This window comes from Pseudotabrizicola sediminis (assembly GCF_004745575.1).
In the GTDB taxonomy this organism is placed as follows: domain Bacteria; phylum Pseudomonadota; class Alphaproteobacteria; order Rhodobacterales; family Rhodobacteraceae; genus Pseudotabrizicola; species Pseudotabrizicola sediminis.
The window spans coordinates 1-57120 of record NZ_RPEM01000004.1 but is presented as its reverse complement, the minus strand read 5'-3'; the positions used below and the strand labels follow the sequence as shown (position 1 = coordinate 57120).

At 64.5% G+C, this 57120-nt stretch carries 49 protein-coding genes and 1 tRNA gene (1 of these 50 only partly in view); 26 read left to right on the top strand and 24 right to left on the bottom strand.

Going from position 1 to position 57120, the window contains the following annotated elements; genetic code table 11:
* On the bottom strand, positions 1 to 603 hold the 5' portion of the coding sequence (locus EEB11_RS07200) for a CpsD/CapB family tyrosine-protein kinase (RefSeq protein WP_135429760.1). The gene continues 333 nt to the left of window position 1, outside the view; only the first 603 of its 936 coding nucleotides appear in the window; its start codon is at positions 601 to 603; its stop codon lies off the left edge, out of view.
* A gap of 330 nt (positions 604 to 933) precedes the next feature.
* Between EEB11_RS07200 and EEB11_RS07195 the strand changes: the two genes are divergently transcribed.
* On the top strand, positions 934 to 1884 hold the full coding sequence (locus EEB11_RS07195) for a glycosyltransferase family 2 protein (RefSeq protein WP_135429758.1): 951 nt from the start codon (positions 934 to 936) through the stop codon (positions 1882 to 1884).
* On the opposite strand, the gene EEB11_RS07190 is transcribed toward EEB11_RS07195, so the two are convergent.
* Positions 1765 to 2640, bottom strand: coding sequence for a WecB/TagA/CpsF family glycosyltransferase (locus EEB11_RS07190; protein ID WP_135429756.1), 876 nt, complete (start codon positions 2638 to 2640; stop codon positions 1765 to 1767). The two genes, EEB11_RS07195 and EEB11_RS07190, sit on opposite strands and share 120 nt — an antisense overlap.
* A gap of 493 nt (positions 2641 to 3133) precedes the next feature.
* On the opposite strand from EEB11_RS07190, the gene EEB11_RS07185 reads away from it, so the two are divergent.
* Positions 3134 to 3592, top strand: a complete 459-nt coding sequence (locus EEB11_RS07185; RefSeq protein WP_167852687.1) for a BLUF domain-containing protein — start codon at positions 3134 to 3136, stop codon at positions 3590 to 3592.
* 34 nt (positions 3593 to 3626) lie between these two features.
* Here the strand turns inward: EEB11_RS07185 and EEB11_RS07180 are convergent, their stop codons facing one another.
* Positions 3627 to 4229, bottom strand: coding sequence for a hypothetical protein (locus EEB11_RS07180; protein WP_135429753.1), 603 nt, complete (start codon positions 4227 to 4229; stop codon positions 3627 to 3629).
* 205 nt (positions 4230 to 4434) lie between these two features.
* On the opposite strand from EEB11_RS07180, the gene EEB11_RS07175 reads away from it, so the two are divergent.
* The 11 genes from EEB11_RS07175 to uvrC all read left to right on the top strand — a co-directional run bounded on the left by EEB11_RS07175 (position 4435) and on the right by uvrC (position 24045).
* On the top strand, positions 4435 to 5844 hold the full coding sequence (locus EEB11_RS07175) for a hypothetical protein (protein ID WP_135429752.1): 1410 nt from the start codon (positions 4435 to 4437) through the stop codon (positions 5842 to 5844).
* Positions 5841 to 7133, top strand: coding sequence for a glycosyltransferase family 4 protein (locus EEB11_RS07170; RefSeq protein ID WP_135429751.1), 1293 nt, complete (start codon positions 5841 to 5843; stop codon positions 7131 to 7133). Before EEB11_RS07175 ends, EEB11_RS07170 begins: the two co-directional genes overlap by 4 nt.
* A gap of 77 nt (positions 7134 to 7210) precedes the next feature.
* Positions 7211 to 13603: a type I polyketide synthase gene (locus EEB11_RS07165; RefSeq protein ID WP_135429750.1), complete on the top strand. Its 6393-nt coding sequence runs from the start codon at positions 7211 to 7213 to the stop codon at positions 13601 to 13603.
* 1 nt (position 13604) lies between these two features.
* Complete coding sequence (locus EEB11_RS07160; protein ID WP_135429749.1) at positions 13605 to 14579, top strand: glycosyltransferase family 2 protein; 975 nt, start codon at positions 13605 to 13607, stop codon at positions 14577 to 14579.
* Between the two features lie 27 nt (positions 14580 to 14606).
* Positions 14607 to 19103 carry a MupA/Atu3671 family FMN-dependent luciferase-like monooxygenase gene (locus EEB11_RS07155; protein ID WP_135429748.1) on the top strand — a complete coding sequence of 1499 codons (4497 nt, stop codon included), beginning with the start codon at positions 14607 to 14609 and terminating at the stop codon, positions 19101 to 19103.
* Positions 19096 to 19725 carry a 4'-phosphopantetheinyl transferase family protein gene (locus tag EEB11_RS07150; protein WP_167852686.1) on the top strand — a complete coding sequence of 210 codons (630 nt, stop codon included), beginning with the start codon at positions 19096 to 19098 and terminating at the stop codon, positions 19723 to 19725. The genes EEB11_RS07155 and EEB11_RS07150 overlap by 8 nt, the downstream gene beginning before the upstream one ends.
* A gap of 100 nt (positions 19726 to 19825) precedes the next feature.
* Positions 19826 to 20035 carry a hypothetical protein gene (locus tag EEB11_RS07145; RefSeq protein WP_135429746.1) on the top strand — a complete coding sequence of 70 codons (210 nt, stop codon included), beginning with the start codon at positions 19826 to 19828 and terminating at the stop codon, positions 20033 to 20035.
* A 60-nt stretch (positions 20036 to 20095) separates the two neighbouring features.
* Complete coding sequence (locus EEB11_RS07140; RefSeq protein ID WP_135429745.1) at positions 20096 to 20890, top strand: S49 family peptidase; 795 nt, start codon at positions 20096 to 20098, stop codon at positions 20888 to 20890.
* A complete protein-coding gene (locus EEB11_RS07135; RefSeq protein WP_135429744.1) occupies positions 20891 to 21073 on the top strand; it encodes a hypothetical protein in 183 nt (60 codons plus the stop codon). It begins immediately after the preceding gene.
* A 3-nt stretch (positions 21074 to 21076) separates the two neighbouring features.
* A complete protein-coding gene (locus EEB11_RS07130) occupies positions 21077 to 21850 on the top strand; it encodes an SDR family oxidoreductase (protein WP_135429743.1) in 774 nt (257 codons plus the stop codon).
* A 320-nt stretch (positions 21851 to 22170) separates the two neighbouring features.
* Positions 22171 to 24045, top strand: coding sequence for an excinuclease ABC subunit UvrC (uvrC, locus tag EEB11_RS07125; RefSeq protein ID WP_135429742.1), 1875 nt, complete (start codon positions 22171 to 22173; stop codon positions 24043 to 24045).
* Here uvrC and EEB11_RS07120 read toward each other — a convergent pair.
* From EEB11_RS07120 to EEB11_RS07105, 4 genes are all read right to left on the bottom strand, one after another.
* Complete coding sequence (locus tag EEB11_RS07120; RefSeq protein ID WP_135429741.1) at positions 24029 to 25240, bottom strand: winged helix-turn-helix domain-containing protein; 1212 nt, start codon at positions 25238 to 25240, stop codon at positions 24029 to 24031. The two genes, uvrC and EEB11_RS07120, sit on opposite strands and share 17 nt — an antisense overlap.
* 51 nt (positions 25241 to 25291) lie before the next feature.
* Positions 25292 to 26329 (bottom strand): fatty acid desaturase, encoded by a 1038-nt coding sequence (locus EEB11_RS07115; protein ID WP_135430151.1) that lies wholly within the window; start codon positions 26327 to 26329, stop codon positions 25292 to 25294.
* 153 nt (positions 26330 to 26482) lie between these two features.
* The gene (rlmN, locus tag EEB11_RS07110) at positions 26483 to 27670 is read right to left on the bottom strand and encodes a dual-specificity RNA methyltransferase RlmN (protein WP_135429740.1); all 1188 of its coding nucleotides are present in this window, start codon (positions 27668 to 27670) and stop codon (positions 26483 to 26485) included.
* A gap of 162 nt (positions 27671 to 27832) precedes the next feature.
* Positions 27833 to 28357: an invasion associated locus B family protein gene (locus tag EEB11_RS07105; RefSeq protein ID WP_135429739.1), complete on the bottom strand. Its 525-nt coding sequence runs from the start codon at positions 28355 to 28357 to the stop codon at positions 27833 to 27835.
* 174 nt (positions 28358 to 28531) lie between these two features.
* Here EEB11_RS07105 and EEB11_RS07100 point away from each other — a divergent pair, with 174 nt between their 5' ends.
* A complete protein-coding gene (locus tag EEB11_RS07100) occupies positions 28532 to 29524 on the top strand; it encodes an asparaginase (protein ID WP_167852685.1) in 993 nt (330 codons plus the stop codon).
* Positions 29525 to 29786: 262 nt separating this feature from the next.
* On the top strand, positions 29787 to 30134 hold the full coding sequence (locus EEB11_RS07095; protein WP_103334291.1) for a DUF2794 domain-containing protein: 348 nt from the start codon (positions 29787 to 29789) through the stop codon (positions 30132 to 30134).
* Between the two features lie 32 nt (positions 30135 to 30166).
* On the opposite strand, the gene EEB11_RS07090 is transcribed toward EEB11_RS07095, so the two are convergent.
* Genes EEB11_RS07090 through EEB11_RS07080 form a run of 3 tightly spaced genes read right to left on the bottom strand, consistent with a single transcriptional unit; the run spans position 30167 to position 32844 of the window.
* A complete protein-coding gene (locus EEB11_RS07090) occupies positions 30167 to 30991 on the bottom strand; it encodes a C40 family peptidase (protein WP_135429738.1) in 825 nt (274 codons plus the stop codon).
* Entirely contained in the window at positions 30991 to 32394 is a 1404-nt protein-coding gene (locus tag EEB11_RS07085; protein ID WP_135429737.1) for a leucyl aminopeptidase family protein, read from the bottom strand. Before EEB11_RS07085 ends, EEB11_RS07090 begins: the two co-directional genes overlap by 1 nt.
* Positions 32395 to 32454: 60 nt before the next feature.
* Positions 32455 to 32844: a hypothetical protein gene (locus EEB11_RS07080; RefSeq protein ID WP_135429736.1), complete on the bottom strand. Its 390-nt coding sequence runs from the start codon at positions 32842 to 32844 to the stop codon at positions 32455 to 32457.
* Between the two features lie 142 nt (positions 32845 to 32986).
* Here EEB11_RS07080 and EEB11_RS07075 point away from each other — a divergent pair, with 142 nt between their 5' ends.
* The 3 genes from EEB11_RS07075 to EEB11_RS07065 are packed head-to-tail and all read left to right on the top strand — an operon-like array spanning position 32987 to position 34975.
* The gene (locus EEB11_RS07075; RefSeq protein ID WP_135429735.1) at positions 32987 to 33631 is read left to right on the top strand and encodes a carbonic anhydrase; all 645 of its coding nucleotides are present in this window, start codon (positions 32987 to 32989) and stop codon (positions 33629 to 33631) included.
* 51 nt (positions 33632 to 33682) lie between these two features.
* Entirely contained in the window at positions 33683 to 34663 is a 981-nt protein-coding gene (locus tag EEB11_RS07070) for a sodium-dependent bicarbonate transport family permease (RefSeq protein ID WP_135429734.1), read from the top strand.
* Between the two features lie 3 nt (positions 34664 to 34666).
* Positions 34667 to 34975 (top strand): P-II family nitrogen regulator, encoded by a 309-nt coding sequence (locus EEB11_RS07065; RefSeq protein ID WP_135429733.1) that lies wholly within the window; start codon positions 34667 to 34669, stop codon positions 34973 to 34975.
* A 70-nt stretch (positions 34976 to 35045) separates the two neighbouring features.
* Here the strand turns inward: EEB11_RS07065 and EEB11_RS07060 are convergent, their stop codons facing one another.
* The 6 genes from EEB11_RS07060 to EEB11_RS07035 all read right to left on the bottom strand — a co-directional run bounded on the left by EEB11_RS07060 (position 35046) and on the right by EEB11_RS07035 (position 41745).
* Positions 35046 to 36068, bottom strand: coding sequence for an aspartate-semialdehyde dehydrogenase (locus EEB11_RS07060; protein ID WP_135429732.1), 1023 nt, complete (start codon positions 36066 to 36068; stop codon positions 35046 to 35048).
* A gap of 121 nt (positions 36069 to 36189) precedes the next feature.
* Positions 36190 to 37356, bottom strand: a complete 1167-nt coding sequence (locus EEB11_RS07055; RefSeq protein ID WP_135429731.1) for an MFS transporter — start codon at positions 37354 to 37356, stop codon at positions 36190 to 36192.
* A gap of 152 nt (positions 37357 to 37508) precedes the next feature.
* The gene (locus EEB11_RS07050) at positions 37509 to 38750 is read right to left on the bottom strand and encodes an MFS transporter (protein ID WP_135429730.1); all 1242 of its coding nucleotides are present in this window, start codon (positions 38748 to 38750) and stop codon (positions 37509 to 37511) included.
* A gap of 123 nt (positions 38751 to 38873) precedes the next feature.
* Positions 38874 to 39686, bottom strand: a complete 813-nt coding sequence (locus EEB11_RS07045) for an aldo/keto reductase (RefSeq protein WP_245298801.1) — start codon at positions 39684 to 39686, stop codon at positions 38874 to 38876.
* Positions 39687 to 39905: 219 nt separating this feature from the next.
* Positions 39906 to 41036, bottom strand: a complete 1131-nt coding sequence (locus tag EEB11_RS07040; protein WP_135429728.1) for a Gfo/Idh/MocA family protein — start codon at positions 41034 to 41036, stop codon at positions 39906 to 39908.
* A gap of 7 nt (positions 41037 to 41043) precedes the next feature.
* Positions 41044 to 41745 (bottom strand): GntR family transcriptional regulator, encoded by a 702-nt coding sequence (locus EEB11_RS07035; RefSeq protein WP_135429727.1) that lies wholly within the window; start codon positions 41743 to 41745, stop codon positions 41044 to 41046.
* A 112-nt stretch (positions 41746 to 41857) separates the two neighbouring features.
* Between EEB11_RS07035 and EEB11_RS07030 the strand changes: the two genes are divergently transcribed.
* From EEB11_RS07030 to EEB11_RS07020, 3 genes are read left to right on the top strand one after another with little or no spacing between them, the layout of a single operon-like run.
* Positions 41858 to 43015 (top strand): LLM class flavin-dependent oxidoreductase, encoded by a 1158-nt coding sequence (locus EEB11_RS07030; RefSeq protein WP_135429726.1) that lies wholly within the window; start codon positions 41858 to 41860, stop codon positions 43013 to 43015.
* Complete coding sequence (locus EEB11_RS07025) at positions 43015 to 43908, top strand: aldo/keto reductase (protein WP_135429725.1); 894 nt, start codon at positions 43015 to 43017, stop codon at positions 43906 to 43908. Before EEB11_RS07030 ends, EEB11_RS07025 begins: the two co-directional genes overlap by 1 nt.
* Positions 43909 to 43938: 30 nt before the next feature.
* A complete protein-coding gene (locus EEB11_RS07020) occupies positions 43939 to 44433 on the top strand; it encodes a flavin reductase family protein (protein WP_135429724.1) in 495 nt (164 codons plus the stop codon).
* A gap of 127 nt (positions 44434 to 44560) precedes the next feature.
* Here EEB11_RS07020 and panC read toward each other — a convergent pair whose 3' ends face one another.
* Together panC and panB are read right to left on the bottom strand one after the other, a co-directional pair.
* The gene (gene panC / locus EEB11_RS07015; protein ID WP_135430147.1) at positions 44561 to 45400 is read right to left on the bottom strand and encodes a pantoate--beta-alanine ligase; all 840 of its coding nucleotides are present in this window, start codon (positions 45398 to 45400) and stop codon (positions 44561 to 44563) included.
* A 2-nt stretch (positions 45401 to 45402) separates the two neighbouring features.
* The gene (panB, locus tag EEB11_RS07010) at positions 45403 to 46239 is read right to left on the bottom strand and encodes a 3-methyl-2-oxobutanoate hydroxymethyltransferase (protein ID WP_135429723.1); all 837 of its coding nucleotides are present in this window, start codon (positions 46237 to 46239) and stop codon (positions 45403 to 45405) included.
* A 193-nt stretch (positions 46240 to 46432) separates the two neighbouring features.
* On the opposite strand from panB, the gene EEB11_RS07005 reads away from it, so the two are divergent.
* On the top strand, positions 46433 to 46774 hold the full coding sequence (locus EEB11_RS07005) for a cupin domain-containing protein (protein ID WP_135429722.1): 342 nt from the start codon (positions 46433 to 46435) through the stop codon (positions 46772 to 46774).
* Here the strand turns inward: EEB11_RS07005 and EEB11_RS07000 are convergent.
* Positions 46771 to 47655 (bottom strand): DMT family transporter, encoded by an 885-nt coding sequence (locus EEB11_RS07000; protein WP_135429721.1) that lies wholly within the window; start codon positions 47653 to 47655, stop codon positions 46771 to 46773. The two genes, EEB11_RS07005 and EEB11_RS07000, sit on opposite strands and share 4 nt — an antisense overlap.
* Before the next feature lie 82 nt (positions 47656 to 47737).
* A complete protein-coding gene (locus EEB11_RS06995) occupies positions 47738 to 48562 on the bottom strand; it encodes a L,D-transpeptidase (protein WP_135429720.1) in 825 nt (274 codons plus the stop codon).
* 354 nt (positions 48563 to 48916) lie between these two features.
* On the opposite strand from EEB11_RS06995, the gene EEB11_RS06990 reads away from it, so the two are divergent.
* Positions 48917 to 49171, top strand: a complete 255-nt coding sequence (locus EEB11_RS06990) for a GlsB/YeaQ/YmgE family stress response membrane protein (protein ID WP_135430145.1) — start codon at positions 48917 to 48919, stop codon at positions 49169 to 49171.
* Between the two features lie 99 nt (positions 49172 to 49270).
* Here the strand turns inward: EEB11_RS06990 and EEB11_RS06985 are convergent, their stop codons facing one another.
* The 3 genes from EEB11_RS06985 to EEB11_RS06975 all read right to left on the bottom strand — a co-directional run bounded on the left by EEB11_RS06985 (position 49271) and on the right by EEB11_RS06975 (position 52048).
* On the bottom strand, positions 49271 to 50479 hold the full coding sequence (locus EEB11_RS06985; protein WP_135430143.1) for a M24 family metallopeptidase: 1209 nt from the start codon (positions 50477 to 50479) through the stop codon (positions 49271 to 49273).
* 229 nt (positions 50480 to 50708) lie between these two features.
* Positions 50709 to 51551: a glutathione-dependent disulfide-bond oxidoreductase gene (yghU, locus tag EEB11_RS06980; protein ID WP_135429719.1), complete on the bottom strand. Its 843-nt coding sequence runs from the start codon at positions 51549 to 51551 to the stop codon at positions 50709 to 50711.
* Between the two features lie 131 nt (positions 51552 to 51682).
* The gene (locus EEB11_RS06975) at positions 51683 to 52048 is read right to left on the bottom strand and encodes a DoxX family protein (protein ID WP_135429718.1); all 366 of its coding nucleotides are present in this window, start codon (positions 52046 to 52048) and stop codon (positions 51683 to 51685) included.
* 104 nt (positions 52049 to 52152) lie between these two features.
* Here EEB11_RS06975 and EEB11_RS06970 point away from each other — a divergent pair, with 104 nt between their 5' ends.
* Positions 52153 to 53139 (top strand): P1 family peptidase, encoded by a 987-nt coding sequence (locus EEB11_RS06970; protein WP_135429717.1) that lies wholly within the window; start codon positions 52153 to 52155, stop codon positions 53137 to 53139.
* Between the two features lie 47 nt (positions 53140 to 53186).
* On the opposite strand, the gene EEB11_RS06965 is transcribed toward EEB11_RS06970, so the two are convergent.
* Positions 53187 to 54437, bottom strand: a complete 1251-nt coding sequence (locus tag EEB11_RS06965; RefSeq protein WP_135429716.1) for a lytic murein transglycosylase — start codon at positions 54435 to 54437, stop codon at positions 53187 to 53189.
* A gap of 176 nt (positions 54438 to 54613) precedes the next feature.
* Between EEB11_RS06965 and EEB11_RS06960 the strand changes: the two genes are divergently transcribed.
* Both EEB11_RS06960 and EEB11_RS06955 read left to right on the top strand, forming a co-directional pair.
* Positions 54614 to 56674 carry a hydantoinase/oxoprolinase N-terminal domain-containing protein gene (locus EEB11_RS06960; protein WP_135429715.1) on the top strand — a complete coding sequence of 687 codons (2061 nt, stop codon included), beginning with the start codon at positions 54614 to 54616 and terminating at the stop codon, positions 56672 to 56674.
* 48 nt (positions 56675 to 56722) lie between these two features.
* Positions 56723 to 56799: transfer RNA gene (locus EEB11_RS06955), tRNA-Met, on the top strand.
* Positions 56800 to 57120: the final 321 nt, after the last annotated feature.

Below are 57120 nucleotides of genomic sequence, written 5' to 3'. Positions count from 1 at the left end.
TCTGCCAACCCGCACGAAAAGCTGGTCCATCGGCTGGCTGCCATCCAGAAAGTCACGCAGCGCGCCGCTGGGTGTTGCGCCAAACAGGCTGTGCAGACCGGGACGCCGCAAATCAAGGTCAAGCAGCACCGTCCGGCTGCCGGGGCGCCGGGCAAGGGCCATCGCCAGATTGGCCGCCGTGAACGACTTGCCGCAGCCATGGGTGGGTGATGTCACGCCGATGCGTTTCCAGCCACGCTCGACCATCGCCTGCGACACACGGGTGCGCAGAATGTCGAATGCGGTGCCCGCAAGGCTTTGGTCCGGATTGGTGAACAAACCGTTTCCGGCCAGATGGTCGCTATCAAGGCTGATCGCAGACAGCGATTCCCAGACCCTTGCGGGGCTGAACAGGGCAAGGGGGTAGGCGTCGGAAAACACATCGCGGTTCAGGGTGCCGTCCAGCGGTTTTGGCTGCCGTTTGGGTGCCTTGCCGGGGCGGAACACCGACGCAGGCATCAGGCGGCTCCGCCGCGACGGGGCATCGCCCTCCTCGGCCATCGTCAAAATCCCCATATCCATCGACTTTTGCACTGGTAACGCCAACTTGTTGTGTCGGGCCATGTAATGGCACGCTCCTGAAAAGCGCAGCGCGGGGGCTGCTTGCCGTAAATCAGACCTGCAAGCCAGCAAGCCACGACTTTTGGTTTGTCTTGGCCGATGACAAGCCACGCGTGGTGTCCTGCAACCGTTTCAAACGCACCAGACCCCCGTCCAGTTCCCCTGATGATTAGCAGAATGTCTTCCGAAATGAAAGGCTTTGCCCCCGTCGCTACCCCCGTCGCTACCCCCGTCGTCACCCCCGTTGCCGCCCGTGTCTCCCTGTCCGTGGGGCATGGTGTTTGGCCGGGGTCGGCTTTAGGCTTGGCGGGGCAGCAAACGGGGGCAGCAGGGATGACCGCGATCATTGATGCGGTGGTGATCGGCCGGAATGAAGGGCAGCGGCTGGTGGCCTGTCTGGCATCTCTGCAAGGTCAGGTCCGGCGGCTGGTCTATGTCGACAGCGGGTCCACCGACGGGTCGGTGTCCGCAGCAACAGCCGCGGGGGCACAGGTCGTCGCGCTGGACATGGCCCAGCCCTTCACCGCTGCCCGAGCGCGGAATGCGGGGCTGGCGGCGCTGGCCGGGGCACCGCCCGAGTTTGTTCAACTGATCGACGGCGATTGCACATTGGAACCCGGCTGGATGACAGCGGCGCTGCGGGCATTTGATCACCATCCCTCCGCCGTGGTGGTCTGCGGCAGACGGCGAGAGCGGTTTCCCCAAGCCTCGGTCTACAATGCGATGGCCGACCAGGAATGGGATACGCCCGTGGGGCAGGCAATGGCGTGCGGCGGCGATGCCCTGATGCGCTTTGCGGCTGTCATGGCCGTTGGCGGCTTCCGCGACGACCTGATCGCCGGAGAGGAGCCGGACCTGTGCCTGCGCCTGCGGCGGGCTGGCGGCACCATCCGGCGGATTGATGCCGCGATGACCCTGCATGACGCGGCCCTGCTGCGGTTTGGCCAATGGTGGCGGCGGATGGTCCGGTCGGGGCATGCCTTCGCCGAAGGGGCGCAGCTGCATGGCGCGGGGTCCGAGCGCCACTGGGTCGCCGAACACCGGCGGGCGCTGCTGTGGGGCGCGGCGGGTCCGCTGGCCGTGATCGCGGCGGGCGTGGTGCATCCGGCTGGCTGGGCGCTGGCGCTGGCCTATCCTGCGCAGGTGGTCCGTCTGGCGCGGCGGTCAGGCTGGTCCTGGGGGCTGCTGATCGTGGTGGGGCGCTTCGCCGAGGCGCAGGGCGCGTTGGGGTTTCATCTGAACCGGCTGCGGGGCCGACGGCGGGGGCTGATCGAGTACAAGTGAAGCTGAGCCCCTGCGCTGCCGCAGGGCGGCAATCACCTGACCGGGCAGGATCGCGATGCAGGCCAGATAGCGCGGGATCAGCCGGCGCGGGGCAGAGATCACCCGCCACAACCATTCCAGCGCCAGTTTGCGCATCCAGTGCGGGGCGCGGGTCTGCTGGCCTGCCACAAAGTCAAGGCCCGCGCCAAAGCCGCAAAAGCCGATGGCGGGGGCCATGGTCCGGCCAAAAGCGGCGAAAGCTTCCTGCCGGGGGGCGGACAGCGAGATGATGCACAGCCGCGCCCCGGTGGCCTGCATTGCGGTCAGGGCGGCCAAGGCTTCCGGTCCGCCGGGATCAAATCCCATCACCGGCGCGCCGGACCAGACCACCCGAAGGCCCGGCATCTCGGCATTCAGGTTCAGGGCGGCCTGCGCCAGCACGGCGGGGGTGGACCCGTAGAATGCCACCGGAACCGCGTCCTCCGCCGCCATCTGCAACAGCGGGCGCAGCAGATCGGATCCGGGCACCAGCGCCACTGGGCGGCGGGCAAGGTGCGACAGCCAGACGATCGGGTTGCCATCGGCCACGATAAGATCCTGCGCCGCATAGACCTGCCGGTAGCTGGCAGAGGCGCGCAGTTTCACCAGATGATCGAGGTTAAGGGTTGCCAGAGTGAACCCCTGCCCAGCCTTCAGCCTTGCCCGGACCTCTGCCAGCAGGCAGGTCTGGTCGGGGATGTTCACGGTGATGATCTGGTCAGGAAACTGGAACCGCACGCGTCGGGCTTTCGAGAGTTGCCCGGGCCTTGTGTCAAGGCGACGGGCAAGGCGGAAAATGGACGGAAACGAGGTTTTCCCTTTTATTACAAGGGTCTGATCCTTTTAATTTCAGGGGGTTGGCTTTTGTGTGTTAAGAATTTGTTAACACTTTGACCGTGCCCTTGACCAGTAGAATTCTCGATGTCCGAAATGGGTCATCGGATGCCGGATCAGACTGATCTGGATCAAATCATTTATCCTATACATAGGTTAAAAGCCCGTCATGCGCCTCGCAAACAGCAAAGAACAGGGTCGTGTAGATCCAGCACAGGCAAACAGGCACCCAATCGTGCCGCGAAGATCCTCAGGGGGAATGCCCTATTCGGCCCGAAACCGCACCCGGGCGTTCCGGGGCGGCGGGTGGTGCCATCCATGGTGCCTGCATCAGCCCCCTTTTGGTCAGCTCCGCTGCGCCAGATCCAGACAGTCAGAAGAAAAACCACGGTCCAGAATGTTTCATCACCTTGCCTATACCAGCGCCGCGCCCGAGCCGCTCTGCCCTGATCGCCTCGCCGACCTGCTGGAGGTGTCTGTGCGCAACAACACCCGTGACGGCATCACTGGGGTTATGCTGTACCACGATCAGTCGTTCTTTCAGGTTCTGGAAGGCGAAAGGTGCGCTGTTGAACGCTGCTACATGCGCATTCTTGGCGACACCCGCCATGTCGGCGTGCTGCGGCTTTGGAACCAGCCGGTGGACGAACGGGTGTTTTCGCACTGGGCCATGGGATATGCCGGGCCAGACCCGCTGTATGGTTACAAAGGTCCGGCGCAAGACTGTCTGACCCGGTTGCTGCGCCTGGCCGGGGGGAGCGCGGCAAACGAGCCCGTCGCCCTGGCCTTGACCCGTCAGATGTACAACCGCTTCAGGTTCGGCATGATGCGCTATGGCGGGCCGATCCTGACCTGAGCATACCCGGCCAGCCCGTCACCGGCTTAGCCCGTCATCCGGCCTCGCCCTGTCGCTGCCCGTTGCTGTCGGTCCACCAGCACAGCATGCGGTCTTCGGCGCGGTAGCGGTCGGCGTCTGCGGGGTCGCCGGGGCTGCGGCTGCGGTGGCAGGGCAGACCGGCAATCTCTATCGTCCCGGTTGCGGCGTGGCCAAGGTGATACGAGATCACCTTGTCGATCAGGTAGGGATCAAGCTCTTCCGGCCGGGCACAGGCCGGATCGGCGATGATGTCGGCCAGACGCAGGCGCTTTGCCTCCTCAGCCGCCAGAATGCGCGCAACATCGGCGCGAAACACCGGTTCGGTGGCAATATAGGCCTCCAGCGCGGGCAGGGTTTTGGCTGGTGGTTTCTTCAGCTTCAGATGTCCCGCATCATGCAGCACCTTCAGCACACGCGCGCCGATGGGCGAGGTCAGCTGCACATGGGCGTCGTGAAAGGCCAGTTCCCTGTCCTCATCCGACATGCGGAACGTGGCGGGCCGTCCTTCCAGCACGGCACGGCGCAGCGCGGCCAGCGCCGGGGTGCGATGGATGTTGGGGATCAGGTCGATGATCCCCAGCGCCGGTTTCATGTGCGTCCGGATTTCCCAAAGCATGATCTTTGCCCTTTCCACAGCGCAAAAGGCTGCAAGGCTTTGCTGTATAGAGCATGATGCCACACAAGGCCACCTGCCGCGCCGCGTCTCCCGCCATGCCCTTTCAGCGCCGCATTCAAGGCGCGGTCGCGCCGCGAAGCGATGGCAAGACAGTCGGGCCGATCCGTGCTATCGCGGCCCGCAGAATACAGACAGCCAGACACAGATGCCCATTGCAAACACGCTTGCCTATCTGATGCTGGCCCTGTGGCCGGTGGTTTCGTGGATCCTGTTCACGAAACTGGATCCGGCACGCGCGCTGATCTGGTCCGTGCTGGGTGCCTATATGCTGCTGCCGCCGGTCATCGCGCTTGACCTGCCGGTGGTGCCGGGCATCGACAAGGATGCGGTCGGCGGTCTGGCGGCGCTGGCGGCCGTGCTGTTTTTGCTGCGACACAGGGTCGGTGTTTTGCCCGCATCGCGTATCGGGCGCGGGTTGATCGTGCTGTATCTCCTCAGCCCGTTTGCCACGGTGCTGACCAACAGCGACGAGATCTGGTTTCAGGCGTCCCGGCTGCAGGCGCTGCGGATCTATGACAGTGTGGCGGTTGTGGCCAATCAGGCGATTGCGCTGGTGCCGTTCTTTCTGGCGCGCCGGTATCTGGCAAGCGAACAGGCGATGCGCGCCATCGTGGTGGCGCTGGTGATCGCCGGGCTGATCTATTCGCTGCCGATGCTCTATGAGGCGCGGATGTCGCCACAGCTGAACCTGCGGATCTATGGCTATTTCCAGCATGATTTCAGTCAGGCGATCCGGTTTGGCGGCTTCCGGCCCTTTGTCTTCATGCCGCACGGGCTGTGGGTCGCGTTCTTTGCGATGATGTGTTTCGTCGCGGCCGTGACGCTGCTGCGGGTGGGGCCTGCCACGTCACGGCCCGGGGCCTTGCTGGCAGCGGTCTATCTGTTTGTGGTGCTGTTGCTTTGCCGCAGCGCCGGGCCGGTTGTCTATGCGCTGCTGCTGGCCCCGCTGGTGCTGATCGTGCCGCGCCGGTTGCAGATTCTGTTCGCCGGGCTGATGGTTGCGGTGGTGATCACCTATCCGCTGCTGCGCGGGCTGCATCTGGTGCCGGTGCAGGATATCCTGACCTTTGCCACCGGGCTGAACGCGGAACGCGGGGCATCGCTGGCGTTCCGGATCACCAACGAAGAGCTGCTCCTGAACCGTGCGGCCGAACGACCTTGGTTTGGCTGGGGCCTTTACGGGCGCGGGTTCCTGCATGACCCGGTCAGCGGGCAGATCAACGTGATCGCCGATGGCGGCTGGATCATTACCCTGGGCACCTTCGGTTGGGCGGGTTACCTTGCGGAATTTGGCCTGCTGGCCCTGCCCGTCGGCCTGATGGCGCGCGAGGCGTTGCGCCAGCCTGCCGCACTGTTGTCGCCCTTTGCCGCTGCGGTGGTGCTTCTGCTGGCGGTCAATCTGGTGGATCTGCTGCCCAATGACACGCTGATCCCGTTTACCTGGCTGATGGCAGGCGCGGTGCTGGGCCATGCCGAGACGCTGCGCAGCGCGTGGAAGGTGGCGCGCCGTCAGGCGATGGGCCACGCCCTGCCGCCCGGGCGGACGGTGATATGACCGCCGGACTCCGCCCGCGCGTGCTGTTGCTGGCCGAGGCGGCGAACCCGGACTGGGTGTCGGTGCCGCTGGTCGGCTGGTCTTTGGCGCGGGCATTGGCCCGGGTGGCCGATGTGCATCTGGTGACACAGGTGCGCAACCGCGACGCCATCCTGCGCGCCGGGCTGGTGGAAGGGGTGGACTTTACCGCCATCGATTCCGAAGCCCTCGCGCGGCCCTTGTGGAAGCTGGGCACCTTCCTGACCGGCGGGCGCGGCGGCTGGACGATTCAGCAGGCGGTGGCCACGATCAGCTATCCATATTTTGAACATCTGGTGTGGCAGCGCTTTGGAAAAGAGATCTGCGCCGGGCGCTATGATGTGGTGCACCGGATCACGCCACTTTCCCCGGTGCAGCAAAGCCCCATTGCCGCGAAATGCCGCCGCGCGGGCGTGCCCTTCGTGCTGGGGCCGATCAACGGCGGCGTGCCCTGGCCCAAGGGGTTTCAGGCCGAGATGGCGCGCGAGCGCGAATGGCTGTCGCAGGTGCGTGGGCTTTACCGGGCATTGCCGGGGCGGCAGGGCACCCTGCGCGCCGATGCCATTCTGGCCGGATCACGGCAGACGCTGCGTGAGATTCCAGCGGCGCATCACGGCCGGGTGATTTATCTGCCCGAAAACGCGGTGGACCCGGCGCGGTTCAATACCCTTGCCCGCCACAACGGCCCGGGGCCGATGCGCGCCTGCTTCATCGGGCGTCTGGTGCCGCTCAAAGGCGTCGATATGCTGATCAGTGCCGCCGCCCCCCTGCTGCGCAGCGGCAGGCTGGCGCTGGATATCATCGGCGATGGCGACCAGATGCCCGCCCTGCGCGCCCAGGCCGCCGAATTTGGCGCGGCGGTTGTCTTTCACGGCTGGCAGGATCACGCGCAGGTGCAGCACATCGCGGCGCGCTGTCAGCTGCTGGCCTTTCCGTCGATCCGCGAGTTCGGCGGCGGTGTGGTGCTGGAGGCAATGGCGCTGGGCCTTGCCCCCATCGTGGTCGATTATGCAGGCCCCACCGAACTGGTCACCGATGCGACCGGATGGAAAGTCCCGATCACCGGGCGCGCAGGGGTGATTGCCGGGCTGGCCGCACGGCTGGCCCATTGCGTTGACCATCCGGACGAGGTGGCGCAAAAGGGTCAGGCCGCACTGGCCCGGGTGCAGGCGCTGTTCACATGGGACCGCAAGGCCGCGCAGATCCTTGACATCTATCGCTGGGTCATGACCCCCGACCGGCCAAAACCCGCCCCCTTCGGTCCGGGCTGACCCCACCAACTACCTTATTTTAGCCAAGTTTTGTCCATAGCCAAAGCACCAGCCTGCGCCCCCCGAGTACGCCCATCATGCCCGATCTTCCATTGCCATCCGACCTGTCCGACACCGACATCGCGATCGTCGGCATGGCCGCACATCTGCCGGGTGCCGAAGACATTGGCACCTATTGGCGCAATCTTCGGGACGGGGTGGAATCGATCCGGGTGCTGGACGAGGCCGATCTGCTGGCGGCCGGGGAATCTCCGGCCAGGATGGCACAACCGAACTACGTGCCATCGGCGGCTGTGCTGGACAGGTTCGACCACTTCGACGCCGAGTTCTTCGGCTTTTCCCCCAAAGAGGCCGCGATCCTCGACCCCCAGCACCGCCAGTTTCTGGAGGTCGCCTGGGAAGCACTGGAAAATGCGGGCCATCCGCCGGAAAACTTCCCCGGCCCCATCGGGGTCTGGGCAGGCTGCGGCATGGGGTCATATTTCTATTTCAACCTCTGCTCGCACCGCGATCTGGTCGATCAGACCGGCATGTTCCTGCTGCGCCACACCGGCAATGACAAGGATTTTCTGGCCACCCGCGTCAGCCATATCCTTGATCTGAAAGGGCCAAGCATCAATGTGCAGACCGCCTGTTCGACCAGCCTTGTTGCGGTGCATTACGCGGCACAGGCCCTGCTGAACGGCGAATGCGACATGGCGCTGGCGGGCGGCGTCACCATCGAGCTGCCCCATGCGCGCGGCTATCTGTATACCGAGGGCGAGATCTTGTCGCCCGACGGTCATTGCCATGCCTTTGACCACCGCGCGCAGGGCACCGTGTTCGGCTCGGGCGCGGGCTGCGTGGTGCTGCGCCGCGCGGTCGATGCGCTGCGCGATGGCGATCACATCTGGGCCATCATCAAGGGCTCGGCGGTCAACAATGATGGCGCGGCCAAGGCGGGCTACCTCGCGCCTTCGGTCGACGGTCAGGCCCGCTGCATCGCCGAGGCGCAGGCGGTGGCCGGGGTCACGGCTGACACCGTCAGCTATGTCGAATGCCACGGCACCGGCACCTATCTGGGCGACCCGATCGAGGTGGCGGCCCTGACCGCCGCCTTCCGTGAAACCACCGATGCGGTGGGCACCTGCCGCATCGGCTCTGTGAAAACCAACATCGGCCATCTGGATACGGCTGCGGGCGTGGCCAGCCTGATCAAGGTGGCCCTCGCCCTGCACCACCGCGAACTGCCGCCCAGCCTCGGCTATGACGCCCCGAACCCGGCGATTGATTTCGAAACCTCACCCTTCCGCGTGAACGACAGGCTGACCGCGTGGACCGCACCTGTGCTGCGTGCAGGCGTGAACAGCCTTGGCGTCGGCGGCACCAATGCCCATGCGGTGCTGGAACAGGCACCGCTGCGCCCCGCACCGGCGCAAAGCGACTGGCCCTTCCAGCCGCTCGTCCTCTCGGCCCGCAGCAAAGCCGCGCTGGATGACGCCGCCACCCGGCTGGCCGCGCATCTTCGTGCAAACCCCGACCAGCCCCTGGCCGATGTGGCCTTCACCCTCAAGGAAGGCCGCCGCGCCTTTGACAAACGCCGGGTGCTGGTGGCGGGCAGCCACGCCGAGGCGGCAGACCTGCTCGAAAGCAACGACCCCCGCCGCGTCTTCACCCACGACCATCTGGGCGACGACCCGGAGGTGATCTTCATGTTCCCCGGCGGCGGCGCGCAATATGCCGGAATGGCGCGCGACCTGTACGAGACCGAACCGGTCTTTGCCGACTGGATGGATCGTGGCCTCGCGGTGCTGGAGCCCAAACTCGACTACAACATCCGCGCCCTGTGGCTGCCCGCACCGGGGGCCGAAACCGCCGCAACCGAGGCACTGAAACGCCCCTCGGTCCAGCTGCCGCTGATCATGATCACCGAATACGCACTGGCCAAACTGTTCCAAAGCTGGGGCATCACCCCCACCGCCCTCATCGGCCATTCGATGGGCGAAAACACTGCCGCTGCCCTTGCGGGCGTGATGAGCTTTGACGACTGCATCGGCCTCGTCCACCTGCGGGGCACGCTGTTCGACACCATCGCGCCGGGCGGCATGCTGTCCGTGCCGCTGTCCGAACCCGGCCTGCGCGCGGCCCTTGATCGCCTTGGCGTTCATCTTGGCAATAATATTCAAGATGCCACGGCCCCGCTCGACATCGCCTCGGTGAATGCGCCCGATCTCTGTGTCGTATCCGGCCCCGACAGCGCCCTCGCTGACCTCGCGGCGAAACTGGTTGCCGAGGGCGTGGAAACCCAGCGCATCGCCATCGACATCGCCGCGCATTCCGCGATGCTGGAACCGATCCTTGCGCGGTTCGGCGATTACCTCCGCTCCATCCCGCTGTCGCCCCCGACCTTGCCGATCATCTCCAACCGCACCGGCACAGAACTCAAAGCAGCGCAGGCAACCGACCCGGACTACTGGGTGCAGCACCTGCGCGGCACGGTAAATTTTCGGGCCTGCATGGCAACGCTGATGGCCGAACCCAGGCGGGTGTACATGGAAATGGGGCCCGGCCGCGCGCTGTCGTCGCTGGCGCAGGCCAATGGCATAGCCTCTGGTCAGGTGATCCCGGCCCTGCGGCACCCCGATCAGGCCATGCCGGATGACGCCTGGCACATGGTCACGCTGGCGCGGCTCTGGGCCTGCGGCGTGGCGGTCGACTGGGGGCAGATCTGGGGCGACGCGCCCCGCCAGCGCGTGCCGCTGCCGACATATGCCTTCCAGCGCAAACCCTATTTCATCGCCCCCGCCGAAACCCAGCACACACAGGCCGAGGCCCCGCCCGCCCGCATTGACGACCTGACGCAGTGGGGCTGGATGCCGCACTGGCGCCCCATGGCCGCAGGTTTTGATCTGGATGATCTGCCCGAAGCAGCGCCCGAAACCTGGCTGATCTTCACCGATGACACCGGTCTGTGCGCCACCGTAGCCGACAGGCTGGCGCAAGCAGGGCACCGGGTGGTACGCGTGCGCGCGGGCGATGCCTTTGCCCGCGACGCAGCTGGCGATTACCGCCTGTCGCCCGAACGTGGCCGCGAAGGCTATGACAGCCTGATCCGCGATCTGGTGGCGCGGGGGATGGCCCCCAGCCGCATCGTGCATGGCTGGCTGGTGACGGCCAAGGAAACCTTCCGCCCCGGGTCCAGTTTCCTGCACCGCAATATCGAACAGGGGTTCTATGCGCTGCTGTTCCTGGGCCAGGCGCTGGCCGCGGAAAACCTGCCCCGCCCGATCCGCCTCACGGTGCTGACCACAGGTGCAGCACAGGTAAAGGGTGAAGCCATTGCCTACCCGGAAAAGGCCATGGTGCTGGGCCCGGCGCGCGTGATCCCGCGTGAAGTGCCGGGGGTGCTGGTGGGCCTGCTGGACCTTGGGCCGGGCGATGCGGCGGACGTCGTGCTGGAAGAGGTGCTGTCAGATCAGCCCAGCATCGCCGCATGGCGCAAGGGGCGGCGCTACGCCTCGGGCCTCAGGGCCGTGGCCTTGCCGCGCGGCGGGTTTGACCTGCCAAAGGGTGCCCATGTCCTGATCACCGGTGGCTTCGGCGGCATCGGGCTGACCGTGGCCGAAGACCTGATCCGCCGCTTTGGCGTCAGGATCACCCTGATCGCGCGGCGCGCATTGCCCGACCGGACGGGCTGGCCCGCAGTTCTCGCCAAGGCGTCCCCGGGTGACCCGTTGGCGCGCCGCATTCTGGCCCTGCAACGGCTGGAAGGTCTGGGCGGGCAGGTGCTGGTCGCCCGCGCAGATGTGGCCAATGTGGACGAGATGCAGGCGGCAAAGGTGGCGGGTGAGGCGCGCTTTGGCCCGGTGCATGCGGTGATCCACGCGGCGGGCGTGGTCGATGACGGCCCGTTGCTGACCAAATCCCCGGCCGAGGTGGAAGAGGTGTTTGCCCCCAAACTGCACGGCACGCAGGTGCTGGAGCGGTTGTTCCCCGATGGCTCCATCGCGCTTCTGGTGCTGTTCTCCTCAACCTCCACCGTGACCGGCCCTGCGGGGCAGATCGACTATGTGGCGGCGAACGAATACCTCAACGCCTATGCCAAGCATCGCGCGGGCGGCAAAACCCGTGTGGTCGCGCTGAACTGGGGCATCTGGCAGGGCGTTGGCATGGCGGCAGAAGCGCTGGCCGACCGTACCGGGCGGCCAGAGTCTCCACGCCAGCCCATCAACGCGCAGATGCTGGACGAGGCCGGGTTCGACCGCCATGGCAACCGCGTCTTCCATGCCAGCTACGCTACCGACCGCTGGGTCGTGGATCAGCACCGCACCAGGGATGGCACCGCCCTGATCCCCGGCACGGGGTATCTGGAGGTGATGGCCGAGGCATGGGCCGCACAGGGCGAAACCGACGCCTTTGAAATCCGCGACCTGACCTTTTTCCGCGCGCTGGATATAGCCAATGCACCGCGCCCGGTGCGGGCCCGCCTGCAGCGCAGCGATGAGGGTTACGGGTTCGACCTGCACTCCGGCCTGATGGCCAAGGGCCGCACCGGCTGGCTGCACCATGCCTCTGCCCGCCTCCTGCCCTTGGCAGAGGTTGCCCCGCGCATCGACGTGGCCGCCATAGCGGCCCGATTGCCACAGCCGGAAACCGGCGATGGCCTGCGCAGCCCGCAAGAGGCGCATCTGAACTTCGGCGCCCGCTGGCGCGTGCTGCGCTCCCGCGCGATCGGTGCCGGTGAAGGGCTGGCGCATCTGGCCCTGCCAGAGGCGTACCGCCATGAGCCGGATGAGGGCTGGCGCATTCATCCGGCGCTGACGGATCTGGCGACCGGCTGGGCCATGGGGCTGATCGACGGCTACCGGCCTGATCACCTCTGGGTGCCGGTGTCTTACGCGCGTGTCAGGGTCTATCGCCCGCTGCCCGCCCGCATCATCAGCCACATGCGCACCGCCGCCCCCAACACCCTCAACACCGCCGCGCGCGGCACCGCCGTGTTCGACATCACGCTGGCGACCCCCGAAGGCGAGGTCTGCATCGAAGTGCAGGGCTTCACCATTCACCGGCTGGACGGCGGCCTTACCCTCACCGCCCCCAATCCGCGCAGCCTGGAATTTGACGCACCGCAACCCCGCGCCACCTCCGCCGCCGAAGACCGCCTGCTGCACGCCTTTTCGCAAGGCATCCGCCCGAGCGAGGGGGCCGAGGCCTTTGCCCGCGCCGTGGCGCTGGGGCACAGCCAGATCATCGTCTCGTCCCTCGACCTGCCGGCGCTGATCCGCGCAGCGGATGTGGTCGACGCCGCGCGCGGTGCGGCCACCAGCTTTGAACGTCCCGATCTGGACAGCGATTATGTCGAACCGCGCAACGACATCGAACGCACGCTGGTGGGTTTCTGGCAGGATCTGCTCGGCGTGGCCCAAGTGGGGGTCAACGACAGCTTCTTCGACCTCGGCGGCCACAGCCTGATCGCGGTGCGGCTGTTTGCCATGGTCAAGAAGGCCTATCGCACTGATTTCCCGATCTCGGTGCTGTTCGAGGCCCCGACGATTGCTGCCTGCGCCGCCCTGATCGAAGCGCAGATCGGCCCGCAGGACACCCGCGACGCCACGCCCACCGCCAAACCCGCCCCGCGCCGGTTCACCCATATCGTGCCGATGCACAAAGGCGAAGGGCGCGGTGAGGGCGGGGCGAAGACGCCGTTCTTCCTCGTCGCCGGCATGTTCGGCAACGTGCTGAACCTGCGCCATCTGGCGCAGCTTCTGGGCGGCGACCGTCCCTTTTACGGCCTGCAGGCGCGCGGGCTGTATGGCGATGCGCGACCGCATGACGATTTCGCCGACGCCGCCCGCGACTACATCGCCGAGATGCGGCAGGTGCAGTCGCATGGCCCTTATCTGCTGGGCGGCTTCTCGGGGGGCGGCCTGATCGCCTGGGAAATCGCCCGCCAGCTGGAGGCCGCGGGGGAACAGGTGCCGCTGGTGGTGCTGCTCGACACGCCCGTGCCGCTGCGGCCAACGCTGTCCAAGGCCGACAAGCTGATGATCCGCGCGGCCGAGTTGCGCGCCGAAGGCCCCGGCTTCTTCGCCCGCTGGTGGCGCGAAAAGCAGGCGTGGAAGGCGGCGCAGGGGGCCGCGTCCACCGATGAAGGCGCGTTCCACAATGCCGCGATCGAGGCCGCGTTCCGCGCCGCCTTGCCACGCTACGCCATGGCCCCGCGTCAGGGCGCGGTGGTGCTGTTCCGCCCGCCGCTGGACAAGCGCTGGCAGGTGACGGGCGGGCGCTGGGTCAGTGCGGCACGCGAAGTCGTGATGCCCGACAACGACCTTGCGCAATTCGCCCCGGCGCTGCAGGTGATTGAGGTGCCGGGCGATCACGACTCCATGGTGCTGGAACCCAACGTGCGGGTGCTGTCGGCACGGATGCGGGCAGTGATCGAAGGCGTTGACGGACCGGCACCCCGGCAGCTGGAACAGGCGGCGGAATAAGATGGCCAGCGTGCTGACAGTGATCCTGAACTGGCGGACGGCAGAGATGACCCTACGATCCGCGACAGCCGCGCTGGCGGCGATGCAGGGCATCGATGGCGCGGTGGTGATTGTCGACAACGCCTCGGGCGATGGCAGCTTTGAGCAGATGACAGCCGCGGTCGCAGCCCGCGGCTGGGACAAGGGCCCGCATGGCGTGCGGGTGCTGCAATCGGGGCGCAACGGCGGCTTTGGCGCGGGCAACAACTTTGGCATCCGGGCCGGACTGCCGGGCGGACAGCGGCCCGATTATGTGTATCTGCTGAACTCTGATGCCTTTCCCGCCCCCGATGCCATCCGCGCGCTGCTGGCGCATCTGGAGTCGCATCCGGGCACCGGGTTTGCGGGCAGTCATATTCACGGGACGGATGGCACGCCGCATCACAGCGCCTTCCGCTTTCCGTCGATTGCGGGGGAATTTGAACAGGCCGCCCGCTTTGGCCCGATCACCCGCCTGCTGCGCAGATCAGTCGTCGCACCGCCCTTGCCGGTGGCAACCGGGCGGGTGGATTGGCTGGCCGGGGCCAGCCTGATGATGCGGCAATCGGTGCTGGACCGGATCGGCCTGTTCGACGAGACGTTTTTCCTGTATTTCGAGGAAACCGAACTGTGCCTGCGCGCCGCCCGTGCAGGCTTCCCTACCGATTACGTGCTGGAAAGCCGGGTCGAGCATATCGGGTCGGTGTCCACCGGCATGAAGGGCTGGCAGCGCATCCCGCGGTTCTGGCTCGACTCGCGGATGTATTATTACACTCGGTCGCATGGCCGCGCCTATGCACTGGCCGCGACAGCGGCGCATGTGGCGGGCGGGCTGATCTGGCGGGTGCGGGCGTTGATCCAGCGCAGGCAGGTGATCGACCCGGCGCATTACCTTTGGGATATGTCGGCCCATGCGGTGCGCTGGGCGGTGTCCGGCTTCCGGCCTGAGGCGAAATAAGGCCGCTGCGGCGGCAAGGAGAATGAAATGGGTCTGACAGCGCTTCTGATCGGCAACGAAAGCCTGACGCAGGCCTGCGGTACCGCATGGCTGGCGCGCGGGCACCGGCTGGCGGCGGTGGTCACGCGGGACACGCGCGTGCGGACCTGGGCCTTGGCGCAGGGGGTGCGGGTTGAACTGCCGGGCGCGGGGCTGACCGATCGGCTGGCAGGCGTGGCCTGCGACTGGCTGCTGTCGGTGGCCAACCTGTCGCTGGTGCCTGCAGACGTGCGGGCCTTGGCCACGCGCGGCGCGGTGAACTTTCACGACGGCCTGTTGCCGCGCTATGCCGGGCTGAACGCGCCGGTCTGGGCGCTGCTGGCCGGGGAATCGCGGCATGGCATCACTTGGCATCTGATGACCGATGGCGTCGATGAGGGCGACATTCTGGAGCAACGGCTGTTTGACGTGCCTGCGGGAGAGACCGCGCTGACCCTGAACACCCGCTGCTTCGAAGCGGGGGTAGAGAGTTTTCCCGCCGTGATGACGCAGATGGAAACCGGCCTGCGCCCGGTGCCGCAGGATTTTGCGCAACGGCAGGTCTTCGCCCGCGCCGACCGACCAGCAGCCTTCGGGCGGCTGGACTTTTCGCAGCCCGCCGAAGCGGTCGCGGGCATGGTGCGGGCGCTGGATCATGGCCGCACCTGGAACCCGCTGACCACGGCAAAGATTGCCGGGGCATTCGGGGTGCTGAATGTGGGTGCGGCGGAGGTGGTGGCTGGCGTGGGCGCGCCGGGGGCGGTGCTGTCTTCCTCACCCGAAGGGGTGGTGGTGGCCTGTGCCACGGGCGCGGTGCGGTTGCACCGGCTGACCTGCCAGGCGCGCGGCCTGCCGGTGTGCCCGTCGACGGTGACGGACAATACGCGACTGGAAGATGCAGATGCGCTGACGGCGGCGCATGCAGCTTTGGTGCCGTTCGAGCCTGCGATGCGGATGCGGCTGGCGGCACTGTCGCCGCTGGTGGTCGCAGGCTCAGGCGATGGTCACGGCTGGCTGCGGCTGGCGGTGGCGGGGGATGCCGCCACGCTGGCGGTGGCACTGGCGCGGGTGTCGGGGCTGGACAGCCCCGACGTGGCGCTGTCGGCAGCACCGGGGCTGACGGGCTATAGCAGCGGCTGGGTGCCGGTGCGGATTGCGACGGATGGCACTGTCGGTGCGGCAAAGGCGGCCCTGCTGGCCGAACGCGCAGCGGGGTTCCCGCTCGACCTGATGACACGCGATGCGGCGCTGGCCGGTCTGGCCATGCCACAGGTGGCGGTGTCGTTGCACGGCGCAGCCATGCCCGGCGCTGTGATCACACTTTCGGATGGCGCGCTGCATGCTGACCTCTCACGCATCTCCAAAGCCGAAGCGGCGGCGCTCGCAGAGCGGCTGACTTACGTCGCCGGGGTGGCCACAGATGCGGCCCCGGTCTTCAACCTGCCAATGCTGCCACCGCACGAACGTCATGCTGTGCTGCATGACGTAAACCAGACGTTGGCCATACGCGAAACATACTGTGTGCATCAGGCGTTCGAGGCGCAGGTTCTGCGAACACCGGATGCACCCGCGATCAGCGTTGAAGCGGTGGAGCTGACCTATGCCGCCCTCAATGCCCGCGCCAACCGGGTGGCGCACGTGCTGCGCGGCATGGGCGTGGGGCCGGGGGGTCTGGTCGGCCTTCACATTCGCCGCAGCGTGGACATGCTGGTGGGCGCGCTGGCAATTCTGAAAGCCGGGGGGGCTTATGTGCCGATGGACCCGACCTATCCCGCTGAAAGAACATCGCTTTTTATTGAGGACTCCGCCTGCCCGGTGATCGTGACCAGCAGCGATCTGGCAGGGGGGCTGCCGGGGCAGGTGGGTGCGCTGTGTCTGGATACCGACGGGCGGATTGCGGGGGCGTCTGACACAAACCCCACATCTGGTGTCACGCCGGGCGATCTGGCCTATATGATCTACACATCCGGCTCAACAGGGCGACCCAAGGGGGTGATGGTCGAACATCGCAACGTGGCGAACTTCTTCACCGGCATGGATCAGCGCATCGGCACCGATCCGGGGATCTGGCTGGCCGTCACCTCACTGTCGTTCGACATATCGGTGCTCGAGCTGTTCTGGACGCTGGCGCGCGGGTTCAAGGTGGTAATCTCGTCCGATGAGAACCGGGCGCTGGTGTCGTCAGGGCGGGTCAAATTCGAAAAAAACATAGATTTTTCATTGTATTACTGGGGAAACGACGATGGTGTCGGTCCGAAGAAATACGAACTGCTGCTGGAGGGCGCGAAGTTCGCCGACACGCACGGCTTTGTCGCGGTCTGGACGCCGGAGCGGCACTTTCATGCCTTCGGCGGGCCATACCCGAACCCATCGGTGACGGGCGCGGCGGTGGCGGCGGTCACGAAAAACATCGGCGTCCGGGCCGGGTCTTGTGTGGTGCCCCTGCACCATCCGGCGCGGATTGCCGAGGAATGGGCGGTGATCGACAACCTGACCAACGGGCGCGCAGGGATGGCGATTGCAAGCGGCTGGCAGCCGGATGACTTCGTGCTGCGCCCCGAAAATACGCCGCCAAACAACAAGTTAGCAATGTACGCCGCCGCCGATCAGGTGCGGCGCCTGTGGCGCGGTGAGGCGGTGGAGTTTGCCAAAGCTGACGGGACGATGTTCCCGGTGGTGACCCAGCCCCGCCCGGTATCGCGAGAGTTGCCGCTGTGGGTAACCACCGCAGGCAACCCTGAAACCTGGCGCGAGGCGGGGGAAATGGGGGCCAATGTGCTGACCCATCTGCTGGGCCAGTCGGTGGAAGAGGTCGCGGGCAAGATCAAGCTGTACCGCGCTGCACGCGCCAAGGCCGGGCATGACCCGGACGCGGGGGTGGTGACCTTGATGCTTCATTCCTACGTCGGGCGCGACCGGGCCCAGGTGCGGCGGGTGGCCGAGGCACCGATGAAGGCCTATCTGGCGGCGGCGGTCGGTCTTGTGAAGCAGTATGCCTGGGCGTTCCCGGCGTTCAAGAAGCCGCAGGGTGTGACCAACCCGATGGACATCGACCTGCGGTCGCTAAGTACAGAGGAAAATGAAGCAATTCTGGATTTCGCCTTTCAGCGGTATTTTGAGGATTCGGGCCTGTTCGGCACGGTCGAGGATGCGCTGGCGCGGGTCGAGCAGCTCAGGCTGATCGGCGTGGGCGAGGTGGCTTGTCTGATCGACTATGGCATCGCGCCCGAGCAGGTGATGGAAGGGCTGTATCCACTGGCCGAGGTGGTGCGGCGGGCGAATGCCGGGGAGGGCGTGGAGGCGGACGATTACTCCATCGCGGCCCAGCTGATCCGGCACAAGGTCACGCATCTGCAATGCACGCCCAGCATGGCACGGATGATTGCGATGAATGACGAGTCGCGCTTGGCGCTGGCCGGGGTGAAGACGGTGATGGTGGGCGGCGAGGCACTGCCGGGGGCTTTGGTGCAGGATCTGCGCGCGGCGTCATCGGCGCGCATCCTGAACATGTATGGCCCGACCGAAACGACGATCTGGTCGTCGGTAGAGGCGGTGACCACAACAGAAGGTGTTTCGAACATCGGAACGCCGCTGGCCAATCAGCAGATGTACGTGCTGGACGCGGCACAGCAGCCGGTGCCGGTGGGCACGGCGGGCGAATTGTGGATCGGCGGCGATGGGGTTGCGCGTGGCTATTGGCAGCGCGCGGATCTGACGGCAGAGCGGTTTCTGCCCGACCCGTTCGTGACCACAGACCGCGCCTGTCCATGGGGCGCGCGGATGTATCGCACGGGGGATCTGGTGCGCAGGCGGGCGGATGGGAAGATCGACTTCCTTGGCCGCACTGACAATCAGGTCAAGTTGCGCGGCTACCGGATTGAGCTGGGCGAGATCGAGGCGGTGCTGGAGGCGCAGCCGGGGGTGCGCCAGGCCGTGGTGACGGCCCGCGAGGACAGCCCCGGCGATCTGCGGCTGGTAGGCTATGTGACCGGGGTGGCGCAGGAGGCGGGCCTGCGGGCGGCGTTGGCGTTGGCCTTGCCGGGGCATATGGTGCCTGCGCATATCGTGACGCTGGAGGCATTTCCGCTGACCCCCAACCGCAAGGTGGACCGCAAAGCGCTGCCGGAGCCGGGGGTTCGGCAGGAGGCGACGGCCTTTGTTGCGCCTGCGTCGGATATCGAGGCGCAGATCGCGGCGGTCTGGGCGCGGGTGTTGGGCGTGCCCAAGGTCGGGGCCAGGGACAACTTCTTTGCGCTGGGCGGGCATTCCTTGCTGGCGGTGCAGGCGCATCGCGAAATCCGCGAGGCGCTGGGGGCGACCAGGCTGTCGATCACGGATATCTTTCGCTTTCCCACGTTATCGGCATTGGCGGCCCATCTGGATGACGGGTCAAAGCCCGCTGCCGTTGCGCAATCCACAGGGCTGGCGGGGCAGGCCGGGGCACGAGCGGATGCCATGGCGCGCAGGCGCGCGATGCGGGCTGGGCGGGCTGGCGTGGATGCCTGACACAGGCTTGCTGGCGGCGCTGCGGGGAATCGCCCCCGAGGGTGCAGGGATCGGCTGGACCGACCCGAGTGCCGATTGTCCGCTGATGCAGGGAGAGGCTTTGCCGGGGGCGGTGCCCCTGCGGCAGCGCGAGTTTGCGGCGGGGCGAGCGGCAGTGCGGATGGCCTTGGCTGGGATCGGCGCAGCGGCAGACGCGATACCAATGGGCGCGGATCGTGCGCCGGTCTGGCCTGCGGGGGTGGTGGGGTCGATCACCCACACCCGGCGGCACTGCCTGGCGGTGGTGATGCCGGATGCCCTGTGCCGGGGGATCGGGATTGATCTGGAGGAAGACACCCCACTGGAGCCAGACCTGTGGGACGATATCCTGCGGCCCGAGGAACGGTCGGGGATCACCGGCGCACAGGCCAAAGCGGTGTTCTGCGCCAAGGAAGCTGCGTTCAAGGCGCAATATGCCGTCAGTCGCACACTCTATGGCTTTTACGGCATGCGTGTCGAGGTTGAGGGGGATCGCTTTGTGGCCGTGTTCACCCAGGCCGTGCCGCCCTTTGCCATTGGCGACCGGATCAATGGGCGCATCCTGCGGGTCGGTGGCCATGTGCTGACGCTGGCACGTCTTTGACGCAGGGTGGCGACGAATTGTCGCGACAGGCGCATGCGATGCGCTATCATCCGGGTGTCCACGTGTCTTGAGGAGGACATGCGGTGCTTTGGAGGATGCAATGAACAAACTTGTCGCACTGATCTGCGTGGTCAGCTGGTCTGGGTTCTGGGCCTTTGGCTATCTGGCTTTGTCGGCGGATACACAGGATCAAGGGCAGATTCTGGTCGCCAGCCTGCTGGCTGCACTTGGCTTTTTGTCAGGGGTATTCGCCTATATCTGGCTGGCCCGTGACAGGCCCGTGGATTACACCCGTGTACGTCAGGGCTAAACCGGGGCGAAACGCCGCTTTGCCCTTGTTCGGGGTCGGGGTCCGACTTACCTCTGGGGCATGAAGCATCTCATCCCCTTTATGCCCAAACCGCCTCTCGTCGCCGTTATCCGCCTGCAGGGCGCGATTGGCACTGGCGCGCGCAGCCTGTCTGATCAGGCCCTGGCCCCGCTGTTCGAGCGTGCCTTTTCCCGTGGCAAGCCGGCGGCGGTGGCGCTGGTCATCAATTCGCCCGGCGGGTCGCCGGTGCAATCGTCGCTGATCGCCGCGCGTATCCGGCGGTTGTCGGTGGAAAAGAAGGTGCCAGTGCATTGCTTTGTCGAGGATATCGCGGCATCGGGCGGCTATTGGTTGGCTACGGCGGCAGATCATATCTGGGTGGACGAGTCATCCTTGGTGGGGTCCATTGGCGTGATCTATGCCAGCTTTGGGTTTCACGAGTTGATGCAGAAAAACGGTGTCGAACGCCGGGTACATACAGCGGGCCGGTCGAAGTCTTTTGCCGACCCGTTCAAGCCCGAACGGCCGGAGGATGTGGAGCGGATCAACGCGATGCTGGCCCCACTGCATGACAATTTCATCGCGCAGGTCAAGGCGCGGCGTGGCGCGCGGCTGAAGCCGGATGCCGATCTGTTCAACGCCGATATCTGGGTGGGCCGCGCCAGTGTCGACACCGGGCTGACCGATGGCATCGGCCATCTGGTGCCCAAGATGAAAGAGGTGTTCGGCGACAAGGTACGGCTGGTGCCTTATGGCCAACGGCGCGGGCTGCTGCAACGCTTTGGCATGACGCTAAGCGATACGCTGATGGCCTCGGTTGAGGAGCGTGCCCTGTGGGCGCGCTATGGGCTGTAGATGCTGTTCAAGATTATCCTGATCTTCCTGTTGGCGATGGTGCTGGTCGGGATGGTTGGAAAACTGGTGTTCCCGTCGGCGATTGACCGGATGAAAGCCAAAGCGCTGGGGCGCGGGCCTGTGTGCCGGTCTTGCGGGCGGTACATCATCGGCAAACGTTGTGATTGCGAAAAGAAGGGCTGAGGCATGGCGGCTTTGGTAACCGGGGCGGGCAAGCGGCTTGGCCGCGAGATGGCGCTGTATCTTGCGGCGCGCGGGCATGATGTGGCGGTGCATTACGCATCATCTGCTGATGAAGCGCAGGCGGTGGTGGACGAGATTGTGGGTATGGGTCGCCGCGCTGTGGCGCTTCAGGCCGATCTTCTGGCTGAATCGCAGGTGGGAACGCTGGTGCCGCGCGCGGTGGCTGCTTTGGGTCCGCTGACGGTGCTGGTCAACAACGCGTCGATTTTTGAATATGACACGGTTCAGACCGGCACGCGGGCCAGTTGGGACCGCGCGATGGAAAGCAACCTGCGCGCGCCCTTTGTGCTGATACAGGGCTTTGCGGCGCAATGCCCGCAGGCGGTGCCGGACGCGCAGGGCGAGCCGCTGGCGCAAGGGTTGGTGGTGAACATGATAGACCAGCGGGTGCACAAGCTGACGCCCGAGTTTGCCAGCTATACCATCGCCAAGATGGGGCTTTGGGCGCTGACACGCACGGCGGCGCAGGGGCTGGCCCCGCATGTGCGCGTGAATGGCATCGGCCCGGGGCCGACCTTGCAAGGCGGCCGGCAGTCTGCCGACCACTTCGCGCGGCAGCGCGCGGCCACCGTTCTCGGGCGGGGAGCGAACGTTTCCGATGTGACGGCGGCGCTTGGATTTTTCCTCGATTCGCCCGCAGTGACCGGCCAGATGATCGCGGTGGACGGCGGGCAGCATCTGGGCTGGAAGACACCCGATGTTCTGGGTGTCGAGTGATCCGGACAGCTAGGGTGGCTAAAGTTGTCCACTTTTCTTAATACGTTCACACATGCGTTACACAAGCCTCTGATTTTACAGATATTTAACACAGAGACAAAAATATACTGTTTATTTTCAACGTGTTATGTTTTTGCATAAAAAACAGGCATGTTAACGAAATGAGCGAAATACAAGGGAAATTCGGCTCTGATGAAACTTTCTCCGCAGAGTTATCCACAGAAACGGTGGACTTCTTCCCCCTTGCCCTGCGCGCGATATCAGTGCAGCGGTAGGGCAGAATCGATGACTCCGGGCAGGATCTTTTCAAGGGACTGGATGTGACCGACGAACCCCCGCAGACCGAGGCCGTCGCGACCGGGCAGACAGTGATTCAGGGCTATCTGAAAACGCTGGATGCCTCTCCGGGCGTTTACCGCATGTTGAACCCGAAGGGCGAGGTTCTGTATGTCGGCAAGGCGCGCAACCTCAAGGCGCGGGTATCGAACTATGCGCGCGGTACTGGGCATTCGGCACGGATCGCGCGCATGATCTTCGAGACCGCCAGCATGATGTTCCTGACCACCCGCACAGAGGTGGAGGCGCTTTTGCTGGAACAGAACCTGATCAAGCAGCTGAAGCCGCGCTACAATGTGCTGATGCGGGATGACAAGAGTTTTCCCAATATCCTGATTTCCAAGTCCCACGCCTTTGCGCAGTTGAAAAAGCATCGGGGGAAGAAAACCGAAAAGGGGGCGTATTTTGGTCCCTTCGCCAGTGCGGGTGCCGTGAACCGCACATTGAACCAGTTGCAGAAGGTATTCCTGCTGCGCAACTGCACCGATGCGATGTTTGAATCGCGCACAAGGCCCTGTCTGCAATATCAGATCAAGCGGTGTTCGGCGCCCTGTGTCGCCAAGGTCAGCGCCGAAGGGTACGGCCAGCTGGTGGCTGATGCTGAGCGGTTCCTGCAGGGCAAGACCACGACGGTGCAGGCCAATCTGGCCGCCGAGATGGCAACAGCGTCGGAGCAGATGGAGTTTGAACGCGCGGCTGCCCTGCGCGACCGGATCCGCGCCCTGACACAGGTACAGCAGTCGCAGGGCATCAATCCGCGCGGCGTTGCCGACGCGGATATCGTGGCATTGCATCTGGAAGGTGGGCAGGCCTGCGTTCAGGTGTTCTTCATTCGTGCCAATCAAAGCTGGGGCAACCGCGATTTCTATCCGCGCACCGGGGCAGGGGCCGAAGAGGCGGAGATTTTGACCGCCTTCCTGACGCAGTTCTATGATGACAAGGAGCCGCCAAAGCTGATCCTGCTGTCGCATGGCGTGGAGGATGAGGATCTGGTGGTGCAGGCGCTGTCAGATCGGGCAGGCCGCCGCGTGGAGCTTGCCGTGCCCTTGCGCGGGGAAAAGGCCGAGCTGGTGGAAAACGCCACCCGCAACGCGCGCGAGTCGTTGGCGCGGAAGATGGCGGAAAGCAGCACGCAGAACAAGTTGCTTGCCGGTCTGGCCGAGGCGTTTGATCTGGATGGCCCGCCCAGCCGGATCGAAATCTATGACAACGCGCATATCCAAGGGTCGGATGCGGTGGGCGGTATGGTGGTGGCGGGCCCGGAAGGGTTCGTGAAATCGCAGTATCGCAAGTTCAACATCAAGTCGGCGGCGGGGGCAAACTCGGACGATTTCGGCATGATGAAAGAGGTGCTAACCCGGCGGTTCGAGCGGCTGATCAAGGAAGACCCCGACCGCAAGACCGACATGTGGCCCGACCTGCTGCTTATCGATGGCGGGGCGGGGCAGGTCTCGGCTGTGGGGGGTATTCTGGCCGAGCTTGGGGTGGAGGATGTGCCCTTTATCGGCGTGGCCAAAGGCATCGACCGCGATCAGGGCAAGGAAGAATTCCACCGCCCCGGCGTGCGGCCTTTTGCCCTGCAAAGGAATGACCCGGTGCTGTACTTCGTACAACGTCTGCGGGACGAGGCACACCGCTGGGCCAATGGCGCGCATGTGGCCAAACGGGCAAAGCAAGTGGGGGTGACCCCGCTGGACGATATTCCGGGCGTTGGGGCCACCCGCAAACGCGCGCTGCTGGCGCATTTCGGCAGCGCAAAAGCGGTGTCGCGTGCGGGGCTGTCGGACCTGACGGCGGTGGACGGCATATCCGAGGCGATGGCGCAGGTGATTTACGACACCTTCAACGCGCGGGGCTGAGCGGGGTGCGCTGCCAGTCCGCAGCATAGTCGCAGGTTGTGCAATTGGCAAAAATGGCAAGCCGGTCAAGTTCGCGCGCCAGTTTGGCTTGGCGCGCCTTGGTCATGCGGATGCCGGGTTCGGGCCAGTAGGCGCGAATGCGCAGGGTTGCGCTGGTCCGGTCTGCCTTGGCGTCGATGCGGCCAATCAGCCGGGTGCCTTCCAGCACCGGAAAGACGTAATAGCCGTAGCGGCGTTTCGGTTCGGGTACGAACACCTCTATCCGGTAATGAAAGCCGAACAGCCGCTCGACCCGCGCGCGGTCGCGCAAAGCGGGGTCGAAGGGAGAGAGGATACGCAGACCGTTCGGCGTGTCGGGCAGTGCCTGCACGCTCTCGGTCAGGTCGGCGCGGGCGAGGGCGGGGCGGTGGGTGCCATCGGCCTGCTCGACGGTGATGCGGATAAGGCGGCCTTGACCGATTTCCCCTCTCACCCAGTCCTGCACCGCCGCTTTGTCGATGGCATGCCAGTATCGGGCGATTTCGGACTCGTCGGCAAAGCCAAGATTGGCGAGCGCCGAGGCGCAGGCCCAGTCGCGGTGCTGTTCGCGTGAGGTCTCTGCGCGGTAATACTCCGGCGGGATGACGTTTTCGGTCAGGTCATAGACCTTGCGAAAGGCATCGCGGCGGGTGACGGCGATTTGCCCGGTGCGCCAGAGCCATTCCAGCGCGGTCTTGGACGGGTGCCAGTCCCACCAGCCTCCGGTGCCGCGCGCTTCCCCTTCACCGACATCGCTGCTGCTGACCGGACCATGCGCGGCGATGCGGTTCAGGATGGTGTCGAACTGCGCCGTATACCCGTCGCGGAACCAGCGCTGCCAGTTGGCATGCAGGCGGGTTGCATCGCGGGCGAAGCGATGCTTCCACTGCGGGAACAACGCCATGGGCACAAGCGAGGCGTCGTGCGTCCAATGTTCGAACAGCGCGCGGTCACGTTCCAGCAGCGGCTTCAGCGCTGCGGGGCGATAGCTGTGGCGGCGGGCCCACAGGATCATGTGATGCGCGCGTTCCACGGTGGTGATGCTGTCGACCTGCACAAAGCCGATGCGGTCGATCAGCGCCGCCAGATCGGAAAATCTGGCCGGGCCGCTGCGCGGATCGGTCAGGGCGTGGCGCTGCAAAAACAGGTGGCGGGCTGTTGCGTTGGGAAGGTGCATGGCACCAGTCGAACTGCGCCATGCCGGAAAGGTCAAGAGCTTTACAGACGCTCAGGCCGCCTGTGCTGCCCGGGCCTGATGCGCCTCACGGAAGGTGACCAGACGCCGCCCCGCCTCATCCCACAAATGCAGGCGGGCGCAGGACAGGCTTTCGCGCAGGGTAAGCACCTGCGCCTCAGCCAGCACCGGGTAGTCGCGCAAAATCTCGGACAGACGGTAAAACGGGATGCGGCTGTACAGGTGATGCACGTGGTGGATGCCGATGTTCGCAGTCATCCAGCGCAGGGGCTGCGGCAGCTTGTAATGCGAGCTGCCCAGAAGGGCGGCGTCATGCATCTGCCAGTCGGCTTCGTTATCCCAATAGGTGTCTTCGAACTGGTGCTGCACAAAGAACAGCCAGACGCCGATGGTGGCAGCGGCAATCACCGTCGGGAAGAAGATCAGCACTGGTACTTGCCAGCCGCCCAGCAGGAACAGCCCGGTGAGCAGCGCCGCCAGTGCGATATTGGTGCCCATGGCCGACAGCCAGTAGCGCCACCCCGCGGTCATCAGACCCAGAGGCAGGCGGTATTCCAGAATGAACAGATAGGCCGGACCGATGCCGAACATCACGATCGGGTGGCGATAGGCGCGATACAACAACCGGCCTAACCAGCTGCGCTGGTTGTATTCATCAATCGTCAGCGTCATCACATCGCCAATGCCGCGCCGGTCAAGATTGCCGGCATGGGCGTGGTGGATCGAGTGGGTGCGTTTCCAGACGGTATAGGGTGTCAGCGTCAGCACGCCGATGGCACGGCCCACCCAGTCATTCACGTCGCGGTTGGCAAAGAACGACTGATGGCCGCAATCATGCTGGATCAGGAACAGCCGCACCAGCCAGAACCCGTTCAGCACGGCTATGCCAAGTGCCAGCCAGGGGCTGACTGACAGGGCTGCCCAGGCCGCCGCCCAGAAGGCCAGAAACCCGGCCAACGTTACCGCCAGCTCGAAGAGTGAGCGGGGCGTGGAGGGATCGCGGTATTTGGCCAGCAAAGGCACCCATTTTCTGGCGCTCGCCTCTTGGGCTTGCGCCAGGTCGTTCTGCATCATCGTCATTCAGGGGCCCTTGCGGCTTGTCGTTCGGGTGTCTTCTCAACTTGTGACCGCATGAGAACGGTCCCAGACTGGTATGTCGGGTAGCATGGATATGCTACAGAAATTTACACAACGCAGGGAACGCGGCAATTTGCCCACCCTGCCTTACCCATGCGCAAGACCCGCCTCGGCCGCGATGGCGCGCGAGGATTTGCGCGCGCGTTCGGTGGCTGATTTCAACTGGCCACAGGCGGCCATGATGTCTTCGCCGCGCGGGGTTCGGATGGGGCTGGCGTAGCCCGCCTGGTAGATGATGTCGGCAAAAGCATGGATGCGGTTGCCGCTGGACCGTTTGTAGGGCGCGCCGGGCCATTCGTTGAACGGGATCAGGTTGACTTTGGCCGGGATGCCGCGCAGCAACTCGACCAGACGATGCGCGTCTTCCTTGGTGTCGTTCACCCCGTCCAGCATCACGTATTCAAAGGTGATCCGTTCGGAATTCGACAGGCCGGGATAGTCGCGCAGCGCATCCAGCAGTGTGGCGATGTTCCAGCGCTTGTTGATCGGCACCAGCTGATCGCGGACCGCGTCGGTGGTGGCGTGGAACGACACGGCAAGCAGGCAGCCGATCTCGGTCGCGGTACGGGCGATTTCGGGCACCACGCCGCTGGTCGACAGGGTGATGCGGCGGCGGCCAAGGGCGATGCCTTCGTTGTCCATCACCACTTTCATCGCGTCGCGGACGTTGTCGAAGTTGTAGAGCGGCTCGCCCATGCCCATCAGCACGATATTGCTGATCAGCCGGGTCTCGATCTTGGGTGCGCCCTGCACCGGCCATTCGTCCAGATCGTCGCGGGCCAGCATGACCTGACCGACGATTTCTCCGGCTGTCAGGTTGCGGACCAGTTTCTGCGTGCCGGTATGGCAGAACGAACAGGTCAGGGTGCAGCCTACCTGAGAGCTGATGCACAGCGTGCCGCGGTCGGTTTCAGGGATATAGACCACCTCCACCTCATGCCCACCAGCGATGCGCACAAGGTACTTGCGGGTGCCGTCGGTGGACACCTGTTTGCTGACCACTTCTGGCAGCTCGATCGTAAAGTGGTGGGCCAGCAGAGCGCGGTAGTCTTTGGCCAGATTGGTCATGGCCGCAAAGTCGCGCACGCCCCAGTGATAGACCCATTGCCAGATCTGCCCCAGCCGCATCTTGGCCTGTTTGTCTGGTGTGCCGGCCGCGATCAGCGCGTCGCGCAACTGGTCGCGGGTCAGGCCGACAATGTTGGTCAGTCCGCCCTCGGGCAGCTTGCGCGGCAGGGTCAGCACATCCTGGGTGATCGGAGCGGTCGGGGTCATCGGCGTGTCCATTGGCGAAGTCAGGCATTCATATAGGGGATTCGGCGCCAAAACGGAACCGGGCAAACGAAACCGTGCAATTCTGTCGACGGATCCTCCGAGGCGGGAAACGCAAAACGCCCCGGAGGATCCGGGGCGCCGTCTTGTGCCTGTTTCGCGCGCTTACTTGCAGCGGGTCTCAGCCTCAGTCATGGCGGCGGTGAAGCCGCGCAGGCTGAAGGTATCCTGTGTCTGGGTGCCGCGCCCGGATGCGCCTGTGATCACTGCGGTCGCCCCCCGTTTCATCGCGTTCAGCAAGGCGCCATCCGCTTCGGCACTGGCCGGCCAGGCCCATTCGCCATCGGCAAACAGATCATAGCTCTGGCCGTCGATCACGACCTTGACGGTAGAGCCGTTGGCAAAGGGGTAGCCGCCGGTGAACGACACCTCGCCGCGTGCACCAGCGCCCGGACGGAACGTCACGAACAGCAGGATGTCACCCCGGCGCACCGCCACCGGCTGGCCATCGCGGCTGTTCACGGTTTCCTTCGGGCTGGAGACGCCCCAGCACTCCTTTGGATTCTCTTCGGTAAACACGCTCCAGTCCGTGAGGGTGGCCACGCGGTTCGTCGATTCTTGCGCGAAGGTGGACGATGCGGCCAGGGCCATGGCAACGCCAAGTGCGGTGCGCACGAAGATGGATGTCATAATGTTACAGCCTCCAAGCTGTCCTTTGCCTCTGCCCCTCTGCCGCCGTTTTTGTGATACGGCTTTTCCTGTGGCATGGAGGCGTTCAACCCGATATCCCACCTGTAACGCAAAAAGACCAATCCGCGAAAGCCCCATGGGCAACAAATCGCGCATCTGTGACGGGGGAAGCCGGTGAACAACGCGGTGCCAATGGTGGAACTATGGCGGGGCGGGCGGCTGGAGAGCTGCCATGCAGGTCATGCGGTGATCTGGGATCAGGGTGGCATACAGGAAAGCTGGGGCGACCCGGGCACGATCATCTTTCCCCGGTCGTCGTGCAAAATGATTCAGGCGCTGCCTTTGGTGGAAAGCGGGGCGGCGGATGCGGTGGGGCTGACCGACCGGCATCTGGCGCTTGCCTGCGCCAGCCATCAGGGCGCGGCCCTGCATGTGGGGATGAACGGGCAATGGCTGGCCGGGTTGGGTCTGGCCGAGGCAGATCTGCGCTGCGGGTCGCACGAGCCCTATGACAGCGAAGAACGCAACCGGTTGATCCGCGCGGATCAAGCGCCGTGCCAGTTGCACAACAACTGTTCGGGCAAGCATTGCGGCTTTCTGACTGCTACGCAGCATATGAAGGCCGGGCCAGAGTACGTGGAGCTTGACCACCCGCTGCAGCGCGCGATCAGGGGCACCACCGAAGAGGTAACGGGCGAGGCGGTGGCAGGTTACGGCATTGACGGCTGCTCGGCTCCCAATTTTGCGATGTCGCTGGCAGGTCTGGCGCGCGCGATGCAGGCTTTTGCGGCCGCGCGTGACAGTGGCGATGCGCGGCAACGGGCGATGGCGCGGTTGCGCGATGCGATGGCGGCACATCCCGAGATGGTGGCCGGTGAGGGCCGGGCTTGTACCGAGCTGATGCGGGCGATGCATGGCCGGGTGACGATCAAGACCGGCGCCGAGGCGGTGTTTGTGGCGATGATACCGGACCAGAAGATCGGCATCGCACTGAAGATCGCAGATGGGGCCACCCGCGCGTCCGAGGCTGCGGTGGTGGCGCTGCTGGTGCGGCTGGGGGTGCTGGAGGCGGACCATCCGATGGCCCAAAAGCGGCTTCCCGGCGTGCAGAAAAACTGGCGCGGGCTGACGACGGGAGAGGTCAGGCTGGCCGCAGGATTTGCGTGACTGATACCGCCCGGACAACAGAAAAGCCCCCGTCACAGGGACGGGGGCTTTGTGTCGCGGCATGACGGTCCGGGGACCGGGCATCTGGGCGGGGGCAGTCAACACCCGATCCCCGGATTTACTCACACTACGTACGTTCTGTATCGCGGGCTTGTGTGGCGGCATTCAGGTGGGTCCACGGCGGAGCCGGGGTCATTTCATGGTGGAAGTTGGGCAGCGGATGCGGGCTTGATTTACGGTGTGCCCGCAGTAAGCTGATCTTATGACGGTTCAACCCCCGAGCCATTACCCCTTTGTTACATCCCTGCCCGAGCAGGTGTGTTTCGACCGGCAGGAACTGTCGGCGATACTGGCCCTGTATGGTCGGATGGTCGCCTTGGGCGAATGGCGTGATTACGGCATTTCCACCTTGCGCGACTTCGCGGTGTTCGAGGTTTACCGGCGGACGGCAGAACACCCGCTTTACCGGATTGAAAAGCGCCCCAAGCTGCGCGGCAAGCAGGGGATCTACGCGGTGGTGGGTATGGACGGCCAGATCCTGCGGCGCGGCGGTGATCTGGCACAGGTCTTGCGGGTGCTGGAACGCAAGCTGATCCGGCCGATCGACTGAACGTGGTTCGGCGGGCTGCGGAAGACAGACCGTCAGCCAGGCAGGACGCGCCTGCGCGCGGTTACCGGGCCACCGTCCTGCGCCAGAATCCGCGCGATGGCACCGGCAATCGGCTCGAAGGCCACCGTCATCGTGTGGCCGTTGGCATGCAGGATCCGCCGCGCATCGACGACCCAAGCGACGTGCCCGGCCCAGAACATCAGATCTCCGCGCCGCATGGGGAGAGTGTCAGCCAGATCCTGACCGAGGCTTTGCTGTTGGTCACTGTCGCCGGGGCAAGGCAGACCGCAGGCCAGCATCGCCACCTGCACCAGCCCGGAACAGTCAATTCCCGATGCCGAGTTTCCGCCCCAAAGATAGGGCGCACCGATAAAGGTCTCGGCCACAGCAACAGGGTCATCCGGGCAGTCGTTCAGACCGCGCAGATGGGTCAGCGGTACAAAGCCAAATGGTGTTTCGGCAAAGCCGCCATCAAGGCGGGATACGCTCAGCAGCGCGCCGAACGGAAGCGCGTCTCGTTCGGGGGCCTGCACCTTTGGCCTGGAATACAGATGGCTGGATCTGGCACCCACCCAGTGAGTGGGCGTCATGGCCGGGCCGATGGCCGCTGCCTTCAGCCAGCCGCAATAGCCGTCCTTGGTCGCCTGCACAAAGGCGTGGTTGTCCTGCAGGTCTATTACGGTGACCGCATCACCCAACAGCAGTTGCCGGTCGCGTGCCCCGCCCGGATGGGCCAGCAGATCGGCAATCGGCACTTTGACAGTCGCCGCCTCACCTTCGGTAAAGGTCGCCTCGACCTGACCGCGCAACGAGGGCAGGGCAAACCGGCCTGAAAACGGGGTGGTGCGCCGGTCCATCACAAGCCCAGCATGTCGGGCAGCGCATGGAGCACCGCCCGCGCCCCCTGACCGGCCCCACCCTTTGGCCGCGCGGGCAAGTCGGCGGGCGTGTGGCCGTAAATGTCGAAATGCGCATAGCGCGTGTTGCCGGCAAAGCGGCGCAGGAACAGCGCCGCCGTGATCGCCCCGGCAAAGCCGCCCGAGGGCGCATTGTCCAGATCGGCGATGCCCGGTTCGATCATCGGCTCATAGGCATCCCAGAACGGCAGGCGCCAGACCGGATCGAACCCCGCCGCCGCTCCGGCGGCAATCGCCGTGGCCATGACGGGATCATCGGTGAAATAGGGTGCCAGATCCGGCCCCACCGCCACGCGGGCCGCCCCGGTCAGCGTGGCCATCGAGATAATCGTCGCGCCGTCTTCCTCGCTGGCAAAGGTGAGGGCGTCGGCCAGGATCAACCGGCCCTCGGCATCGGTGTTGTTGACCTCGACCGTCAGGCCGCGGCGTGAGGTCAGGATATCGCGCGGGCGCATCGCCGCTCCGGAAACACTGTTTTCCACCGCCGGCACCAGCACGCGCAGCCGTAGCGGCAGACCAAGCCGCATGATCATCAACGCAAGGCCCATGACCGTGGCAGCTCCGCCCATATCCTTTTTCATCAACAGCATGCCGGCCGATGGCTTCAGGTCCAGCCCACCGGTGTCAAAGCACACTCCCTTGCCCACAAGCGTCAATTGTGGCCCTGCGTTGCCCCAGCGCATGTCGAGCAGACGCGGCGCGCGGGGTGACGCGCGGCCCACGGCGTGGATCATCGGGAAATTCTGCGCCAGCAGATCATCGCCGACAATGGCCGTGGCGGCAGCCCCATACTCTTGCGCCAAGGCAAAGAAAGCGGCCTGCAAGTCATCCGGGCCCATGTCATTGGCAGGGGTGTTGATCAGGTCGCGGGTCAGGTATTCGCCCGCAGCCATCGCCAGCAGGCTATCGCCATCCAGCCCGTCCGGAAGTTTAAGGCGCGGCAGCGCGGCTGGCGTCTTGCCGGGGCGATAACGGTCAAAGCGGTAGCTGGCCAGCAGCCAGCCCAGTACAGCCTCTTTCGCAGCGGCCTCGGTCAGGCTGCCCGACAGGTGCCAGTCGCCCGGCGGCAGGGTGGCGACGGCCTTGGCCAGCCCAAAGCGCCCCTGTGCGCGCGCGGTTTTGGTGCCGCTGCCGATGACCGCCCCGGCAAGCCCATCCGCCCCGGGCAGCAGGCGCAGGTCGCCCAAGGCCGCCCTGAACTGCGTGGCATCCAACCATCCCTTCCAGGTCAGCCCCGGCCCCGACAGCCAGTCCGGCAGGTCATCAGGGGAGACGACATGCAAGGCCAATGACGCATTACCCGCAGGGGCAAAGGCGGGCAGAGGGGTGAACGGGGGAGGCATAGGGCGGCTCCTTCTGAGTCACCAAAGCCTAGCCGTTCCCACGCTGCCTGCAAGCCCCCGCTAAAGCAATGAGCGGTCAAGCAAGGTCTTGTCCGGGGCGAGCGAGGCTTCGGCAATGCGGATCAGCCGCCCCCAGACCGCAGAAAAAGCCGTCGAATCACCCGAGGCCAGGCAAGAGCGCGCATCTCCGGCGACCAGCGAAAGCGAAACCATGCCCAGATTTTCAGCCATAAGCTGCAGGCGGCGCAGATGGCGTGACAGATCGGCCATGTCATGCGCCCGCACCTGATTGGCCAGTCCCGCCATGGTTAGCGCTACCTCGCCCAAGGCACGGGTGACCACCCGTTCGGCCGACTCTGCGCCCAGATTCCGGTAAATCGTGGCGATCGGCCCGCCATCCTGCCGCAGTCGTTCCAGCGGACGAAGCCGCACCACATTGTCAGCCTGCATGGCCCACACCCTTTGTTACACACCCGAGGGCAGGCTGCGCCTGTTTCGTTGAAGAAAAGGTTGCAGCTGCGGAATTATCCCTCTCGAATTTTCTGCAATTGCGGCCTATCTGGGTCTCGCCCATTTCCGGAGTACCATAGGCATGGATGCAGCCCGCCCCCTTCCCAGTTATCTGATCCAGCGGTTTCATGGCTGGCGTGCAACGACCTATCAGGATAACCGGGCCTGGTTCCGCCGTCTGGCTGCCAGCGGGCAGCATCCGCGCGCCATGGTGATTTCCTGCTGCGACAGCCGGGTGCATGTGACCTCGATCTTTGGTGCGGATGAGGGCGAGTTTTTCATTCACCGCAATGTCGCCAATCTGGTGCCACCCTATTCGCCCGACGGTACCTATCACGGCACCTCGGCGGCGGTGGAATATGCGGTGACCTCGCTTGGCGTCGCGCATATCGTGGTGCTGGGGCACTCCAATTGTGGCGGGGTCAAGGGGTGCCACGATATGTGTATGGGTCATGCCCCGGCGCTGGAGGAGAAGACATCCTTCGTCGGGCGCTGGATGGACATTCTTCGCCCTGGATTCGAGCGCGTGCGCGACCTGCCCGACGCCGACCGCCCGCGCGCGCTGGAAAAAGAGGCGGTGCTGGTCAGTCTGGAAAATCTGATGACTTTTCCGTTTGTGCGTGACGCGGTCACCGATGACCGGCTGACGTTGCACGGGCTGTGGAACGACACCGGCGAAGGGACCCTGGAGCATTATGATCCGCTGCGCGGATTTGTTGCGGTCTGACCTTGTCATAGCCTAAACGTTTCCCATATCGCCGCCAACGGGGGCACATCCATGCAGGACATTCTTTCTTTGGCGGCAGATAACCTGCTGTCACCCATGATCCTGTGCTTTGCACTGGGGCTGTTCGCCGCATTGGCACGGTCAGAGCTGACGGTGCCCGAGGCAGCGGCCAAGGCTTTGTCGATTTATCTTCTGTTTGCGATTGGCTTCAAGGGCGGGGTCGCTGTGGCGGACCACGGGGTTGATGGGGGGCTGATCTCGGCGCTGCTGGCCGGGGTGATGCTGTCCTTTGCGCTGCCCTTTGTTGCCTTTGGCCTGCTGCGCGGGCTGACGGGTTTGTCGGTCACCGATGCGGCTGCAGTGGCGGCGCACTACGGATCAATCTCGATTGTCACCTTTGTCACGGCGGCGTCGGTGCTGACTTCGCAAGGCATTGCGTCCGAAGGCTATATGGTTGCCGTCGCCGCCGCGATGGAGGCACCGGCGATCATCTCGGCGCTGTGGCTGGTCAGTCGTGCGGGCAGTGGCGCGCAGCGCATGGATGCCGATCTGTGGCGCGAAATCCTGCTGAACGGGTCTATCGTGCTGCTGGTCGGGTCTTTTGTGATCGGTATGGTGACGGGGCAGGACGGCATGGTGCGGATCGAAAGCTTCATCGTGTCGCCATTTCAGGGTGTGTTGTGTCTGTTCCTGCTGGATATGGGGCTGGTTGCCGGGCGGGGCCTGCGCGCGTCGCGCGGGGTGCTGACTGCGGGGGCGCTGGTGTTTGGCGTGGTGATGCCGCTGGTGGGCGCGCTGGCCGGGCTGGCGGCGGGGCTGCTGCTTGGGCTGTCCACCGGGGGTGTCGCGCTGATGATGGTGCTGGCGGCATCGGCCAGCTACATCGCAGTGCCCGCCGCGATGCGGGTGGCCCTGCCCGAAGCCAACCCGTCGATCTATCTGACCCTCTCGCTGGGGGTAACATTTCCGTTTAACCTGACGCTTGGGATTCCGGCCTATGTTGCCGTGGCCCAGGCCGTGACCGGAGGCTGACCGATGCAGACACATGCCGCAAAGCGCGTCGAGATCATCATCGAGGCCCCGATGCAGGGCCGCCTGACCGATGCGCTGACCCGGGCAGGTGTGACGGGCTACACCGTCTTGCCGGTGTTGGGCGGGTCGGGCCGGTCGGGTGAATGGACGCGGGAGGGCCAGGTCGGGCGCGGCGGGATGGTTGCCGTGGTTTGCCTGATAAGGCCGGAGCGGTTGGGCAACCTGCTGGATGCCGCGTTCACCGTGGTCGAGCGGCATATCGGCGTGGTTTCAGTCAGCGATTGCGAAGTGCTGCGGGCCGAGCGGTTCTGACCGCGCCCAGTGGGGCGGCCATGAAAAAGCCCGCCGGAAGGCGGGCTTTATGTGCTTCAGGCTGTAGGCCTCAGCCCTTTTTCAGGCACCGCTGGCCCAGAACTTCGGCGATCTGCACCGCGTTCAGCGCCGCACCCTTGCGAAGATTGTCGGACACAACCCAGATGTTCAGGCCGTTTTCAACCGTCTCGTCCTGCCGGATTCGGCTGACATAGGTGGCATATTCGCCCACGCAATCGATGGGCGTGATGTATCCACCGGCTTCGCGCTTGTCGATCACCAGCACGCCCGGCGCTTCGCGCAGGATGTCGGTGGCCTCTTCCCAGTCAAGGTAATCTTCAAACTCGATGTTGATCGCCTCGGAATGGCCGACAAACACCGGCACGCGCACGCAGGTGGCCGTGACCTTGATCTTGGGATCAAGGATCTTCTTGGTTTCCACCACCATCTTCCATTCTTCCTTGGTGTCACCGGAGTCGAGGAAGACGTCGATATGAGGGATCACGTTGAAGGCGATCTGCTTGGGGTAGACACTGGGGGCCACTTCCTGACCCGGCACATAGATGCCCTTGGTCTGGTTCCACAGCTCGTCAATCGCTTCCTTGCCGGTGCCCGACACCGACTGATAGGTCGCGACCACCACGCGCTTGATCCGGGCACGGTCATGCAGCGGCTTCAGCGCCACGACCATCTGCGCGGTCGAGCAGTTGGGGTTGGCGATAATATTCTTGTTCTTGTAGTGCACCACCTCATCAGCGTTCACTTCTGGCACGATCAGCGGAATCTGGGGATCGTAGCGGTAAAGCGACGAGTTATCGATCACCACGCAACCCTGGCTTGCGGCCTTGGGTGCATAGATCTTGGTCGCATCCGACCCGATGGCAAACAGCGCAATGTCCCATCCGGTAAAGTCGAATGTGTCCAGATCCTTGGTCTTGAGGGTCTTGTCGCCAAAGGAAACTTCAGTCCCCAACGACTTGCGGCTGGCAAGTGCGGTGATCTCATCCACGGGAAATTCACGCTCGGCGAGGATGTTGAGCATTTCCTTGCCCACATTCCCCGTCGCGCCCACGACAACGACTCTATAGCCCATCCGGCCCTCCATGCGTCAAACGACGCTGCGTCCTACCGCAAAGGGGGGGCAGGGGGAAGTGTTGATAAAGAAAGAGTGGGGGCGCTTCCCCACACCCCCGGGATATTTATGAACAATGAGATCAGTCGGTGCGGTCTCGCGAAAAGGCGTACACGACAAGGCCAGCGGCAAGGAACAGGGCAATAAAGCCGAAGATGGCGGCGGTGGGGGCCGATGCGGGGTCTGCGGGTGTGGTGGCATGGATGCGGCCGGTGGCGAGTTGCAACAGGCCCACGGGTGCGATGCCGAACAGGTTGAGCAGGGTGACGCCCCGGCCGGTCAGATGCGCCGGGATAAAAGCACGGCCATGAGCGATGACCATGGGAAAAGACGCCCCGGCAAACCCGACCCCCGCCAACAGGGCGATGGTCAGGGTAGGGCTTTGCGGCGACAGCCACAGGCCGACAAGGCAGGCAAGTACGATGCCATTTCCCCCCATGATCAGCCATTTGCGGGTGCCAAGCGCACGTTCCAGCGGGCCATAGGCAAAGCTGCCAGCCACCATGGCCAGCCCCATGATCAGGCTGACCTGCCCAATCCAGGCGGCATCGGCCCCGAACACATCGCGAAACAGCGGCCCTACCCAAAGGCCGCGGATGGACGCGGCAGGCGCATAGCAGACCGCCATCATGATCAGCATCGGCCAAAGCGCCGGCATGCGCAACAGGTCGAGCAGGCTGCCCTTCTGCCCCCCCGCGGTGCGGGGCGGGTCGCGCAGCAGGGCAAGGATCGCCAGTGCCACCAGCGCCGTAATCGCGGCCAGACCCCAGAGCGACGCCCGCCATCCCAGAGCCTCGACCGCCATCGACAGTGGCAGCGATGCGCCGATGTTGCCCAGATTGCCGATGCCCACCGTGGCCCCGGCCAGAGTGCCGAAGACGGCAGGCGCATAGCTGCGCGCGAAGATGTAATAGGACGCCATCAGCACCGGCGAACAGCCGACCCCGATCAGCACCATGGCCAGCTTGATCGCCCCCGGTCCGGTCGCCATGGCAAAGATCACCGCCCCGACCGCGCCGACGGCCATGAGCGCCGCAGAGGTCAGGCGCGGGCCAACACGGTCCAGCGCCTCACCAACCGGGATCTGCATCACGGCGAAGGCCAGAAACCACAGGCCAGAGGCGGCGGCAAGATCGCTGGCCGTGGCCCCCAAGTCGCGGTCCAGCACCGGGGTCAGCACCGCCAGGAAGGCACGGTAAAACTGGCTGAGGACGTAAGCCCCCAGAAGGGCAGCAATTCCGGCACGCATATCTGATGTTCCTCTTTCGTGGCGGGCGACCATCGCAGGGTCGCGCAGGCGGGTCAACTGGCTCGGATCAGGGCTTTTTGCAATGACCGGCGGCAGCGGTCTGCCCACCTTTGCGCAATGATAACAGTCGCCGCGCTCAGCCGGACCCGGCTTCAGGCGGGCAGTGCAACCAGCGGCTTTTCCCGGATCGGCAGGTGGACGATGGCTGAAAACGCGCCCACCCCCACGCCGATCCACCAGACCAGCGTGTAGTCACCGGTGATGTCATACATCTTGCCGCCCAACCAGACACCCAGAAACCCGCCGATCTGATGCGACAGGAACACAAAGCCGTAAAGCGTACCCATATAGCGCAGCCCGTAAATGTGCGCGACAAGGCCAGACGTCAGCGGCACGGTCGCAAGCCAAAGCGACCCCATCACCGCAGAAAAGATCAGCACGGACCCGGGCGTGATCGGCATCAGGATAAAGGCGGCGGCGGCAATGGTGCGCGCCACATAAATGCCGGTCAGCAGGTATTTCTTGGTATAGCGCTTGCCCAGCCAGCCTGCCGTCAGCGTGCCCGCAATATTGGCCAGCCCGATCACCGCAATCGCCACCGCCCCCAGCGCGGACGTCGTGGTGATCCCCATGCCCGCCAGCGTACCCGCTGGATCAATCGGTCCACAAAGCTCGGTCACAAAGGCCGGGAAATGTGCGGTGATGAACGCCAGTTGATAGCCGCAGCTGAAGAACCCCAGGAAAATCAGGCTGAAGGATGGGTCCTTGAAGGCGCGGGTCAGGACGGTGCCCATGCTTTCCTCCAGCTCTGCCCGGGTTGCCACATGGGGCGAGCGGATGAAGGGCAGGGCAAACAGGCTGCACAGGATCAGCCCGGCAAAGATCACGAACACCTCTTGCCAGCTGTAGGACTGCAACAGGAATTCGGCCAAAGGTGCCCCGAACACCTGCCCCATCGACCCGGCGGCGGTGGCGATGCCCAATGTCATCGACCGGTGTTCGGGCGCTGCGGCCCGCCCCACCACTGCCAGCACCACGCCAAAGCCGGTGCCCGCAATGCCAAACCCCACCAGAATTTCCAGCACCTGATGCTGGCCCGGTGTGACGGCAAAGGATGATAGAACCAGCCCGGTGGCATATGTCAGTGCGCCCGCGACAATGGCCTTGCGGTCGCCAAATCGCTCGGCCAATGCGCCGAACAGCGGTTGGCCGATGCCCCAGGCCAGGTTCTGTATTGCAATGGCCAGCGAGAATTCGGCCCGTGCCCAGCCAAACTCTTCGGCGATGGGAATCTGGAACACCCCGAAACTGGCTCGGATTGAAAAGCCCAGCATCAGGATCACGCATCCTGCGATCAGGACCGGGGTGATGATCGGGGCCTTTGTCGGGGTCATGTCCACACTCCTGTCCGGGGCGCGAAGATGTGCCCGGACCAGGGTCGCGTCAAATGCTGTTTTGTGATCCGCACAATCATGCTGGCGGATCAGCCCACAAGGAAGGGCGACTGCTAAGAAATCCTAGCCGAACTGCATCGGGTCTGGCCCGACGCGGGTACCGGCGTCCAGTGTACCCATGGCGGCCATTTCCGCATCGGTCAGGCTGAAATCGAACACATCCAGATTTTCCGCCAGCCGTCCGGCGTTGGTGCTGCGCGGGATGACCGAACAACCAAGCTGCACATGCCAGCGCAAGATCACCTGTGCCGGGGTCTTGCCCGTGCGCTCTGCGACCGCCCGCACCGGGGCCGCATCAAACGACTGGCCCTTGCCAAGCGGTGTCCAGCACTGGGTGACAATGCCCAACCGGTCATGCAGCGCGCGCAGTTCGGTCTGCTGAAAGGCCGGATGCAGCTCGATCTGGTTCAGCACCGGAGTCACCCCGGTTTCGCCGATCAGGCGTTCCAGATGGTCGCCCATGAAGTTCGACACGCCGATGGACTTGACCCGCCCTTCGTCGCGCAGCCGTATCATCGCGCGCCAGGTGTCCAGATACAGGCCCTTGGCAGGGCAGGGCCAATGGATCAGGAGCAGGTCCGGATCCGTCCCCAGACGCGCAGCCGACTCGTCAAAGGCGCGCAGGGTTTCGTCATGGCCCTGACGGTCGTTCCAGATCTTTGTGGTCACAAACAGCTGTTCGCGCGCCACCCCACTGTCGCGCGCACCCTGTCCGAGGCCGTCTTCATTGCCATAGATCGCCGCCCCGTCGATCAGGGTATAGCCCATCCCGATCGCCGAAGACACGATGCGCCCGGTCTGATCTGCCGGAATCTGCCAGATACCAAGCCCAAGCGCCGGAATCCGGTTTCCATCATTCAGCTTCAAAACCGTCATCATCGTCTCCCGCAAGTCTGGGCCGCAGGGAACAGATTTAAGGGGTAAGATGCAAGCAGGAACTGCCCGCCCAGCCTTTGGTTGTGCAGCTTTTCCAAATACTCCGGGGGAGTTGTGCGCCGGTGCGCGCCGGTTGACCCCGGGCGCATCCGCAGCGCGACGGGGGCAAAGCCTCCGAACAAACGGCTTGCCCCCGCCCTTCGCGGAGGCGCAATCAGATCACTGCTGGTGGCCTTGCGCAGCGGTTGGTGCGTAGGCGGCGCGGGTCAGGTCAACCACCCTCCCGGTTGCGGCACTTTCCTGTGCCGCCATGCCAATGGCCACGGCCCACCAGCCATCCAGCAGGCTGACCTCTGGGGTCTGCCCGTCGCGCACCACGCGGGCAAAGCCCTGATGTTGATAGAATGTGCTGCCATTGTGATCCCCCGCCGCCAGCAGCGCGGGGTCTACCGGCACGTCGAGCACCAGAGGGCCTTTGGGGCTGCGCGGGCTGATGATCACCTGCGGCACCGGCGGGGCACCCAGATGGATGGGCCAAAACCGGCCCGGACCCGGGACAAGACATTCAATCTTGCCCAAGGGTCCAATCGCCGAAATCTCTTCCTGAAAGCGCGCGCCTTCGGCAAACATGCACAGCTCCAGCATGGCGCGCAGCCCGTTTTCAAAGTCTACAATTACATAGGCGTTGTCCCAGATGTCGGGGGTCTGCCCGCCATAGCGCTCGTCCAGATGGTTCACCGCCTGACCCGCCGATGCCATCACCCGCACCGGATTGCAGCCGGCGATTAGCCGCATCAGGTCAAAGAAATGGCAGCATTTTTCCACCAGAGTGCCGCCAGTGTTGCGGTTGAAGCGGTTCCAGTCGCCGACTTTTTCAAGAAAGGGAAAGCGGTGCTCGCGAATGGTCAGCATCTTGATGCCACCCGTCGCCACCGGTGCCTGCGCGATCAGATGCGCTACCGGGGGCATGTAGCGGTATTCCATCGCCACCCAGATCGGTGCCGGATAGGCTGCGCGCAATGCCGCGAGCCGCGGGGCATCGGCAGGGTCGGTAAACAGCGGCTTTTCACACAGTATCGGCAAGGGCCGGATCGCCGCGATCTCTTCCATCTGCGCCAGATGCATATGATTGGGCGACACGATCAGCAGGCAGGTCACCGCCGGATGCGCCACCACAGCGGCCACGCTGTCCAGCATCCTCGCCCCGGGTGCCAGTTCCGCCGCCTGCGCCCGCATCGCCGGGTCCGGCTCGAAGATCGCGGCCACGCTGGCCCCGTCGATCAGGGCGATGTTGCGCAGATGCTCTTGCCCCATCATGCCGCAGCCAATGATACCGTATCTCAGTTCCATAACAGCCTCATTTCAGGCGGGCCACATACGCCACGCGGTCAGGGTCGTACCAGGTAAAGGACGCCTCGACTGATTGGCCGTCCTGAGCTTTGGTAATGCGGGTGATCATCGGCAGCGGCGTGCCGGGCGGGTGCGGAAACTCTGCCGGGGCCCATTGCGGCAAAGGGCCAAGGCCGATCCGGTCTTCGGCCCGCGCGATCCACAGGTTCAGGTGCTGGCGATAGAACAGATAGAGCGAGTCCGACAGATCCTGCGGCGCGATCCTGTCGATCAGCGCGCCGTCCAACCAGATTTCTTCCACCGCCGCCACCACGCCCGACAAAAAGCGCAGACGGCGGATGCGGTGGCCTTCATCGCTGGTGCCAAAAGCGGGCAGGGCGGGGTCTTTCGGCAGCCGGTCCACCGACAGCACGCGGGCGGTGGGCAGACCGCCGCCTTCCAGCAGTTCGATCCGCAGCAGCGCATAGACCGAGGACGGGTCCGCCTTGGTGCGGATGTAATTGCCCGACCCCTGTATCCTCTCCACCAGCCCCTTTGCCGCCAGCTCTTTCAGCGCCTGACGCAAGGTGCCCACGGCAATTCCCAGACCCGCCGCCATGTCGCGCTCGGGCGGCAGGCGTTCGCCATCCATCAACCGCCCCGCCGCGATGTCACGGATCAGAAGCTCGCTGGTTTGCAGATAGAGGGGCAGTGCGCCGGGGGATGACATTGGATAGCCGTAAGAATTACGTATATTGATACAGGATTGATCTATAACATTCCCGATGATACGCAAGGAAAAACGTGAGTCTTGCGCGCGGGTTTTCAGGGAGGAAAACGTCATGACAGTGGTGCCCGTCACCTCGGCCGATCTGCAGGCGAGCGAGGTCAGCTGGTTCGCGGCGCTGTGCTCGGATGATTACGCATATCTGGGCGTGCCAGACCCGGCCCTTCGCTCCAGTTGGGACCATTGTTCCGGGATCGTGAAACGCGCCGAAGGTCACGGCTTTCGCAACATCCTGTGCCCGTCCTCCTATCAGGTGGGGCAGGATACGCTGTCTTTCGTCGCCGGTTGCGCGCCGCTCACCGAGCGCATCAACTTTCTGGCCGCCATCCGCTGCGGCGAGATGCAGCCGGTGATGCTGGCCCGCACCGTGGCCACGCTGGACCATATGCTGCAAGGGCGGCTGACGCTGAATGTCATCAGTTCCGATTTCCCGGGCGAGGTCGCTCCAAGCGCCTTTCGGTACAGGCGCAGCCATGAGGTGGTGGAGATTCTGCGGCAGGCCTGGACACAGGACCATATCGAATACGCAGGCGAGGTTTATCAGATCAGCAAGGTCAGTGCCGACCCGGCACGGCCTTATCAGCAGAATGGCGGGCCTTTGCTGTATTTCGGCGGCTATTCGCCCGATGCGCTGGAACTGTGCGGCGCGCAGTGTGATGTCTACCTCATGTGGCCCGAAACCAAGGACATGCTGGCACAGCGAATGCGCGACGTGCATGCCCGCGCCGCCGCCCATGGCCGGACGCTGGATTACGGCTTGCGGGTGCACATGATTGTGCGCGACACCGAGGCCGAGGCGCGGGAATACGCCGAACATATCGCCAGCAAACTGGATGATGAATACGGCAAGCTGATCCGTGACCGGGCGCATGATTCCATATCTCTGGGTGTCGCGCATCAGGCCCGCGCCCGCGACCTGGCCGATCAGTTCGGCTATACCGAGCCGCACCTGTGGACCGGTATCGGCCGGGCGCGGTCGGGCTGTGGCGCTGCGCTGGTCGGCTCCGCCGACCAGGTGCTAAGCCAGATTGAGGAGTACCGCAAAATGGGCATCCGGGCTTTCATCTTTTCGGGCTATCCCCATCTTGATGAATGTGACCATTTCGGCACCAAGGTGCTGCCTCAGCTGAAAACCTGCTCTTTGCCGCATGAATATGGCCGCGTGCCCGCCAGCACCCCGGCCACCCCTTTAGGAAACGGACCCCGCCGCTGATGGAAAAGATCGCCCTTTCGCCCGAAGTCTCCCTCTCGCGTCTTGTCTATGGCATGTGGCGGCTTGGGGATGATGCCGATACCTCGCCTGCGCATGTGCAAGCCAAAGTAGAGGCGTGCCTTGCGCAAGGCATCACCACGATGGATCAGGCCGACATTTATGGCGGTTACACCGCCGAGGCGATCTTTGGTGCGGCCCTGAAGGCCGCCCCGGCGTTGCGCGACCAGATCGAGATTGTCACCAAATGCGATATCATCGCCCCCGCTGGCCGCCATGCTGCGGCAAGGGTGAAGTATTACGACACCTCTGCTGCGCATATCACGGCCTCGGTCGAGGCAAGCTTGCGCGCCATGGCGACTGACCGGATCGACCTGCTGTTGATCCACCGCCCAGATCCGCTGATTGACAATATCGAGACCGGGGCGGCGCTGGATGCGCTTGTGGCCTCGGGCAAGGTGCTGGCCGTGGGCGTGTCGAACTTTCGTCCATGGGATTTTGATCTGCTGCAATCAGGGATGACCACGCCCTTGCGGACCAACCAGATCGAACTCAACCTGATTGCGAATGCCGCCCTGACCAATGGCGACATCGCCTTTCATCAGCGTCAGGGTCACCCCCTGATGGCGTGGAGCCCGCTGGCCGGCGGTACCCTGCTGTCAGCGTCGCAAACCCCGTTGCGCACCGCGCTGCACCGGATCGGGGCGGAACAGGGCACCGACTGGTCGGCGGTGGCGGTGGCCTGGTTGTTGCGCCATCCGGCGCGCATCATGCCGGTGATGGGCACCAACAGCCTTGAGCGCATTGCACATCTTTCCGATGCCTGCCGTGTTGAAATGGATCGCCAGACGTGGTTCGAGCTCTATACCCACGCCATAGAGCGTGAAGTGCCGTAAGGACAGACGGCCAATTGTGATGGAATCTTGATGACAGATCTGGTGTTCGGCCCCGCTGACAACCCGCGCGCGTTCCGCGATGCCCTGGGCCGCTTTGCGACCGGGGTGACCGTAGTGACCTGCGCCGCCGCCGCAGGGCCGATGGGTTTTACCGCCAACAGCTTTGCCGCTGTGTCGCTGGACCCGCCGCTGGTGTTGTGGTCGCCGGCGAAATCCTCCAGCCGCTTTGTGCCGTTCGCGCAGGCGCAGCACTATGCAATCCATGTGCTCGATCTGGCCCATGCCGACTGGCTGCCCCGGTTCGGCCGCGATGGGGCAGGCTTCCACGGGTTGAGCCATGAGCTGAATGTCGAAGGCGTGCCGCTGATCCACGGCGCGCTGGCCCGGTTTGAATGCGTACAACACGCCACCCATGACGGAGGGGATCACCTGATCGTGGTGGGGCGCGTGCTGCGCGCGGCCTACCGAGAGGGCGCGCCGCTGGTGTTTTCGCAAGGGGCCTACGGGCAGTTCGCCGGGATCTGAGGCGCGCAAGTTGTTGAATGTGGACCGGGGCTGTGCCCCAGTCCACGGGATATTCGAGAACAGATGATGCGCCAGAGGGCGATGCGTCATGGGTGAACGCCTGTGCCCGGCAGGGTGCGATAGCGCCCTAGACCGGGATATTGTCGATCAGCCGGACCCCATCCAGCCAACAGGCGGCCAGCATCCGGCGCGGGCTGGCTGGATCGTCTGAGGGCATCAGGGTGGCGGCATCGCGCAGTTCGATATACTCCACCCGTTCGAACCCGGCGGCGCGGATCGCTTCCGCCGCTTCACGGATGGCCATCCGGTCTGATTGCCCGGCGCGGATATCATCCGCCGCCGTGGTGATGGCGCGATACAGCACCCCTGCTTTCGCCCGCCCATCCGGTGTCAGCCGAACGTTGCGCGACGACATGGCCAGCCCGTCTGCTTCGCGGATCGTTTCGCAGCCGACGATCTGCACCGCCAGATTCAGGTCGCGCACCAGCCGCAGCACCACCTGCAGTTGCTGCCAGTCTTTCTGGCCAAAGTAGCCCCGGTCGGCGAGGGTCATGCCAAACAGTTTGGTAACCACAGTGGCCACGCCGTCGAAATGGCCTGGCCGCATCCGCCCCTCCAGCGGTTCCGACACGCCTGCGACCGAGACCACGGTCTTGAACCCCTCGGGGTAGACCTCCTCTCGTGTCGGGGCGAAGATCAGATCGACAGGTACGGTGGCCAGCAGGGTGGCATCCGCCGCTTCGGTGCGGGGGTATTTCAGCAGGTCATCGGGGTTGTTGAACTGCATCGGGTTGATGAAAATGGTGGTGATGACCCGGTCACACTCGCGCCGTGCCGCGCGGGCAAGGCTGAGATGGCCGTCGTGCAGCGCGCCCATGGTGGGGACAACGCCAATGGTCTGGCCTGCCGCGCGCCAGGCACGGGTATGGGCGCGCAGATCGGCGACGGTGCGGACGATTGTGGGCAAGGTCACGGCTTGGCTTTCGCAGGAAGGACATCGGCGAAGGCATGTTCGGGGCCGGGGAAGGCGCGGGCGCGCACCTCTGCGGCGTAAGAGGCGATGGCTTCATCGGCCAGCTTGCCCAGTTCGGCATAACGTTTGACGAACTTGGGCCGAAAATCGGTAAAGAGGCCCAGCATGTCGTCGATCACCAGCACCTGCCCGTCACAATCGACCCCGGCCCCGATGCCGATGGTGGGAATGCGCAGAGCCGCCGTGATCTGGCCTGTCAGACCTTGCGGCACTTTTTCCAGCACGATGGCGAAGGCCCCCGCCGACTCGCAGGCCTTTGCGTTGGCCATCACCTTGGCGGCCTCTGCGTCGCGGCCCACCACCTTGTAGCCGCCCAAGGTGTTCACCGACTGCGGTGTCAGGCCGATATGCGCCATCACCGGCACTCCGCGGGCTGTCAGAAATGCGATGGTTTCCGCCATGTGCACGCCGCCCTCCAGCTTGACAGAAGGCGCGCCGGTTTCGGCCATCAGGCGCGCGGCGTTGCGGAAGGCCTGCTGCGGGCTTTCCTCATAGCTGCCAAAGGGCATGTCGATGACTGGCATCGCCTTTGACAACCCGCGCACCACTGACCGGCCATGCAGGATCATCATCTCCATCGTCACAGCGATGGTCGAGGGCAGGCCGTGCAACACCATACCTAGGGAATCGCCCACCAGTGCGACGTCACAATGAGGATCGACCAGACGCGCCATCGGCGTGGTATAGGCGGTGAGCATCACCAGCGGCTGACCGCCCTTGCGGGCCGTGATATCGGGCGGCAGAACCGGGCGGACGGGGGATGTGGCGCTCATGATCGTCTCCTGCCTGTGACGCCCTGTCATCCGGGCGTCCTTAAACTGCCTGACATCAGTGCATGACCGCGCCGCGATGCGCAAGAATATTGCGCCGCACTGCGGCACATCGGGCAGAGGGGGCGGTGCGCGGGCTTGACGGCGCGGCAACGGCTGTGCCCCATGGCAGCAGCACAGAGAGCCGGAGGCCGCTATGTCCCTGATCGAACGCGTTACCCGCGACGCAACCGCGGCCGAAGAGGAAAGACCGGACCCGGCCAAGCTGGTGTCGGGTGATCCGGTGCATACCACCTGGAACCTCGAAGAGGTGGACGGGCTCTATTGCGGAATGTGGCAATCCACCCCCGGCGCGTGGCGGGTATCTTATGTGGAATGGGAGTACATCCGCATCCTGTCCGGCCATTCGATCCTGCGCGGTGAGGATGGATCTGAGACACATCTGCGCGGCGGCGACAGTCTGATCATCCGCCCCGGGTTCGCCGGCGTGTGGGAGGTGTTGGAAACGACGCTGAAGGATTATGTGATCCGGGTCTAGGCGGGCTTGGCCTTGCGGCTGACCATCGCCACTCCGGCACCCGCCAATGCCATGCCGGCCCAGGCCATCGGCGGCATCGCCTCTCCCAGCAGGGGCCAGGCGAACAGCGCCGACATGGCGGGCACAAGGTAGAACAGGGCCGAGACCCGGCTCACCTCGCCCACGCGGATCATCGCCAGCAGCAGCGACATGGCCAGCAGCGAATTGCCGATCACCAGATAGGCCATCACGGCGATGAATTCGGCGTCCCAGGAAATGTCCTGGCTTTCGGTCAGCAGGGCGACTGGCAGGGTGAAGGCGGCCCCCACCGCGTATTGGATCAGGTTTGACGTGACGGGGTGCAGACTGATGCCAAACCGCTTTTCATAGAGCGTGCCTGCGGTGATCCCGAACAAACCGCCGACCGCCAGAAGCAGCCCCCATGGGTTTTCTGCCTGCACCTGCGCCCGGGCCAGAATGACGACCAAAGCCCCGGCCAACCCAAGACCAAGGCCAATCCATGCCCGGCGGCTGACCACTTCGCCCACAAAGCGCGGGGCGATCAGCGCCACAAGGATGGGTTGCAGACAGACCACAATCGCCACCCCAGCCGCTGAAACCCCGGATTTGAACGCCAGATAGCACAGTCCGAAATAGCTGACCTGAATCAGAAAGCCGACCACCGCCACATCCAGCCAGCTGCGCGCGGTGGCGGGCATGGGCGGACGCATAAAGACCACGAAGGGCAACAGCACCAGCAGCACGAGGCAGTAGCGCAGCGCCAGAATGGTCATGGGTTCGGCGTGGCCCAACCCCAGTTTGGCAATGGCAAAGCCCGCCGACCAGAGCACCAGAAACACGGCAGGGGCGGCGATCAGCCAGAGGGGGCGGGTGGATGTCATGCGACGGACTATTGCCGGGACGCAGACGAAAGAAAAGGGTGGCCGCGCTGCCTGTGAGCAATGTCAGAGGCAGCGCCTGAAATTACAGCGGAACGTTATCGCCGCCCGTTGCGGGCATACCGTCACGCGGATCGTCGAATACCGGTGCCTGGGTGTTGGCTGTTGGGCCATAGATCAGTTCGGGGTCGACGGTGCGTGAGGGCAGGTCGATGCCGCGGTTGAAGTTTTCGGGGTCCACCCGCAGCGCTTCGGCCTCGGTGCGGACATGGACCGGGGTGCCGATCGGCACCAGTTCGAACAGGTGGATGATGTCTTGATTGAACATGCGGATACAGCCCGCCGACCCGGAATTCCCGATGGACTCCATGTCATTGGTGCCATGGATGCGGAAATAGGTGTCGCGCCCGCCTTTGTACAGGTACAGCGCCCGCGCGCCCAAAGGACTGCGCAGACCGCCGGGGATACCGCCGGAAAACGGGCCATAAACCTCGGGCTCGCGGCGGATCATGTTGCGGGTCGGCGTCCAGCCCGGCCATTTGCGTTTCAGCTGGATGGTGCCATTGCCGGCAAATGCCAGACCGGCGCGGCCAACACCCACGGGATAGCGCACAGAAGTGGCCCCTTCGCGCACGAAATATAGAAACTTGGAATAGGGATCGACGTCGATGGTGCCGATGGCCTGCTCGCCCAGATATTGCCCGGTAATCCGCCGGTTCGGGCTTTGGGTATACTGGCCCGGGATACCGGGCAGGGTGTAGCCACTATCGAACACCGGCCCATAGCCGGGCAGGAAGCCAGCCGAAAAAATCGGCTGATCCGTGCCGGGCATCGCGGGGGCACAGGCCGACAGGGCGGCAAAACCGGACAGGGATAGAAAGCTGCGGCGGCTGAGGGGAGCAAAAGACATGGGGCGCCTTGATAATTCGATTCACACCTACCTAGCATGCCGTTTTGCAGAACGGAAAGACCCGGACAGGATTTCCTGCCCGGATCGGTCATCAGTTGCGGTTTTGTGATGGGTTGGACGCAGGAAAGGCCCCTGCGCCGCGTCTTTGCCCTTGAGTCGACGTTAGTCTCACCCAGGGTCGCCTTCCCGTTCGACCAGATCAGCAGTTGCAGGGGGTCTGATCAAGGCCGGAGGACAGGCCAGCGGCGGCTTTGCTGAATTGTGCAGTCGGCGACATTTTGCCGGGAACCTTTTGGGCCGTTCAAGAGTTTGTGAGCATAATACCCGCAAGCGGGGTATCAGAAAGGGACTATGATGACCATTGAAGCACTTCTTATCATTCTGCTGATCGGCGCTATTGCCGGCTGGCTCGCCGGCCTGATCGTCAAGGGCTTTGGCTTTGGCCTTCTGGGCAACATCGTTGTTGGCATCGTCGGTGCCTTGATCGCAAGCTTTTTGTTTCCAGCCATCGGGCTGGGCCTTGGTGGAGGAATCCTCGGGTCGATCATTGCGGCCACGCTGGGTGCTGTAATCTTGCTGTTCCTGATCCGGCTCGTCAAACGCGCTTGATTCGGTCTGCCAACGTTTCCGAGTGAAAGCTTAAAAGTCAGAGAATTGAAAAGTATTCGAGTAAAAGTGAAAGGCCGGGGTTTTCCCCGGCCTTTTTCTTTATCCCACCACGTTGAACCCGGGTCCGTAGGGATATTTGGTGATGTCCTCGGCACCCTCTTCGGTGATGACCAGGATGTCATGCTCTCGGTAGCCGCCAGCCCCCGGTGCGCCGTGCGGAATGGTCAGCATCGGTTCCATGCTGATCACCATGCCCGGTTCCAGCACCGTGTCGATATCTTCACGCAGTTCCAGCGCAGCTTCGCGCCCATAGTAGTGCGACAGGATGCCAAAGCTGTGGCCATAGCCAAAGGTGCGGTATTGCAGCATGTCACGTTCGGCCAGAAAGGCGTTGATCTTGGCCGTGATGTCGGCGCAGGTGCTGCCCGCCCGCAACAGGCCCATGCCGTATTCATGCGCGTCGATGTTGTGCTGCCAGACGGCCAGGCTGGCCGCGTCCACCTCTCCCACAAACAGCGTGCGTTCCAGCGCGGTGTAATAGCCCGAGATCATCGGAAAGCAGTTCAAGCTGAGGATATCACCTTGCCGCAGCTTGCGGTTGGTCACCGGGTTGTGCGCGCCATCGGTGTTCAACCCCGACTGGAACCAGACCCAGGTGTCGCGGTATTCGGCATCGGGGAAGCGTTTGGCAATCTCCCGCTCCATCGCGTCGCGGCCCGCAATGCTGATCTCCAGCTCGGTAGCACCGACCCTGATCGCTTCGCGAATGGCATAGCCCCCCACATCGGCCACGTTGGCCCCATGGGTGATCAGTGCAATCTCGGCGGGCGATTTCATCATGCGCTGCTGCATGGTGGCGGGGGCGATATCCATGCCGCGCTTGGGCTTGAGGAAGCTGTGCAACTTTTCCGCCCGGTCCATCGTCAGATGGTCCGCCTCGCAGCCAATTGCCTTGTCGGTGCCCGTGATCCCAGCCACGACGCGCCAGAAGTTATCGCGCGTCCAGTCGGTATAGGTGATGTTGTCCCCCACCGACCGCCGCCATGGCTGACCCGCGTCAATGCCAGCACTTACCGTGATGCAATCAGTTTTCGTCACCACGCAGGCATAGGGCCGGCCAAAGCTGCAATACAAAAAGCCCGAGTAATAGGCCACGTTGTGCATGCTTGTCAGCACCACGGCATCAAGGCTGTGCAGTTCCATGATGTCGCGCAGACCGGCGAGGCGGTCTTCATATTCCGAAACCGTAAAGGGCAGGGCATCCTTCGCCCCGCCATTGTGCAAGCGGTAGTGTTCCGGGCGGATCAGTTCCATGTCAGACCTCATTCATGGGGTCGGACGTTGTGCCCGGAACCCCGAAAGGTCCCGGCGTACAGGACGAAAGCGGCAAGGCCGCAAGCAGCGGGAAGGCTTCCCTTGTGGCGACGCCATCGCCACGGCTCTGCGCTACCATGCCGTGGCGCAGCCTTGACCGCAAGGGGCTAGGGCGGGTGCTCTGCACCTACCAACGTGGCTGCCTGCTCCCATCATCCTCCGGTCACAGTTTGTCGAAATCCGCTGCCGAATGGCGCTCGGGCAATTGCTCGTGCGGTTCGCCCCAGTCGCGGTTGACTTTCCGGCCGCGCACCACTGCTGGGCGGGCGTCGATCTTTTCGGCCCATTTCAGTACGTGCTTGTAGCTGGCCACATCCAGAAACTCTGCCGCGTTATAGGCGCGGCCCAGAACCATCCCGCCGTACCACGGCCAGATTGCCATATCGGCAATCGAATAGTTGTCCCCCGCCACAAATTCATGCTCGGCCAGCTGCCGGTCCAACACGTCGAGCTGCCGCTTGGTTTCCATCGCATAGCGGTTGATCGGGTATTCGTATTTTTCTGGTGCATAGGCATAGAAATGGCCGAATCCTCCGCCCACAAACGGGGCCGAGCCCATCTGCCACATCAGCCAGTTGATCACCTCGGTCCGCTCCGGGCCCGATGTGGACAGGAAAGCCCCGAATTTTTCCGCCAGATGCAGCAGGATCGACCCGGATTCGAACACGCGCAGGGGCGTATCACCGGAATGGTCCATCAGCGCCGGGATCTTGGAATTGGGGTTTGCCGCCACAAAGCCTGACCCGAACTGATCGCCGTTCCCGATTTTGATGATCCAGGCGTCATATTCGGCGGCATGCCCCGCCTCCAGCAGCTCTTCAAACATCATGGTGACCTTCACCCCATTGGGCGTGGCCAGCGAGTACAGCTGAAACGCGTGGTCTCCGCGCGGCAGGGGATTGTCATGCGTGGCACCGGCAATGGGGCGGTTGGTGCTGGCAAACTGCCCGCCGTTTTCCTTGTCCCAGGTCCAGACCTTTGGCGGAACATAAGCGGTGTCGGTCATGTGGTCTCCCATCCTGGTTGGTCGCGGCCTGTCCCAAAACCTAAGGCCTCGGCCCGCACTCGGCAATGGCGGCAACGTGCGCCAAGGCCCGACGCACGGTCACTGTGCAGTTCTGCAATGAGACTCCGCGCTCACCGCCACCGCACAAATCGCCCCGGACCCTGGGCTGCCAGGATCATCAGTCCTCCGGCAACCGACCAGTTCTTGACCATGATCGTCACCTGCCAGGGGTCCGCCCGAAGCTGCCAATGGAAAAAGCTGGTTATCAGGCAATAGCCCGCCAGCCCAAGCGCCCAAAGCGCCACGCGCGGCCCCAGTACCAGCCCCGCGGCTGCCATCAGGTTGATCACCGCCACCGGCCAGACCAGCAGCCCCGGCAGGCCCACCCCCGCCAGCATTGCCTGCACCGGGATAGGATCAGCCATCTTCTGCACCGCCCCGCCCGCAAACAGCACCGCGATAAGCAGCCGCCCTGCCAGATTCAACCCGTCCTGCATCTGACCGCCCCGCTTGCTCGTGTAATACCGTCGACGACCCTGCCACGCGAAAGGCGGCGGCGAAAGGGCTTGCCAAACGGTGGGTTTTGCGGCCCCTTTCACCCATGCGTACTGGTCTTCGCAATCTGATCACCGATGTTCCCGGCCTGTTGGTCGGCCAGGCGCAGGATGCGGGTTTGCGTTCTGGCGTAAGCGTGCTGACCGCCGCGCGCCCTTTCACCGCGGCGGTGCATGTGATGGGTGGGGCACCCGGAACGCGCGAAACCGATCTGCTCGCCCCCGACCGGCTGGTGCAAGAGGTGGACGCGCTGGTGCTGTCTGGCGGTTCGGCCTTTGGCCTCGATGCCTGCTCTGGCGTGGCAGATGCCCTGCGCGCGATGGGGCGCGGCTTTGCGGTTGGGGATCAGCGGGTGCCGATCGTGCCGGGTGCCATTCTCTTCGACCTGTTGAACGGCGGCGACAAGGCGTGGGCGCGCAACCCCTATGCCGACCTTGGCGCAAGAGCCCTGCGCTCCGCTGCCCAACATTTCATCCTTGGCACCGCAGGCGCGGGCTATGGGGCCGCCACGCAGAACTGGAAAGGCGGCATAGGCTCTGTCTCTGCCATCCTTCCTTCTGGTCTCACCGTCGGCGCATTGGTTGCAGTCAATGCGCTCGGCTCGGTGACGGTGGGCAACAGTCGGCAGTTCTGGGCCGCCCCGTGGGAAGAGGGGGATGAATTCGGCGGCCTCGGCCCCGCCCCGCGCCACCCTCCGCAAGACGCGCCAGTGCCGCGCAAACGGATGGGCGAGTCTACCACAATCGCCATTGTCGCCACCGATGCGGCACTCACGCAGGCACAGGCGCAGCGCATGGCCATTGCCGCGCATGACGGAATGGCACGCGCGATTGTGCCATCGCATACCCCGCTTGACGGCGATCTGGTCTTTGCCGCAGCCACCGGCGCGCGCGCCCTGGCCGACCCGTTGACCGACACGTTCCAGCTTGGCCACGCTGCCGCCACCTGCCTTGCGCGCGCCATCGCCCGCGCGGTGTTCAGTGCGACTGCACTGCCCGGCGACCTGCAACCGATCTGGGCATCGCGCCCCTGAACTGCTGCTTGCCAGATACTCACCCCGGAGGCGCCTTCCGGGCCCGCTCAGCGCAGCCGGTTCAGGATATCCAGACTGGCATAGCCATCCGGCAGCATGCCGTTCGCACGCTGATACGCCTTGACCGCCGCAATGGTGTTCGGCCCGATCCGGCCATCCACCCCTTGCGGATCAAAACCGGCACGGGTCAGCCGTTCTTGCAACTCCATCCGCTCCACCAGCGAAAGCGCGCGCAAGTCACGCGGCCAAGCGGCTGCAATTGCAGGTCCGCCGCGCAGGCGGTCGGCCAGATGGCCAACGGCGATGACATAGGCATCGGCGGTGTTGTAGCGTTCGATCACCTGAAAATTGGAAAAGATCAGAAATGCCGCCCCGCGCGCCCCGCCGGGCAGCAGTACAGACGCCAAGCCATGGTCCGGCAACGCTCCTCCCGCGATCGGCGTGACCCCAAGCGCTGACCACTCCGTCACAGGCTTTTTCACCCGCTCGGTGGTCTGGTCATAGTCGAATCCGTCGGGCAGACGCACCTCCAGCCCCCAGAGCGCGCCACTGGTCCAGCCCCAGTGCCGCAGATAGGCGGCGGCCGAGGCCAATGCGTCACCCGGATCATCCGACCAGACATCGCGCCGCCCATCACCGTCAAAATCCACCGCATGCGCCCACCAGCTGCTGGGCATGAACTGGGTGTGCCCCATCGCCCCTGCCCAGCTGCCGCGCATCGCTTCAACTGTCACATCACCGTTGCCGATGATCTTCAGTGCCGAAATCAGCTCTGCTTCAAAAAACGTGGCGCGCCGGGCGTCATAGGCCAGTGTCGCCAGCGCCCCTAAGGTGGGGATATCGCCGCGAAAGCTGCCGTAGGCCGATTCCAGCCCCCAGATCGCGGCGATGACATGCCGGTCCACGCCATACTCCGCCTCGATCCGCGCCAGCACCGCGCCATGCTGCGCCAGTGCGCGATTGCCATGGGTGATGCGGTCGTCTGATACCGCAGTGTCCAGATAGTCCCAGATCGTCTTGGTGAATTCGCTCTGGTTGCGGTCGCGCTCGACGATTTTCGGGTCAAAGCGCGCCTGCGCCAAGGCACGGTTCAGCACGTCCGGTGCAATCCCCGCCTCAATCGCGCGGGGGCGAAAACCCGCCAGCCAATCCGCAAACCCCTGTTCGGTGCCGATGGGTTTCATTTCTGTCCTCTCAGCCGGGGCATTGCCTTCTGATGTGTTCAGCGATTGCGCCGCCACGGGTTGCGCTAGAAACGCAGCCAACAGTCCCGCCCCGAATATACCTGCCCGTTTCATACCTGCCCCGTTTTCCGTTAATCTAACCGCCCGCCCCGCAAAGGGCAAATGACAGCTCTGCGCACAGCCCGATCTGCCTCTGGGCACTCATCCGCGACCGCGAATGTCGCATCCGGGGATGACCTTTGCCCGCGCTTGGCCTAGCTGAGGGGCAATGACAGCGGAGACGGCGGGTGATGGGCTATTTTCTGGGCGTGGATACGGGCGGCACCTATACCGATGCCGTGATTGTCGATCAGGACGCCACCCGCGTGATCGGCAAGGCCAAGGCGCTGACCACCCGCAATGATCTGGCCATCGGTATCGGCGGGGCGGTGGATGCCGCACTCGCGCTGGCGGGCGTTGCCGCCGGCGACATCACGCTGGTTTCGCTGTCGACCACGCTGGCCACCAATGCGCTGGTCGAAGGGCAGGGCGGGCGCGTGGCGCTGGTGTTCATCGGCTTTGATGCAGGCGATGAGGCCCGCGCCGGGCTGGACGAGGCACTGCGCGGTGACCCCATCTTGCGGCTGGCCGGAGGCCATGGTCATGCCGGGCAGGAACTTGCCCCGCTGGACCTTGCTGCGCTGGAACAGGCCCTGCAGGGCAGCGGCGATCAGGTGATGGGCTATGCCGTCGCCGCGCGCTTTGCCACCCGCAACCCCGCGCATGAAATCGCCGTGCGTGATCTGATCCGCCGCGTCACCGGGCGGCCCGTCACCTGCAGCCATGAGCTGTCTGCCAACCTGAACGGCCCCAAGCGCGCCCTGACCGCGGTGCTGAACGCCCGTCTGATCGGCATGATCGACCGTCTTGTCGCCGCCTGCGAACGCCACCTTGCCACCATCGGCATCGAGGCGCCTTTGATGGTGGTGCGCGGCGACGGTGCGCTGATCTCTGCGGCCATGGTGCGTGAACGACCGATTGAAACCATTCTGTCAGGCCCCGCCGCCAGCATCGTTGGCGCCCGCTGGCTGACCGGGGCCAGCGATGCGCTGGTGTCCGACATCGGCGGCACCACCACCGACGTCGCTCTGCTGCGCGGTGGCCTGCCCGAGATCGACCCGCAGGGCGCGCGGGTTGGAGGTTTCCGCACCATGGTCGAGGCGGTGGCAATGCGCACCACCGGCCTTGGCGGCGACTCCGAGGTGCATCTGATCACCGAAGGGCTGACGGGCGGCCTGCGCCTTGGCCCGCGCCGGTTGGTGCCAGTGTCGCTGCTGGCGCAGGACCACAGCACCATGGTCCACGCAGCGCTTGACCGGGCGCTGTCTGCCGATGTGGTGGGCGAATACGATGGCCGCTTCGTCATCCCGATGCAGGGCGCGAGGGGCGGGCTCAGCCCGCGCGAAGCCGCGCTTCTGGCCCGCATCGCCGGGCCGATGCCATTGGCGCAGGCCCTAACGACCCGGCTGGAGGCAGCAGCGATGGACCGGCTGGTGGCGCGCGGCTTGGTGATGATCGCGGGTGTCACGCCCTCGGATGCCAGCCATGCGCTCGGTCGCCTGACCGTCTGGGATGCGCAGGCGTCGGAAAAGGCGCTCCGCCTGCTGGGACGCCGCCGTACCGGCGCGGGAGAACGGTTTGCGACCGATCCGATGGCACTGGCGCAATCCATCATCGACCGGCTTACCGCCCAGACCGCCGACTGCCTGCTGGAGGCCGCCTTTGCCGAGGACCCGGTATTCGCCGGGAACGCTCCAGAAACCCTCGCCCGCCATGCCCTGACGCGCGCCGGTCTGCGCGGCCACAAGGGGGTGATGCAGATCACCGCTCGGCTGGCGGTGCCGGTGATCGGCCTTGGGGCATCGGCACCAGCTTATTACGGCGCTGTGGGAGAGCGGCTGGGGTGTCAGATGATCCTGCCCGAGCATGCCGGAGTCGCCAATGCCATCGGCGCGGTGGTTGGCCAGATCAGCCAGCGTGCCACCGGCAGCGTCACCAGCCCGTCAGAAGGCCGCTTTGTTGTGCATCTGCCGGGCGGGATTGAAAGTTTCACGGACCGCGATGCCGCGCTTGCCGCACTGCACGCCGCCCTGTCCGCCGATGCCTCGGCCCGCGCCCTGCAGGCCGGTGCCTTAGACCTGCATCTGGCCACCAAGCGCGACATCCGCGAAGCCGAGGTCGAAGGTCGCAGCATGTTTATCGAAGCAGTCCTGAGTGTCACCGCCTCCGGCCGCCCGCGTGTTGCGCGCGGGGGTGCCGGTGCTGTCGGCGAAGATACGACCCCAGATGCGGCCCCAGCTGGCCTCAAATGACGAATAGGCCTTGACGGGCGAAGGCGGGCGCAATACGACGCCGCCAATGGCTAGGTAGCTCAGCTGGTTAGAGCACGTGACTCATAATCACGGGGTCGGGGGTTCGAGTCCCCCCCTCGCCACCACTATATATGTGAAATCAGCCAGTGACATCCAGAAACTCCTTGTTTATAAGGGTGTTGTCGAGTCCGTTTGTCCGATCCAGTCCAGAGCGGTGCGCTGAGATATCCCCGGTGTGGGGGTGTTTTTGGGGGTGTCGGGCGAAAGCTGAAAAGGTGCTACCCCTACCATGCCCCTGACCGATGCCGCGATCCGAAGCCTTAAGCCGAGAGACAAGCCGTACAAGGTTTCGGACTGGGGGGATTACCACCGCAGCCATCGTGCCAGACATGGACACCATTGTGTTGTTGATTTTCACCCAGAACTGACCCGGGCTTTTCATCGAG

Excerpts from the sequence above, each read along its gene's own strand:
- EEB11_RS07095 (WP_103334291.1), top strand. The coding sequence starts at position 29,787 with ATGACGGTTCAACCCCCGAGCCATTACCCCTTTGTTACATCCCTGCCC.
- EEB11_RS07045 (WP_245298801.1), bottom strand. The coding sequence starts at position 39,686 with ATGACGGTTTTGAAGCTGAATGATGGAAACCGGATTCCGGCGCTTGGG.
- EEB11_RS06990 (WP_135430145.1), top strand. The coding sequence starts at position 48,917 with ATGACCATTGAAGCACTTCTTATCATTCTGCTGATCGGCGCTATTGCC.
- EEB11_RS07195 (WP_135429758.1), top strand. The coding sequence starts at position 934 with ATGACCGCGATCATTGATGCGGTGGTGATCGGCCGGAATGAAGGGCAG.
- EEB11_RS07150 (WP_167852686.1), top strand. The coding sequence starts at position 19,096 with ATGCCTGACACAGGCTTGCTGGCGGCGCTGCGGGGAATCGCCCCCGAG.
- EEB11_RS07085 (WP_135429737.1), bottom strand. The coding sequence starts at position 32,394 with ATGCCTCCCCCGTTCACCCCTCTGCCCGCCTTTGCCCCTGCGGGTAAT.
- EEB11_RS07105 (WP_135429739.1), bottom strand. The coding sequence starts at position 28,357 with ATGACATCCATCTTCGTGCGCACCGCACTTGGCGTTGCCATGGCCCTG.
- EEB11_RS07170 (WP_135429751.1), top strand. The coding sequence starts at position 5,841 with ATGACCGCCGGACTCCGCCCGCGCGTGCTGTTGCTGGCCGAGGCGGCG.
- EEB11_RS07000 (WP_135429721.1), bottom strand. The coding sequence starts at position 47,655 with ATGACATCCACCCGCCCCCTCTGGCTGATCGCCGCCCCTGCCGTGTTT.
- EEB11_RS07185 (WP_167852687.1), top strand. The coding sequence starts at position 3,134 with ATGTTTCATCACCTTGCCTATACCAGCGCCGCGCCCGAGCCGCTCTGC.
- EEB11_RS07005 (WP_135429722.1), top strand. The coding sequence starts at position 46,433 with ATGTCCCTGATCGAACGCGTTACCCGCGACGCAACCGCGGCCGAAGAG.
- EEB11_RS07090 (WP_135429738.1), bottom strand. The coding sequence starts at position 30,991 with ATGGACCGGCGCACCACCCCGTTTTCAGGCCGGTTTGCCCTGCCCTCG.
- EEB11_RS07160 (WP_135429749.1), top strand. The coding sequence starts at position 13,605 with ATGGCCAGCGTGCTGACAGTGATCCTGAACTGGCGGACGGCAGAGATG.
- yghU (WP_135429719.1), bottom strand. The coding sequence starts at position 51,551 with ATGACCGACACCGCTTATGTTCCGCCAAAGGTCTGGACCTGGGACAAG.
- EEB11_RS07030 (WP_135429726.1), top strand. The coding sequence starts at position 41,858 with ATGACAGTGGTGCCCGTCACCTCGGCCGATCTGCAGGCGAGCGAGGTC.
- EEB11_RS07035 (WP_135429727.1), bottom strand. The coding sequence starts at position 41,745 with ATGTCATCCCCCGGCGCACTGCCCCTCTATCTGCAAACCAGCGAGCTT.
- EEB11_RS07060 (WP_135429732.1), bottom strand. The coding sequence starts at position 36,068 with ATGGGCTATAGAGTCGTTGTCGTGGGCGCGACGGGGAATGTGGGCAAG.
- EEB11_RS07145 (WP_135429746.1), top strand. The coding sequence starts at position 19,826 with ATGAACAAACTTGTCGCACTGATCTGCGTGGTCAGCTGGTCTGGGTTC.
- EEB11_RS07025 (WP_135429725.1), top strand. The coding sequence starts at position 43,015 with ATGGAAAAGATCGCCCTTTCGCCCGAAGTCTCCCTCTCGCGTCTTGTC.
- rlmN (WP_135429740.1), bottom strand. The coding sequence starts at position 27,670 with ATGACCCCGACCGCTCCGATCACCCAGGATGTGCTGACCCTGCCGCGC.
- EEB11_RS07055 (WP_135429731.1), bottom strand. The coding sequence starts at position 37,356 with ATGCGTGCCGGAATTGCTGCCCTTCTGGGGGCTTACGTCCTCAGCCAG.
- EEB11_RS06975 (WP_135429718.1), bottom strand. The coding sequence starts at position 52,048 with ATGCAGGACGGGTTGAATCTGGCAGGGCGGCTGCTTATCGCGGTGCTG.
- EEB11_RS07175 (WP_135429752.1), top strand. The coding sequence starts at position 4,435 with ATGCCCATTGCAAACACGCTTGCCTATCTGATGCTGGCCCTGTGGCCG.
- EEB11_RS07130 (WP_135429743.1), top strand. The coding sequence starts at position 21,077 with ATGGCGGCTTTGGTAACCGGGGCGGGCAAGCGGCTTGGCCGCGAGATG.
- EEB11_RS07040 (WP_135429728.1), bottom strand. The coding sequence starts at position 41,036 with ATGGAACTGAGATACGGTATCATTGGCTGCGGCATGATGGGGCAAGAG.
- EEB11_RS07065 (WP_135429733.1), top strand. The coding sequence starts at position 34,667 with ATGCAGACACATGCCGCAAAGCGCGTCGAGATCATCATCGAGGCCCCG.
- EEB11_RS06965 (WP_135429716.1), bottom strand. The coding sequence starts at position 54,437 with ATGAAACGGGCAGGTATATTCGGGGCGGGACTGTTGGCTGCGTTTCTA.
- EEB11_RS07115 (WP_135430151.1), bottom strand. The coding sequence starts at position 26,329 with ATGCAGAACGACCTGGCGCAAGCCCAAGAGGCGAGCGCCAGAAAATGG.
- EEB11_RS07140 (WP_135429745.1), top strand. The coding sequence starts at position 20,096 with ATGAAGCATCTCATCCCCTTTATGCCCAAACCGCCTCTCGTCGCCGTT.
- EEB11_RS07165 (WP_135429750.1), top strand. The coding sequence starts at position 7,211 with ATGCCCGATCTTCCATTGCCATCCGACCTGTCCGACACCGACATCGCG.
- EEB11_RS07080 (WP_135429736.1), bottom strand. The coding sequence starts at position 32,844 with ATGCAGGCTGACAATGTGGTGCGGCTTCGTCCGCTGGAACGACTGCGG.
- EEB11_RS07180 (WP_135429753.1), bottom strand. The coding sequence starts at position 4,229 with ATGCTTTGGGAAATCCGGACGCACATGAAACCGGCGCTGGGGATCATC.
- EEB11_RS06970 (WP_135429717.1), top strand. The coding sequence starts at position 52,153 with ATGCGTACTGGTCTTCGCAATCTGATCACCGATGTTCCCGGCCTGTTG.
- EEB11_RS07135 (WP_135429744.1), top strand. The coding sequence starts at position 20,891 with ATGCTGTTCAAGATTATCCTGATCTTCCTGTTGGCGATGGTGCTGGTC.
- EEB11_RS07155 (WP_135429748.1), top strand. The coding sequence starts at position 14,607 with ATGGGTCTGACAGCGCTTCTGATCGGCAACGAAAGCCTGACGCAGGCC.
- EEB11_RS07075 (WP_135429735.1), top strand. The coding sequence starts at position 32,987 with ATGGATGCAGCCCGCCCCCTTCCCAGTTATCTGATCCAGCGGTTTCAT.
- EEB11_RS07070 (WP_135429734.1), top strand. The coding sequence starts at position 33,683 with ATGCAGGACATTCTTTCTTTGGCGGCAGATAACCTGCTGTCACCCATG.
- EEB11_RS06960 (WP_135429715.1), top strand. The coding sequence starts at position 54,614 with ATGGGCTATTTTCTGGGCGTGGATACGGGCGGCACCTATACCGATGCC.
- EEB11_RS06995 (WP_135429720.1), bottom strand. The coding sequence starts at position 48,562 with ATGTCTTTTGCTCCCCTCAGCCGCCGCAGCTTTCTATCCCTGTCCGGT.
- EEB11_RS07020 (WP_135429724.1), top strand. The coding sequence starts at position 43,939 with ATGACAGATCTGGTGTTCGGCCCCGCTGACAACCCGCGCGCGTTCCGC.
- EEB11_RS07050 (WP_135429730.1), bottom strand. The coding sequence starts at position 38,750 with ATGACCCCGACAAAGGCCCCGATCATCACCCCGGTCCTGATCGCAGGA.
- EEB11_RS07120 (WP_135429741.1), bottom strand. The coding sequence starts at position 25,240 with ATGCACCTTCCCAACGCAACAGCCCGCCACCTGTTTTTGCAGCGCCAC.
- panB (WP_135429723.1), bottom strand. The coding sequence starts at position 46,239 with ATGAGCGCCACATCCCCCGTCCGCCCGGTTCTGCCGCCCGATATCACG.